This is a genomic window from Aliiglaciecola sp. 3_MG-2023 (assembly GCF_030548205.1).
Taxonomy (GTDB): domain Bacteria; phylum Pseudomonadota; class Gammaproteobacteria; order Enterobacterales; family Alteromonadaceae; genus Aliiglaciecola.
On sequence record NZ_JAUORV010000002.1, the window covers coordinates 346,029 to 393,553 of the forward strand.

The 47,525-nt window shown below is 41.0% G+C and carries 44 protein-coding genes (1 of these 44 only partly in view); 24 read left to right on the forward strand and 20 right to left on the reverse strand.

Annotation, left to right across the window (positions count from 1 at the left end; translation table 11 throughout):
- Positions 1–1,746: the beginning of an ATP-binding protein gene (locus tag Q4574_RS03540; RefSeq protein WP_303471563.1), read on the reverse strand. 1,752 nt of this gene lie to the left of the window's left edge; the window shows 1,746 of its 3,498 coding nt (coding positions 1–1,746); it begins with the start codon at positions 1,744–1,746; its stop codon lies beyond the left edge, outside the window.
- 129 nt (positions 1,747–1,875) lie between these two features.
- On the reverse strand, positions 1,876–2,802 hold the full coding sequence (locus tag Q4574_RS03545) for a diguanylate cyclase (protein WP_303471564.1): 927 nt from the start codon (positions 2,800–2,802) through the stop codon (positions 1,876–1,878).
- A gap of 601 nt (positions 2,803–3,403) precedes the next feature.
- Between Q4574_RS03545 and Q4574_RS03550 the strand changes: the two genes are divergently transcribed.
- From Q4574_RS03550 to Q4574_RS03575, 6 genes are all read left to right on the forward strand, one after another.
- Positions 3,404–4,165 (forward strand): RNA polymerase sigma factor, encoded by a 762-nt coding sequence (locus Q4574_RS03550; protein ID WP_303471566.1) that lies wholly within the window; start codon positions 3,404–3,406, stop codon positions 4,163–4,165.
- Between the two features lie 60 nt (positions 4,166–4,225).
- Positions 4,226–4,873 (forward strand): hypothetical protein, encoded by a 648-nt coding sequence (locus Q4574_RS03555; RefSeq protein ID WP_303471568.1) that lies wholly within the window; start codon positions 4,226–4,228, stop codon positions 4,871–4,873.
- 2 nt (positions 4,874–4,875) lie between these two features.
- Entirely contained in the window at positions 4,876–6,141 is a 1,266-nt protein-coding gene (locus Q4574_RS03560) for a hypothetical protein (protein WP_303471570.1), read from the forward strand.
- 9 nt (positions 6,142–6,150) lie between these two features.
- Positions 6,151–6,630 (forward strand): hypothetical protein, encoded by a 480-nt coding sequence (locus tag Q4574_RS03565; protein WP_303471571.1) that lies wholly within the window; start codon positions 6,151–6,153, stop codon positions 6,628–6,630.
- 32 nt (positions 6,631–6,662) lie between these two features.
- Positions 6,663–10,004, forward strand: coding sequence for a CHAT domain-containing protein (locus tag Q4574_RS03570; protein WP_303471573.1), 3,342 nt, complete (start codon positions 6,663–6,665; stop codon positions 10,002–10,004).
- A 115-nt stretch (positions 10,005–10,119) separates the two neighbouring features.
- Positions 10,120–11,646 carry a DUF3369 domain-containing protein gene (locus tag Q4574_RS03575; protein WP_303471574.1) on the forward strand — a complete coding sequence of 509 codons (1,527 nt, stop codon included), beginning with the start codon at positions 10,120–10,122 and terminating at the stop codon, positions 11,644–11,646.
- Positions 11,647–11,810: 164 nt separating this feature from the next.
- On the opposite strand, the gene hslU is transcribed toward Q4574_RS03575, so the two are convergent.
- The 5 genes from hslU to priA form a co-directional block, all read right to left on the reverse strand.
- The gene (gene hslU, locus Q4574_RS03580) at positions 11,811–13,139 is read right to left on the reverse strand and encodes an HslU--HslV peptidase ATPase subunit (protein ID WP_303471576.1); all 1,329 of its coding nucleotides are present in this window, start codon (positions 13,137–13,139) and stop codon (positions 11,811–11,813) included.
- Between the two features lie 53 nt (positions 13,140–13,192).
- On the reverse strand, positions 13,193–13,717 hold the full coding sequence (gene hslV / locus Q4574_RS03585; protein ID WP_303471578.1) for an ATP-dependent protease subunit HslV: 525 nt from the start codon (positions 13,715–13,717) through the stop codon (positions 13,193–13,195).
- A gap of 186 nt (positions 13,718–13,903) precedes the next feature.
- Positions 13,904–14,356, reverse strand: coding sequence for a hypothetical protein (locus Q4574_RS03590; RefSeq protein WP_303471687.1), 453 nt, complete (start codon positions 14,354–14,356; stop codon positions 13,904–13,906).
- Complete coding sequence (locus tag Q4574_RS03595) at positions 14,301–14,894, reverse strand: SPOR domain-containing protein (protein ID WP_303471580.1); 594 nt, start codon at positions 14,892–14,894, stop codon at positions 14,301–14,303. The genes Q4574_RS03590 and Q4574_RS03595 overlap by 56 nt, the downstream gene beginning before the upstream one ends.
- Positions 14,895–15,047: 153 nt before the next feature.
- A complete protein-coding gene (priA, locus tag Q4574_RS03600) occupies positions 15,048–17,222 on the reverse strand; it encodes a primosomal protein N' (protein WP_303471583.1) in 2,175 nt (724 codons plus the stop codon).
- 203 nt (positions 17,223–17,425) lie between these two features.
- Between priA and rpmE the strand changes: the two genes are divergently transcribed.
- A complete protein-coding gene (gene rpmE, locus Q4574_RS03605; protein WP_216049138.1) occupies positions 17,426–17,638 on the forward strand; it encodes a 50S ribosomal protein L31 in 213 nt (70 codons plus the stop codon).
- A gap of 76 nt (positions 17,639–17,714) precedes the next feature.
- Here rpmE and Q4574_RS03610 read toward each other — a convergent pair whose 3' ends face one another.
- Positions 17,715–18,830 carry a hypothetical protein gene (locus Q4574_RS03610; RefSeq protein WP_303471587.1) on the reverse strand — a complete coding sequence of 372 codons (1,116 nt, stop codon included), beginning with the start codon at positions 18,828–18,830 and terminating at the stop codon, positions 17,715–17,717.
- 414 nt (positions 18,831–19,244) lie between these two features.
- Between Q4574_RS03610 and Q4574_RS03615 the strand changes: the two genes are divergently transcribed.
- Positions 19,245–20,489, forward strand: a complete 1,245-nt coding sequence (locus Q4574_RS03615) for a malic enzyme-like NAD(P)-binding protein (RefSeq protein ID WP_303471589.1) — start codon at positions 19,245–19,247, stop codon at positions 20,487–20,489.
- A gap of 179 nt (positions 20,490–20,668) precedes the next feature.
- On the opposite strand, the gene Q4574_RS03620 is transcribed toward Q4574_RS03615, so the two are convergent.
- Together Q4574_RS03620 and metJ are read right to left on the reverse strand one after the other, a co-directional pair.
- Positions 20,669–21,844 (reverse strand): hydroxymethylglutaryl-CoA reductase, encoded by a 1,176-nt coding sequence (locus Q4574_RS03620; RefSeq protein ID WP_303471591.1) that lies wholly within the window; start codon positions 21,842–21,844, stop codon positions 20,669–20,671.
- Between the two features lie 254 nt (positions 21,845–22,098).
- Entirely contained in the window at positions 22,099–22,416 is a 318-nt protein-coding gene (gene metJ / locus Q4574_RS03625) for a met regulon transcriptional regulator MetJ (protein ID WP_303471594.1), read from the reverse strand.
- Between the two features lie 186 nt (positions 22,417–22,602).
- On the opposite strand from metJ, the gene metF reads away from it, so the two are divergent.
- Both metF and Q4574_RS03635 read left to right on the forward strand, forming a co-directional pair.
- Positions 22,603–23,493: a methylenetetrahydrofolate reductase gene (metF, locus tag Q4574_RS03630; RefSeq protein WP_303471595.1), complete on the forward strand. Its 891-nt coding sequence runs from the start codon at positions 22,603–22,605 to the stop codon at positions 23,491–23,493.
- A 34-nt stretch (positions 23,494–23,527) separates the two neighbouring features.
- Positions 23,528–24,424, forward strand: a complete 897-nt coding sequence (locus Q4574_RS03635) for a virulence factor BrkB family protein (RefSeq protein ID WP_303471597.1) — start codon at positions 23,528–23,530, stop codon at positions 24,422–24,424.
- 83 nt (positions 24,425–24,507) lie between these two features.
- On the opposite strand, the gene Q4574_RS03640 is transcribed toward Q4574_RS03635, so the two are convergent.
- Together Q4574_RS03640 and Q4574_RS03645 are read right to left on the reverse strand one after the other, a co-directional pair.
- Complete coding sequence (locus tag Q4574_RS03640) at positions 24,508–25,143, reverse strand: DUF2959 domain-containing protein (RefSeq protein WP_303471600.1); 636 nt, start codon at positions 25,141–25,143, stop codon at positions 24,508–24,510.
- Position 25,144: 1 nt separating this feature from the next.
- Positions 25,145–25,366, reverse strand: coding sequence for a hypothetical protein (locus Q4574_RS03645; protein WP_303471603.1), 222 nt, complete (start codon positions 25,364–25,366; stop codon positions 25,145–25,147).
- A gap of 105 nt (positions 25,367–25,471) precedes the next feature.
- Between Q4574_RS03645 and pip the strand changes: the two genes are divergently transcribed.
- The 3 genes from pip to Q4574_RS03660 all read left to right on the forward strand — a co-directional run bounded on the left by pip (position 25,472) and on the right by Q4574_RS03660 (position 27,950).
- The gene (gene pip, locus Q4574_RS03650) at positions 25,472–26,443 is read left to right on the forward strand and encodes a prolyl aminopeptidase (protein ID WP_303471606.1); all 972 of its coding nucleotides are present in this window, start codon (positions 25,472–25,474) and stop codon (positions 26,441–26,443) included.
- The gene (dtd, locus tag Q4574_RS03655) at positions 26,440–26,880 is read left to right on the forward strand and encodes a D-aminoacyl-tRNA deacylase (RefSeq protein WP_303471608.1); all 441 of its coding nucleotides are present in this window, start codon (positions 26,440–26,442) and stop codon (positions 26,878–26,880) included. Before pip ends, dtd begins: the two co-directional genes overlap by 4 nt.
- Before the next feature lie 146 nt (positions 26,881–27,026).
- Positions 27,027–27,950, forward strand: coding sequence for a bifunctional GNAT family N-acetyltransferase/hotdog fold thioesterase (locus tag Q4574_RS03660; protein WP_303471611.1), 924 nt, complete (start codon positions 27,027–27,029; stop codon positions 27,948–27,950).
- A gap of 77 nt (positions 27,951–28,027) precedes the next feature.
- On the opposite strand, the gene rpoH is transcribed toward Q4574_RS03660, so the two are convergent.
- Positions 28,028–28,882, reverse strand: coding sequence for an RNA polymerase sigma factor RpoH (rpoH, locus tag Q4574_RS03665; RefSeq protein WP_303471613.1), 855 nt, complete (start codon positions 28,880–28,882; stop codon positions 28,028–28,030).
- 249 nt (positions 28,883–29,131) lie between these two features.
- Here rpoH and Q4574_RS03670 point away from each other — a divergent pair, with 249 nt between their 5' ends.
- Entirely contained in the window at positions 29,132–30,352 is a 1,221-nt protein-coding gene (locus tag Q4574_RS03670) for an EAL and HDOD domain-containing protein (RefSeq protein WP_303471616.1), read from the forward strand.
- 58 nt (positions 30,353–30,410) lie between these two features.
- Complete coding sequence (locus Q4574_RS03675; protein WP_303471619.1) at positions 30,411–31,649, forward strand: EAL and HDOD domain-containing protein; 1,239 nt, start codon at positions 30,411–30,413, stop codon at positions 31,647–31,649.
- 59 nt (positions 31,650–31,708) lie between these two features.
- Here the strand turns inward: Q4574_RS03675 and ftsX are convergent, their stop codons facing one another.
- From ftsX to ftsY, 3 genes are read right to left on the reverse strand one after another with little or no spacing between them, the layout of a single operon-like run.
- Positions 31,709–32,689, reverse strand: a complete 981-nt coding sequence (gene ftsX, locus Q4574_RS03680; protein WP_303471622.1) for a permease-like cell division protein FtsX — start codon at positions 32,687–32,689, stop codon at positions 31,709–31,711.
- Complete coding sequence (ftsE, locus tag Q4574_RS03685; protein WP_303471624.1) at positions 32,689–33,393, reverse strand: cell division ATP-binding protein FtsE; 705 nt, start codon at positions 33,391–33,393, stop codon at positions 32,689–32,691. The genes ftsX and ftsE overlap by 1 nt, the downstream gene beginning before the upstream one ends.
- Before the next feature lie 14 nt (positions 33,394–33,407).
- Positions 33,408–34,679: a signal recognition particle-docking protein FtsY gene (gene ftsY / locus Q4574_RS03690; RefSeq protein ID WP_303471627.1), complete on the reverse strand. Its 1,272-nt coding sequence runs from the start codon at positions 34,677–34,679 to the stop codon at positions 33,408–33,410.
- A gap of 178 nt (positions 34,680–34,857) precedes the next feature.
- Here ftsY and rsmD point away from each other — a divergent pair, with 178 nt between their 5' ends.
- Entirely contained in the window at positions 34,858–35,445 is a 588-nt protein-coding gene (gene rsmD / locus Q4574_RS03695; protein WP_303471629.1) for a 16S rRNA (guanine(966)-N(2))-methyltransferase RsmD, read from the forward strand.
- Here rsmD and Q4574_RS03700 read toward each other — a convergent pair.
- From Q4574_RS03700 to pepB, 3 genes are all read right to left on the reverse strand, one after another.
- Positions 35,432–36,022, reverse strand: a complete 591-nt coding sequence (locus Q4574_RS03700; protein ID WP_303471631.1) for a YjaG family protein — start codon at positions 36,020–36,022, stop codon at positions 35,432–35,434. The genes rsmD and Q4574_RS03700 overlap by 14 nt on opposite strands.
- A complete protein-coding gene (locus Q4574_RS03705; RefSeq protein ID WP_303471632.1) occupies positions 36,019–36,618 on the reverse strand; it encodes a YhgN family NAAT transporter in 600 nt (199 codons plus the stop codon). Before Q4574_RS03705 ends, Q4574_RS03700 begins: the two co-directional genes overlap by 4 nt.
- Positions 36,619–36,951: 333 nt before the next feature.
- Positions 36,952–38,244, reverse strand: a complete 1,293-nt coding sequence (gene pepB / locus Q4574_RS03710; RefSeq protein WP_303471634.1) for an aminopeptidase PepB — start codon at positions 38,242–38,244, stop codon at positions 36,952–36,954.
- A 91-nt stretch (positions 38,245–38,335) separates the two neighbouring features.
- Here pepB and sfsA point away from each other — a divergent pair, with 91 nt between their 5' ends.
- From sfsA to panC, 7 genes are all read left to right on the forward strand, one after another.
- On the forward strand, positions 38,336–39,040 hold the full coding sequence (gene sfsA / locus Q4574_RS03715) for a DNA/RNA nuclease SfsA (protein ID WP_303471636.1): 705 nt from the start codon (positions 38,336–38,338) through the stop codon (positions 39,038–39,040).
- A 226-nt stretch (positions 39,041–39,266) separates the two neighbouring features.
- Positions 39,267–39,713, forward strand: coding sequence for an RNA polymerase-binding protein DksA (gene dksA / locus Q4574_RS03720; RefSeq protein ID WP_303471639.1), 447 nt, complete (start codon positions 39,267–39,269; stop codon positions 39,711–39,713).
- An 80-nt stretch (positions 39,714–39,793) separates the two neighbouring features.
- Complete coding sequence (gluQRS, locus tag Q4574_RS03725) at positions 39,794–40,648, forward strand: tRNA glutamyl-Q(34) synthetase GluQRS (protein ID WP_303471641.1); 855 nt, start codon at positions 39,794–39,796, stop codon at positions 40,646–40,648.
- A gap of 358 nt (positions 40,649–41,006) precedes the next feature.
- A complete protein-coding gene (pcnB, locus tag Q4574_RS03730; RefSeq protein ID WP_303471684.1) occupies positions 41,007–42,320 on the forward strand; it encodes a polynucleotide adenylyltransferase PcnB in 1,314 nt (437 codons plus the stop codon).
- Positions 42,320–42,826 (forward strand): 2-amino-4-hydroxy-6-hydroxymethyldihydropteridine diphosphokinase, encoded by a 507-nt coding sequence (folK, locus tag Q4574_RS03735; RefSeq protein ID WP_303471646.1) that lies wholly within the window; start codon positions 42,320–42,322, stop codon positions 42,824–42,826. The genes pcnB and folK overlap by 1 nt, the downstream gene beginning before the upstream one ends.
- A gap of 59 nt (positions 42,827–42,885) precedes the next feature.
- The gene (gene panB / locus Q4574_RS03740; RefSeq protein ID WP_303471648.1) at positions 42,886–43,683 is read left to right on the forward strand and encodes a 3-methyl-2-oxobutanoate hydroxymethyltransferase; all 798 of its coding nucleotides are present in this window, start codon (positions 42,886–42,888) and stop codon (positions 43,681–43,683) included.
- 25 nt (positions 43,684–43,708) lie between these two features.
- Positions 43,709–44,560, forward strand: a complete 852-nt coding sequence (gene panC, locus Q4574_RS03745; protein WP_303471650.1) for a pantoate--beta-alanine ligase — start codon at positions 43,709–43,711, stop codon at positions 44,558–44,560.
- A gap of 7 nt (positions 44,561–44,567) precedes the next feature.
- On the opposite strand, the gene panP is transcribed toward panC, so the two are convergent.
- On the reverse strand, positions 44,568–46,181 hold the full coding sequence (gene panP, locus Q4574_RS03750) for a pyridoxal-dependent aspartate 1-decarboxylase PanP (RefSeq protein WP_303471652.1): 1,614 nt from the start codon (positions 46,179–46,181) through the stop codon (positions 44,568–44,570).
- A 234-nt stretch (positions 46,182–46,415) separates the two neighbouring features.
- On the opposite strand from panP, the gene Q4574_RS03755 reads away from it, so the two are divergent.
- Positions 46,416–47,126 carry an EAL domain-containing protein gene (locus Q4574_RS03755; RefSeq protein ID WP_303471654.1) on the forward strand — a complete coding sequence of 237 codons (711 nt, stop codon included), beginning with the start codon at positions 46,416–46,418 and terminating at the stop codon, positions 47,124–47,126.
- The last annotated feature ends 399 nt before the right edge of the window (positions 47,127–47,525 follow it).

Genomic DNA, 47,525 nt, shown 5'->3' on the forward strand with positions numbered 1-47,525 from the left:
TTTATGTTCAAGATCTAATTTCCCTGCTTCGATTTTCGACAGATCTAAAATATCGTTGATCAGCACCGCAAGAGAATTCACACTGACTTCCGTCATTTCCAGATACTGCATCTGCTGCTCACTAAGTGGCTCTTTTTTGATCAGATTTAATGTACCGATAATACCGTTGAGGGGCGTTCGCATTTCATGGCTAATATTGGAAATAAATGCGCTTTTAACGTTGCTGGCTTTTTCCAATTGTTCAGTCCGCTGCGCCACTTTAATTTCTAACTCGGCATTGGCTTTACGGATTTTTTCATCGGCTTTTCGCAAGCTAGTAATATCGCGAATAATGACGGCCACACCACTATACTCAACGCCGTCTTTTAGAATTTCAGACAATGATACTAGCAATTTAATATTTTCATTTTGTCGTAAGCTAGTTTCAAAAGGTTGCTGAACCTTACCTGCAGTTAATTTATTTAAGAGTTCAACAAAATTAAAATCTGGAAATAAAGATAGCTGATCAACAGGTCTACCTTTAACTCTGGCGAAATCTAATCCAAACAAACTTTTAGCTGCACGATTCCAACTCGATATACGACCATCCTTCGTTAGGCCAAAAATAGCATCTTGGGAGCCGTTAACAATTGCATCCGATTCAGCCCTAGCTTCGGCAAGCTCTTGACTCTTCCGTAAGCCTCGCTGAAAAGCAGCTAAAACAACGGCTAAAACTGCGAGTATAATAAATAGGACAGTGTAAACATAAGTCCGTCTTTCCATTGCTAAAGCTTTGATAACCGACTCAGGGGTCATAATATGGGACACCAGAAAGCCGTCTTCAAAGTCCCCGCTGACAATTAACTTTTTAGCAGAAGAATAAAAATTTCCATTTGAGAAGTATTGCAAAGAGGAAAAGTCACTTTCACTGTCTAGCTCTAACTTTGCATTATGGTAATTATCCCAATTTGCGTCGGAGTTTAAATCTTTGCTAAACATTAATTCTGGTTTCGGATGAACTAAAAAAAAGCCATTACTGTCGGTCAATGCAAGCTGATTGGGTTTGTCGACAAGGGCTTGAATGGAGTTGAGAAACTCACTTGCATTGATATTAAGAATTAAAAAACCCAAACGTTCCATTTGATGATTAAAAAGTGGTATCGACAATCGGAGCATTGGGCGATAGGGAAATTCGATTCTGCCGAACTCGCGATTCAGTGAAATTCCGGACAAATAAATTTGTCCTGCCGATAATTGTGTACTTTGTGCGTAATAGTCTCGGTCACCTTTTTTCTGTAAATAGGCACTATTTACAACCTTTATCCCCCCGCCAGTGCGCTCAACTCGTACCAATTCTTTACCATCGTTTTCGGTGCCGATAAAACGCATTTGTTCATACTCTGAATTATTTTCGACAAAGGCCACAAAAATTGTTTCCAACCTTTTTTTCCACTGCTCATAGGTTGAACCATCGAATTGATTATTCTGTCCAATAGTATTTGCCACCCCTTCAATGGGTGGTGTACCAAATAAAAAACGTAAGTCGTTTCGATACTTAGACAAAGATTGCTGTATTTGTGTGTCTATTCGGTTGTTTGTTAGACGCTGAGTTTCTTCCACCGAAAGAAGAATATTGTTTTTGAGCTGAGTTTCAAAAATAACAACAGCGATCGCCATTATTGCTACAAACAGAAAAAAAGTAGGTACGAATAAGTTTTTTCTGTTGTACCAAGACTTTAATTTGGAGGTCCGAGGTTCAACTGACATTAATCACTCCAATGAAAAGCTACTGTTCAACATATAAAACTGTTGGAAAATTAAAAGAAGACGAAATTAAAATCGTAGGATTTCAATTCGCCTCTGCAAACTTTAGTTGCTCAGTAAAAACTAAGCAAATCAACAAACGAATTGATTACGTCCTTTTTGCTTTGCTAAATAAAGTGCTTTGTCAGCGCTACGAATAACTTCATTGGCCTTAAAACATTCATTGTGGACAGTAGAGCTATATATACCAATGCTTAAACTAACAATTCCATAAGGAGAAGATTCATGGGGAATGTTTAAATCTGCTACTTTTTGTAAGATTGTTTTAGCGATATGTTGGGCTCCAAGGCTGTCTGTATCAGGCAATAGACACAGAAACTCCTCACCACCATAACGAAATGACATGTCGACGGGTCGATGTAACACCTCTTTCAGTACTTTGCTGACCGCGATTAAGCACTGATCGCCACTTAGGTGCCCATAACTATCATTAAATAATTTGAACCAGTCAATATCGAGCATAAACAATGACAAAGGCGATTGAGTCCGTTTTGACTGCAGAATAGACTTAGTCAACACTTCTTCAAGCAAATGCCGGTTATAAAGCCCGGTTAAACCATCAGTGAATGACATTCTCCTTAGAAAATCAGACTGCATTTTTAAGGTAAGATGGGCTTTAACACGGTTTAATAGGGTAATCCCATTAACCGGTTTATTTACAAAATCCACTCCACCAGCTTCCCAGCATTTATTTTCATCGTTTTGACTTTTTACAGAAGTAATAAAAATAACCGGTATATGTTGCAGACTTTGGTTATTTTTAATGGCGCGACATGTCTCTAAACCTGAAATCCCTGGCATCATTACATCCAACAAAATCAAATCTGGCGTCTGCTGCCGACAAAATGCTAAGGCTTCTTCCCCAGAATGAACCACTTTGGTTTGATACAAATTCGATAGCAAATCAGCGACCACCATCGCATTGATGGGTTCATCATCGACAATTAAAACCAGTGCCTCTTGCAAGGTACCTTGTTGAATATAGTGTTTCCCAATCAACTACTTGACCTTTTAAAAATAGATTACGACGGTTTCTCTGCTTCTTATTGTAGTTCAGACAGATGAATTGTATGCCCCACGCACATTCAAAAATAAACTTCTTGGAATCTTCCATTACCATTAGACTGAGCTAAGAATTTAGCAACTCAATGTAATGATTTTATTTTGAAATTTCGAACCTCAACATAATATCAAAAAACACACTAAATTCCTGTGATATTGATCATATTATTACAAAGCTTCAAATAGAAACTTTCCCCCAAAAGTTTGCATGAAAGCTGGGGGGGGGTTATCGATTTTTCAGATGCACAGAACCCGGGGGAAATGACGTTTTATCCTGTTTGAGTTGAAGAGCTGAAATGATGAAATATTAACCCAAGGTCAGCGGGAAATTGAATTACCCAAAATATGAAGGCTATTAATTAAGCTATCTTGGTAAAACACAATGAAATCAATGAAAAAACTTTGAATTACACTCGTGAAGCGGTTGCAACATGTTCAAAATTCCACTAAGTTTTAAAACTCTGGTCTGCTCTTTCAATCAATCGATATGTAGATCAATAATTTGATTGTTCTGTCAGCAGTAGGAGACACGGTTGGGATGATTACGTCTGAGTATCTGGTAGACAGAATTGCCTCTGGCGAAACTCGAGCTGAACAACAATTAGTTAATAAATATTGGAAGAGCCTTTTTTTCATTTTAAAAAAGCAGTCTGATGATGACGAATTGGCCAATGATATTGCTCAAGATACATTCCTCATCGTCATCGATAGTATCCGTAATGGTAAGATAGAAAATTCCTCGGCTTTGGGCGCATATATTCGTCAAACTGGCATTAATTTGCTGATTGCTCACTTTCGCAAAGAATCTCGCCGTAAAACCGAGTTTTCCGATTCCATCGACTTAGAATACCCGGATCCATCACAATCTCTAATCAACTCCCTTCATTCCGAAAAACTACTGGAAATAGTACAACAAATAATTAATGAGTTACCCGCTCAACGAGATCGCGATATGTTGTATCGCTATTTTGTATATGGCCAAACTAAAAAAGTCATTTGCAACGAATTTGATTTGAGTCCTGAACATTTTGACAGAGTTTTGTATAGAGCACGCAATAGATTAAAACAACTAGTTCAACATAAGCTAGATATTGATTTCGATAAAACCAATTTAACCTCAATTTTTGCGTTTGCCTTGGCACTACAATTCTCAGCGTCTGAGCAAAATCTTGCACTAGATATACCTGTAGATGATCCTTTATCTGCTCCCCCCCCTTCAATTAAAAAATTATTTCTCACTAAGGTGAGAGAAATTCAAGGCCCACAGCACTTAGTCATTAAGACCAACAAGGAAGATTAGTTCAGCCAGTTAATAACTATGTATATGTAGTTTATTGACCAGAGAAAATGAGAGGTGCTCATGAGACCAATGGATCAGGAATATATTCAAAATAACGATATTGCCAATCGATATATGCAAGGCAAACTTTGTGCAGAAGAAAGTGAAGAATTTGAAGTCTATTTAATGGAGAACTCTGAAATTGTTGATCAATTGGAGTTGGACTCAATGTTGATTAATACATTGCCATTAATTAATACAACTTCGAAACCTAAAAACAGTTTTTGGCAATCCTTATTTAAAACGCCAACTCGAGCAAGTTTAACGACCTTGGGCAGTTGTATTTTAGTGTTCACTTTAATGCTTAACTATAACCATTTTAGCTTTTTCGAGAAGACGCTAAGTTCGCCTTCAATGGTTTACGTTTCTTCGGTTAGAGGGAATACCACAAGTGTTGATGCAAGCTTCTCTCTTAATGAAATATCCTCATCAGTTTCTTTAGTCCTTCAAGACGAATTCAATGCCAACGATAAATATCAAGTTGATATTTACGCTAATACCGAAAAAAAGCCTTCGTACACAGGAACATACATACCCAATACCGATAGAGAAGTAATTATTTCTCTGTATAAAGAAATGTTGCAGCCTGGTTTGATGAAGATTGAATACTCTCTTGATGAGTCAAACACTAAAAAGAAAAAAGTACTGGTAGTAGTAGTAAGAGATTAGTTATGTTGGACTTTAGTTTCACCCATAAAATAAAAAAAATGTGGAAGAATGATTATTTAAGCGACCCTGTTTTACTGCAAATTGCAGAAAAGCTAATGGAAAATAACAACACGGTACCATCAAGTAACCTAGATGCGGGAATGACTTATTTTGGTCAAATGATCGCCCATGATATTGCTCCTCACACCACACTTCCTGAGCATGCAGTCAGAAATATCAGTAACGAACTTTTACTCGACAGCTTATATGGTGGTAATCAAAATATAGTTAACGATCGATTTGAAATGCGCTCAATTGAGTGGCAAGGAGTGAAAGGCTTCGACGTCGTAAGAGATGAACAGGGGCAAGCACTAATTCCAGAGCATCGCAATGATATAAACGATATTATTTGTCAACTTCATTGCTTCTGGCAAAATTTTCATAATCAACTCATTGAAGCGCCTTATCATTTTGATTTCGAAAATGCAAAATGTCATACCATTCTCAGTTTTCAGTTTGTGACTATCGAGTATTTTCTAAAGAACCTGTTGGATCCGCACATTTTTGACGTGTATTTTAATCAACAGGTAAAACCTGAATTGCCATTCAAGCCAGAGCAGCGTTTAGACTATTTTCATAATAGCGCATTTCGTTTTGGTCACAGTATGGTAAGAAATAGCTATGCACTTAGGCGTTTTCAACCTGAAGTACCGTTAACCTCACTCTTTACCTCTTCGCAAAAAATAAAAGATAGGCATGTCATCCAGTGGCATCGCTTTTTTGGTGACAATCAAAAAGCCAATAAAATTGATTTATCTTTATCCGATGCCATGTCGAGAATTCGATTTCCTTCGGATAATTCAGAAATGATTCGAATTATCTATAAAAATATGCTGGCTGGACTGAATAAGCAGCTCCCTTCAGGATATAACATCGTCAAAAAAATCAATTCTGATGAGGCCCTTAGGGACATTTTCCAACTCATGCCCCTCACTCAACTTCCAAAGGAATTCGAGGGTATAGAAGAACTTAATATGCAAAATTTGCCACTATGGACATACATACTCCATGAGGCAGCAACTACTCATAATGGCGAGCGACTAGGTAAACTAGGGAGTATTCTTATTGCCGATGTTTTGCATGACGCCATAAATACTAAAGCATTAACCATCTTTAAAAATGGCACCTATGATAAACGCCACGCATTGAATGTACTGAGTGAAGTGAAAGATAAGTTGCTCGATGAGCACAACAATGTAGACTTGCAAAAGCTTTTCACTGTGAACTAAGGAAACTGCATGTCTGAACAAATTATAAGAGAGATCAAAGCGTTAGGTATTGAAGCCCTTGACCAATCCGCGGCAACTAAATCATTAGAAGAAATAGTTTCACAAATTAGTCCATGGTTTTTTGTTCCAGATCGAAGATACTTTATAGAGATCAGTAAGCAAAAAATAGGTGATTTGCTTTATGTACAGGAAACCGCTGTCAATCAAGATGGTTCAAGTGCTAATGAATGGCCGGAACTTTTCCGGCTAGCGTCGGATAATACAGTATTTGTGCTGAATGAAGATAAAACACAGCTCGTCAATATTAACGATGGTATCTCAACCATTATTTTCGACGATTTAGAGGGTTGGCATATTACAGAATGGACCAACTATCTACCTGCAGATGATAACCCCGAAAGTGAAATTGTGGCTCATGTGATTTGGCAAGATAAACATGGAAATATGGCTAAGTCTAAACACAGTTGGATCGTTTACCTCCTCGATTAAGTCTAGGTTATGATTAAAAGTGTCACTGTTTAATGGTGACACTTACCTCAAGTTTCTTATGGCAAACAGAATTTATAGGTTACAATGGCGCAACCATTGTTATATCAAGACGTGTTTTGCTAAGTATGTTTCGTATTCTGCCGTACTGTATTGTGTTGTTCTGTACCAGCTTTGTTTGCAGTGCAATGGAATCTACAACTTCCACCTTCACTCAAGTGAGCCAGTTTGCGCTATTCAAGCTTAGCGATGCAGATCAGCTATTAGATGTCGAAATTTTCGTAAATAATCAATCCATTGAGAAAAAACAACTCGATAATCGCGACCACCAGTACTTTTCTTTAATTCGATTACCTCAAACCAATATTGCACAGAGCTCTATCAGAGTCATTGTAAATTACAGTAAAGAAACGCCTAAAATAGAGGTAATACCGTTAGATAAAGAGGACTATAGCGCTCACAAAAATGCCTTAGCAGTGTTAACCGATTCATCGCCTAGCCATGATCAACAGCCTTATGAAATCATCTCTCGATTCACCACCCCAAATTTACAAACAGACTTTTCTGATTGGGCTCTTCGACACCTTTTGGTAGACGCGAACAAAGCTCAAAAAGGCTACCTTAGCTTTTTAATTAATTTTAATTTAAATAAGTTTAGAGCCGAAGACATTCTTGAACAATGTAATGCATGGACTAGGTACAGTGATCCAGTAGAGCAATTAGAAACCGCTGTCGATGTTAAGTTTGCAGCGCAACTAGCCGCTACGCTTTATGTATACTCTAAACACCACGGTAAACTAGTTGATGACCACAGCAGCCTATTTAATTCAGCAAAATTTATGTCCGGCTGCGGACGCATTTTTTCAGATATGCCCCCCAATCAACAAGCAGATATAGACCTTGATATCTACGCTAAAAATTTATATCAAAGGGTACTTGAAACGCTATCGAAAACACCGAATTGGTTAACTGCAGATATTCTTCATCACCTATGGTTTTATTATAATTTCGAAGATAAGCACAGTTTAGCCTTAGAAACCGTTAAAAGTGCGATTGCTAAAGCAGAAAAAGCCCCCCAATACCAGTTTTTGATGACAGAGCTGTATAGTAACGCGTTTTTGTCTTCTTATCGGCAAGGCGCATTCGCTCAAGCCCATAATTACTTAAATAAAGGGCTAAATATAGGCACTCCATCGAGCCAGTCCAATATCGCTCCATTGTTATATAGCAAAGGTTTTTTGCTCTTTCAAACCGGTGAGTTTGACACTGGCGAAAGTTACTTTTTCGATACCATAAAGCAAGTTCAAAAGACCTCGTCTAGTCAAAAATGGGAGCTCGCGAGCTGTTTAAAACTAGGCCCACAGAACTTAATGATTGCACGAGCAGCGGTAATGATAGGAGCGACTAGTCGAGAACAGGGTAACTTTAAAGGGGCCAACCAATGGTTGCAGTGTGCTGAGCATTTATTAAAAGACCAGCACGATTATTATCAAATTGTATTGCAGGTAGAGCTTGCCAAAACAGCCATTAAACAGAAAGAGTTCAATAAGGCAAAAGCGCATTTAGACAAGGTATTCAATGATCCACGTACCCTCGACACCACTAAAATAGACGCCAAAATCCTACAATTGAAAGTAGATAATGTCCATTTAGCCAAACCAAGTAACCGCGAAGAACTAGATGAATTAGCCGCTTTGCTGGGCTACGATAGTTTTTACGACGAAAATGTTAGTAACATTAACGACGCCACACTTCCGATAAAGCAAATCGAAGTATTTACCCTGTTAGTGCAAATAAGTCAGCAAGAAAAATCCTTTAAATGGATAGATATATTTGCAGACAAAGCCATGTCATTAATAGAGAAAAGCCGCTCGAATGTGGCCAATCCTCAGGCTTGGAATGCTGCGAGGTTTAGCTTTATCAATACCTATATTAGTTCGTTACTCGACTCTAAACGATTTAAATACGAATCAAATACTCACTATTCGAAATTATTCGAAGTTTTAGAAAAGTTTTATTCTGTTGATCCTAAACAAGAAAAAAACCTATTTTCCATCGACGAGGCAGCCAAAGATAACGCCGAGCAAATTCAACTTTTTTATAATGTATGGCTAGCAGAAGAAAAGCGGATGCTGTTAACCGATTCAGCAGACGAGAAGTTGCGTTTTTATGAAGCAAGAGATGACTATTTTGCACAAGTACTAAATCAACAAAATAATAGCATTGAAGTTTCGCATATATCATTGGATAGTTTTCAGGAACTATTGCCACCTGAGCAAATGCTGGTCAGATATTTTTCTGACGGACAATGCATGTATTCGCTTTCTGTCACCCGCAATAGCATATCGGTTCAAAAAGTGGCGGAAATGACCTTACTTGCCAAAATGGTAGAGAGTTACGTTGACGGCACTTCAGCATCAAGTAGACCTTGGTTAAATGCTGAGTATCAAGATATTTCATTGCTACCCATAGACATCATTGAACAACAACACATCGATAAAATTTTAATTATTCCTGATGAAAGCTTACATAAGATGCCCTTTTCAATGTGGAATACCAATAGCAAAGGAAGTCGTTATAAGCCGCTAGTAGAAACATCGCAATCGGTTTTTATTACATCTGCCACCTCATATTTTGAACAATTACATGCTTCTGAATCTGAAACCTTCGAAATATCGATATTTGCCAACCCTGATTTCAGCGGCCCAGAAAGTGAAGCCATAGGTACTTTACCTGAGCGACTCTCTTTAGCATCTTTACCCGGCACCCTCAAAGAAGCAGAGTTTGTAGCGAATTTATTTTCTGCACACCAAATTAATAAAGGCTTTGCTGAAAATGCTACTAGCCAATTTTTGATGTCAAATAAAGTACGAAACTCAAAAATATTACACATTGGAACCCATGGGTACTTTGACAAGAAGTCGCCGGATATTGTGGGCGTATTAACTGCAGGGGAAACAGTTGCAGGTAATATTACCCCCGGATTTTTGAGTTTGAGTCAATTATTAAGCAAACCCGTATCTTCTGATTTAGTGTTTGTGAGTGGCTGCGAAACTATGGTGGGGAAGAATTATAAAGGCTCAGGAATGCGCAGTATTACCAGAGGCTTTTTAGCCCAAGGGGCAAAAACAGTAGTAGGAACTATCTGGGCGATTCAAGATAGACCTACTTCAGAGTTTGTTAAACAATTTTATGCCAATTTGCTGGAATTAGGCGGCGATGCACCAAAAGCCCTGCAGGTAACCCAGTATAGGTTTCACTCTTCAGGTAAATATAGACATCCTAAATATTGGGCAGGATTCGTTCTAACCTCTTCAAATCAAGGTGACAGTCAAATTTTCAGCTCAGCATTAGCGAAGAACTCTACGCACGATTAACCTGTATAAAAATTTACCCTAAAACATTTCATAATTTATGATTTCAGACTAATCTATACTTACTTGTAGTGTCCTGAACATTCCTTTTGTAATTGATTAATTTGGCTGAACTTTTATGAATGAACGGTTTTTATTTGCAGAAGATCTACCTGAAGAAAAAGAAACCCTAAATAACAAATGGAATATCCTAGTTATTGATGATGAACCCGAAGTTCATAATATTACCCGGATAGTTCTCAATGATTTGATCTTTGATAATGGTAGATTAACGTTATACAGCGCTTATTCTGCAGCCGAAGCAAAAGAGCTGATCTTAAATAGCTCTGAAGGCTTTGCCGTTGCCATTGTTGATGTGGTTATGGAAACGGTTCATGCGGGTTTAGATTTCGTTAAATGGGTCAGAGAAGTACAAAACGACCATAAAATACGGCTGTTTTTGCGCACAGGACAGCCAGGAGAAGCCCCCGAAGAAAGCGTGATCCGTGATTACGACATTAATGATTATAAAAACAAGACAGAATTAACAGCCCTTAGATTAAAAACGTCAGTGTACTCTGCATTACGCAGTTATAGGGATATATTAATCATTGAAAAACATAGAGTTGGCCTTGAGAAAATCATAGCAGCCTCTTCCGAGTTTATTGAATGTGAAACCCTCCCCCAATTTGGCTCTGCAATCTTGAAGCAAGTCGCCCTAGTATTAGGTATTAATGAAGAAACTGTCATTTGTTGCGCAGTATCAAAAGATGCCAGTAACCATTTCAGTGACGTACACATACTCGCCATGAACCAAGCTCAATCTGATACTTCCTCGCCCTTAAATAAAGAGATTGAGGGACGTATCAAACGCGCCCTGGCCCTCAAGCAATCCATTTATGAAGAAGACTATTTCATTGGATATTTTACCACCAAACAGCATACCGAAAATGTACTTTACGTGGCTCAGAGTAAACAACTAGAGCCCATGCAACATAGCTTGTTGGAATTTTTTGCCAACAATATCGCCGTCATTCATGAGAATTTGAAGCTGCTTGATGTTATCAAAGAGTCTCAAAAGGAATTGTCTTATATTATTGGTGAAGCCGTTGAAATGCGAAGTAAAGAAACAGGTAGTCACGTTAAACGAGTCGCACAAACCAGTTTTATGCTCGCCAAACTCTACGGATTAAATGATTTCGAGTCCGAAATGATTAAACTGGCATCCCCTCTTCATGATGTAGGCAAAGTAGGTATTCCCGATTACGTGTTAAATAAACCTGACAAACTCAGTCAAGATGAATGGAAAGTCATGCAAACCCATGCGCAAATCGGCTATGAAATGCTTACCAGAACGGATAACCCCATTCTGCAGTTAGGTGCAACCATAGCCAGACAGCACCACGAAAAATGGGATGGTACGGGTTACCCTCAAGGTCTTAAAGGGGAAGAAATCCATATAGCCGGTCGCATTTCCGCACTGATGGATGTATTTGATGCACTAGGCAGTAAGCGTTGTTATAAAGATCCTTGGGGACATCAGCAAGTGATCGATTTTATTCAGGGGCAACGAGGTGAAGCATTCGAACCTAAATTGGTCGATTTACTACTCAGTAATATTAGTGAGTTTAATCAAGTTAGAGAACAATTCCCGGATAGCATTTAGTAAGTTGTTTACTCTAGTATTCAAGGTATTTTATCACCCCTTGATAATCTGAATGTTGCGACAGCCAGCAACCTCTAAGCACAAAGCATATCTTGTTGCCAACAGTAAACATAAAAAACGCATTCCTAGGAATGCGTTTTTTAATCTCAAAATAAGCGCTGAATTTATAGAATAAAGCGGCTTAAATCTTCATTATCGACAAACTTATCAAGATGCTCATTCACATACTGTGCATCCACAGATACCGACTCATCTTGCATTTCAGAAGCATCAAAAGAAATATCTTCCATCAGACGCTCCATCACAGTATGCAGGCGTCGCGCCCCGATATTTTCGGTTCGTTCATTAACCTGCCAAGCTGCTTCAGCAATGCGTCGGATGCCATCTTCAGTGAAACTGACGTTCACACCTTCTGTTGCCATAAGCGCGCTATATTGCTCAGTTAATGACGCATTGGGTTCAGTCAATATACGCACAAAATCTTCCACACTCAGGGCAGAGAGCTCAACTCGGATGGGTAAACGACCTTGTAATTCAGGAATGAGATCTGACGGTTTGCTCATCTGAAAAGCGCCTGATGCGACAAACAAGATATGGTCAGTCTTAATCATTCCATGTTTAGTCGAGACCGTAGAACCTTCAACTAAAGGCAGTAAATCGCGCTGAACTCCTTCACGGGAAACATCAGCACTACCAGTGCCTTCACGTTTACAAATTTTGTCTATTTCATCAATAAAGACGATGCCATTCTGCTCAGCATTAAAGAGTGCTTTTTCTTTCAGTTCTTCTTGATTCACTAATCGAGCGGCTTCCTCTTCTACAAGTAGTTTGAATGCTTCTTTAATTTTCAGTTTCTTTTTCTTTTTTTGCGAACCGGATAAATTCTGAAACATCCCTTGAAGTTGATTGGTCATCTCTTCCATGCCTGGAGGAGCCATGATTTCCACCCCCACTTGAGGCAGGGCAACGTCAATTTCGATTTCTTTATCATCCAGCTGACCTTCACGTAATTTTTTACGGAAAGTTTGACGAGTGCCTTTATCTTCAACTTTTTCTTTTTCACCCCAGGCATTTTCTGGCGGCGGTAAAAGTGCATCAAGAATACGGTCTTCAGCGGCTTCTTCAGCTCGATATTTCACTTTTTCAGTTTCTTGTTCTTTGGTCATTTTAATAGAGATATCCGCCAGGTCGCGAATAATACTCTCTACTTCTTTACCAACATATCCCACTTCAGTAAATTTCGTTGCTTCAACTTTAATAAAAGGCGCATTTGCCAGCTTCGCTAATCGACGGGCTATTTCCGTTTTCCCCACACCAGTGGGACCGATCATTAAGATATTCTTTGGTGTGACTTCTTGACGTAATTCAGCGTCTAATTGCATACGACGCCAGCGATTACGCAAGGCAATTGACACTGCTCTTTTGGCATCTTGTTGACCAATAATGTGACTGTCCAACTCGTGGACAATTTCTCTTGGAGTCATCTCAGACATAAAAAACCTTTAAAATGTGTCGCACTGAAGCAATTTAATCAGTGCTATTAAAATTAGTAATCTAACGTTTCTATAGTTTGGCTGTGGTTGGTAAAGACACAGATATCACCGGCGATCGTCAGGCTTTTTTCAGCAATTTCTTTGGCACTTAGATCTGTATTTGCTAATAGTGCAGTCGCGGCAGATTGAGCATAGGGCCCCCCGGATCCAATAGCGATAAGATCCTGCTCTGGCTGAACAACATCACCATTACCGGTGATAATAAAAGAAGCCGTATGGTCGGCCACCGCCAGCAGCGCTTCTAACTTACGCAGCATCCTATCTGTGCGCCAATCCTTCGCCAACTCTACGGCAGCTTTAGTTAAATGCCCCTGATGCATCTCCAATTTGCTTTCAAAACGTTCGAAAAGGGTAAAAGCGTCTGCAGTGCCTCCTGCAAAACCCGCGATGACTTTATCGTTGTAGAGTCTGCGCACTTTTCGTGCATTCCCTTTCATTACAGTGTTTCCTAACGAAACCTGACCGTCACCGGCGATGACGACTTGATTATTACGGCGTACGGATACTATGGTAGTCACGTCTGCTCCTTGTTTGGCTCAACTTTCGACTCACTTCATATGCGAGTCACGATTCATGCAGTATATGTGGGGAGCGGTAAGGAATTTTCAAGCGCTAAGGTCTAAGTATCTTAAAAAATGAAGGCGATATAGGTGGATTAGACTCGAATTTCTCTTTTTAGGCCTAACGACCATGCTACAGGGGGGTTATAAATCCACGGGGGGAATCTTGTAGGCAGGTGCTTTAGCCCCGCGAAAAAATCCATGGAATGTTAAACCTGTAGGCGGTGGCTTTAGCCCCGCGGCAATCATTGCCGTGAAAAATCCCATGGCCTGAAATCCATGGCCTGAAATCCATGGCCTAAAGACCATGCTACAGGGGGTTATCAATCCACGGGGGAATCTTGTAGGCGGGTGCTTTAGCCCCGCGGCAATCATTACCGTGAAAAATCCATGGCCTAAAGACCATGCTACAGGGGGGTTATAAATCCACGGGGGAATCCTGTAGGCGGGTGCTTTAGCCCCGCGGCAATCATTGCCGTGAAAAATCCCATGGCCCAACATCCCATGGCCTAAAGACCATGCTACAAATATGTTGATGAGTTTAAAGATCCCAATACCAAATTTGGCAAGATCCAATGCCGATGCGTTGGATAACATGTCGGTCGGTCTCAGCATCTCGTTTATAATCATAAGGACCCAGAATGACGCGATACCATAGACCACTTTTTCCTTCACTGGCTTTCACCAAAGATTCTAACCCTTGCAAAGCAAGCTGGGCACGCATTTTCTCGGCTTGTTGCTTTTGCCTAAATGAACCACATTGCATCAAATATGGGCGTGCTGACTTCTCTTGTTCTTTGCGATCTATCTCTACGCTACCGTGTTCCAGTTCTTCTGGATAGATATATTCCTCTTCTGGCATTTCAGGCAAGTCATCCTGCTCTTTGGTTTTTTCTTCTAGCTTTTGCGTCTGAGCTTTGTTTTGAGGATCTTTTGAAGATGCTTGCTGAATTTCAGTTTTAGGATCATCTTCTGAATTAGTTGGATGACTTATAGCCCATAAAAAATAAGCGAAACCACCCACAAGAATGACGGTAATGAAAAGCGGAAACCAAGGACGTTTTGGCTTTTCTACTTTTTTGGTGGGTTTCTTTTTAGGTGCTTGACCTCGTTTTACAAAATCTTTGTGTGCCATATTTTTAATTATTTTTATTAATGAGAGTCTGATTTCTAAGGTATTGAACTAATGAAAATGCAATTGAAATAGTTGAATTGGAATACCCAGTAGATGCATTTTACTTCTGAGTGAAGGCAAATAGTATCGTGAACCGCGTGATAAAACCAATATTTATATGAAATCTTGTGGATCTATATCAATTGACCAGCGAACTTTTCGAGCCGCCGGCAATGCTTCAATTTCAGCTGCAAAATGACCAATAATCTGGTTGAGTACAGCGCGACTTTGACTCTGCATTAACAGTTGCATTCGATACTTACCTTGACGTTTTTCCATAATAGCTGGAATAGGCCCAACCAGACGAACCTGCGGATGTTGCATCATCTGCGATACTTGCGATAGAAACTCAAACCCATCCTGGGCTTTTAAAGACTCAGTTCTAAACAACCCATGAAAACTAAACGGCGGTAGATTTGCTAACTTTCTTTCGCTGAGTGCAAACCGGGCAAAATGCCCATAGCCGTTATGAATTAAATCTTGTAAAAGTGGGTGTCCAGGTTGATGAGTTTGCAACCACATTTCTCCAGGTTTTTCTGCTCTGCCTGCTCTACCCGACAATTGCGTGATCAGCTGAGCAAGATGCTCTGAGGCTCGAAAATCTGCGCTAAAAAGAGCACCGTCAGCGTCTAGTATCACCACTAAAGTTACATTCGGAAAATGGTGGCCTTTAGATAAAATTTGGGTACCAATCAAAATCTGGTGCGCACCGCGATTAATTTCGGTTAGTAAATTATCTAACTTGGCTTTCCCTCTCACACTGTCGCTGTCAATGCGAACCGAACTGTATTGGGGAAATTGTTGCTGCAAATACATGGTTAGTTGTTCTGTCCCCACTCCCTGGGTGATTAATTCTTGATGGCCACATTCTTTACATTGCTTGGGTAACGATTTAGCCGCGCCACAATGGTGGCATTGCATCTTGTATAATGCTTTATGCACTGTGTAGGGTTTATTACATCGACGACATTCCTCTACATGACCGCATTGGTGACACAATAACGCTGGTGCAAATCCTCTGCGATTTACAAACAACATCACTTGATTACCCGCTTTTAGGTGCTGTTCAATACGTGTCAACATACCTGCAGCAAGACCAGCAGTTAGGGGTTGGTTAGTAATGTCTAATACATTCTGTTTTGCCGGAAGTGCATTTCCCGCTCTTTGATGGAGCTGTAATAACTGGTAACGTCCAGATAATGCATTGTTTAGAGACTCGAGGCTAGGCGTTGCAGAACCGAGTATAAGCGGGATCTGATGTTCTTTAGCACGAATTACAGCTAAATCACGAGCACTGTATTTCAGGCCATCCTGTTGTTTATAGGACGCATCATGTTCTTCATCAACAATTAGCATACCAGGACGGGCCATAGGTGTGAAAATAGACGAACGCGTGCCTATGATGATGCCTAATTTGCCTGAGCGGCTTTTTTGCCAAACCACTAAACGTTCGTTGTCAGTAAGATTGGAATGTAGAATGCCCACTTCAATCTCAAAACGCTTTTCAAAACGCTTTACGGTTTGCGGTGTTAAACCAATTTCAGGAACCAGTATTAAGACTTGCCGCTGTTTCTTAAGGACTTCTTCAATACTTTGTAAGTACACTTCCGTTTTACCACTGCCGGTAATCCCCTCCAATAAAAAGCATGTGTAACGAGATAACGATTGACTGATAGCAGTTATAGCTAAGGCTTGCTCAACATTAGGCTGAGGTTTTGAAATAGTTGCTGGGAGAATGAATTCTGCAGTCTCGCTTTGAGGATCTACAGAGTCTAATTTGGCGATATTCTTTTCAACCAACCCTTTGATCACGCCATCGGTGTATGTCTGTCGAATAGAACTTACCGCGATCGGATGCTCAAGTAGTTCAGTGTATAACTCTCGTTGTTTTTTAGCGCGATTAAGCTGTTCAGGAATTTCATCCTGATTAGCAACAATTAAACTTAGAACTTGGATAGGCTTTGGCTTGTCAGACTCGCCTTTGCGCAGTGCCACAGGCAAAACGGTGTGCATCACTTCACCAATGGGGTGATGATAATAACTAGCTAACCAATTAGATAAGGATAATAGGCTTTTGTCGATAACCGGTTGCTGGTCAAGAACCTGGCTAATGGGCTTCAATTTGTCTAAAAATGGTGAGTCATCTGTTGTAGAGATAACAATACCAATGAGTTCTCTTGGACCAAATGGCACTCGAACACGACACCCGGGCAGTAAACCACTCTGTTCACACAAATAATCGAATAATTGTCGCTTGGGCAATGGCAGGGCAACTTGATAAATGGGCATGGGCGAAATTCGATTATCCTAGACGGTTTAGTGCCATCAAAGACACTATATGGTTAACAAACAGTCAAAAAACAACTTGATCAATACAGTCCTTTACATTAATATGCGCGCCTCTTTGCGGCAAGCCGCTATTTAATTTAATTTGCGTATGGTGTGCAACTTCGGGTTGTATAGCGATACGGCCCAGAAATGAGGTAATCCATATGAAACAAGATATTCATCCAGAATACACTGAAATGACTGCAACTTGCTCTTGTGGCAACAAAATTGTTGTTCGTTCAACCCTTGGAAGAGACATGAACCTAGACGTATGTTCAGCATGTCACCCATTCTACACTGGTAAGCAACGTAACGTTGACACTGGTGGCCGTGTTGATAAGTTCAAGAAACGTTTCGGTGCATTGGGCAAAAAATAAGCCTAACTGCTACGACTTCGAAAAGGCGCTTCAAGCGCCTTTTTTTGTGCCTATTAGGTTTAGTCCAAAGGCAAGGTTATTGGGCAATTACATCATGAATATGTTTGAGTGATGGCAACTTTCTCTCTGATTGATAGAATAAACGATTTAATCGTCCCAACAAATTAATAGAGCGAGTCGGATCTTTCGGCTTGCGGCGATGTGAGCTTGCTGTTTGTAAAAACTCCCAAGGTTTTAAATTCATGCTAGCTATCTGCTCAGAAGTAATTCCCTGAGCATGAATGGCAGATAAAATACGTTCTGTTTTACTCTCTTGTATTGGAATTATCTGTTTGGTGTAAACCTGAGCAAGGGGATCGCCAATTGCTGAAAGTGTATTATTAATAGCCTGCCAGACTGAATCATGCTCAAAGGGATGATTATGGGGTGCATAGTAGCCCATTATTTCCCATTCCAATTCAACATTGCTGATGGCTATTGAGCTTTGCAACTCTTGAGAAAAAGACAAATCTGGTCGGGCACCAATGTTGTACACATCAACAGAAAAACCTAAACAGATCACTAAATCACCAGTGACCTTAGGGTCATGATATAAGGCTTCAAATGCTGCCCGCTTTACCCCCATCCAGCCATGTACCATAGGTGTTTGGGTAGCAAAATCACGCACATCATCAGGTAAATCTTCGCCATACTTTTCAATATATAAAGGAAGTGGATCTTGCTGAAGCTGATCGTCTGGCACCCATATTTCATATTCCTGACGATTATCTCCTTTACCACGACTTTTGATCCCATAGGACAAATTTGTTGGTCGACAAATATTACGATCTTCGCCCACACGGTGAAAATATTCTGAACGGAAACGTTTAATAAAAGGGGCATCTAAGCCCGCAAGAGCAGCGGTGGGATAACGAAAGCCTAAATCGCTTTTTGCCACTAAAGAGAGACCAGGTAATACCTTGGTCAGAACCGATTTAACCCCCTTTAGAATGGCCAAATTAGGCAAAACGATGCTACGTTCAGGCTCGATACATTGCCGTTGCCCATCAGAACTCATAAATTTAGGCGTTTTATGATAATCATATTCAGCAAAACCAAGTTCAGCAGCATGGGCATTTCTAATCAGCGCTAAATCGGTGAATAACGCATCATGGTTTTTTATGTGTTTGATTAACGGTCGGTTATCAGTCATAGGCTAAGGAAAATTAGATTAGTATTATGTTGCGTATGGTAATCACGTTATAAAGGGATATGGGTTCTAACACAAGTGAAAGATTTGAAGTATGACCTAATGAAACGATATATAAACAACTCAAACTTTTATAGCATAAAAGGATAGAATATGAGTCTGAATGTGCTTAGTTGCAAACTCATACCAGAAATCATGAATAGTATTCATAATCTCATCTGATATGTGCTTTGGTTTGAGCTATGCTACATTCCATTAACAGGTGAAAGCCGCTTTGCCATATCTTTAAAGATATACAACAGCGTTAAAATTAAAATAATAAGCTGATACCAATTAATTACCCTTAACCAAACATGCCACTAATGACTGATATAACAATAAGTGGATGTACCCTACAAAGTAAGGACCTAGACAGTTATGTCTGATTTTCGACAAAAAGCATTGGATTATCATTCCAAACCTATTCCGGGAAAAATTAGCGTAGAACTAACTAAACCAGCGGAAAGTGTTACAGATTTAGCATTGGCTTATAGCCCAGGTGTGGCTGAGCCGGTTAGAGAGATTGCCGCAGATCCAAGCGCAGCGTATTTATATACCGGCAAAGGTAATACTGTGGCAGTTATCACCAACGGCACTGCCATTTTAGGCTTAGGTAACTTAGGGCCGCTTGCATCCAAACCTGTAATGGAAGGCAAAGCATTATTGTTTAAGCGCTTCGCCGGTTTAGATTCAATCGATATTGAAGTCACTCACCGTACAACCGAAGAGTTCATCAATACAGTGGCAAATATCGCAGATACCTTTGGTGGCATTAATTTAGAAGATATTAAAGCTCCTGAGTGTTTTGAAATTGAACAAGAATTAATAAAACGTTGCTCAGTACCCGTGTTTCATGATGACCAACATGGTACAGCCATAGTCACGGCCGCAGGAATGCTAAATGCCTTAGAGATCCAGGGAAAAAATATCGGTGACGTCAATATTGTGTGCATGGGAGCGGGCGCTGCAGCTGTTGCCTGTATGGAATTATTGATTAAATGTGGTGCGCAACGTGAACGCATATATATGCTCGACACTAAAGGCGTTATTCATACCCGCCGTGACGACTTAACTCCCCATAAATTAATGTTCGCTAACAATACTGATAAACGTACTTTAGAAGATGTCATGGAAGGAGCAGATGTATTTGTGGGTGTATCAGGACCTGATGTTTTGCCTGCTGAAGCCCTTAAATTAATGGCGGACAATCCGGTCATTTTTGCTTGTTCAAACCCTGATCCGGAAATAAAGCCCGAATTAGCCCACCAAACTCGTAATGATATCATTATAGCAACGGGTCGTTCTGATTATCCCAATCAGGTTAATAACGTTCTGTGTTTTCCATTTATCTTCCGTGGCGCATTAGACGTTAGAGCCTCTAGCATAAATGATGAAATGAAGATTGCTGCCGTTAATGCCATTCGCAGTATTGCCAAAGAGCCCGTTCCACAACAAGTGCTCGATGCCAGTGACATAGACAGTTTAGAGTTTGGTCGTCAATACATCATTCCTAAACCTATGGATCCTCGCCTGTGTAAACGAGTGGCAACAGCGGTTGCACAAGCTGCAATCGATTCAGGAGTTGCAGCAATTACAGAGATTCCGGAAAACTATTTGGCTTGATGTTAGCCACAAAGGAAAGGCGCAATGCGCCTTCTTTTTTAGCTCATATAAGTGCGATTAGTTGCTTATGCGCCAATGTGCAAAAGCAACTATTGCGAATGCTAAAACATAACACTTGAATGGGCTTAGAATATCAGTGCACCCCAAGGGAATATGAGGTGCCTGATTTTAAGGTTTAATTAGTCTCTATTGCGACCAAACTTATCGTGGCTACTCACCCAATGACCGCCAATCACTGCACAGGCAAGGGAAATATCCCCAGCTAACACTGTTGCAGCAACTATCTCAGCAAGTTTATTGGCTTTACCTGTGCCGTAACAGCCCATTAATTCCAAACACTCTTTTTGCGTAGGCAACCCCGTACCGCCGCCGTAAGTTGCGACAATTAACGAAGGTAAAGTCACTGACAGGTAGAAGTCACCATTTTCTAGCAACTCATGAGAAAGTAAACCTGCGTGGGACTCCACCACATTAGCTTCATCTTGACCTGTAGCAATAAATAACGACGCGATCCCATTCGCTGAATGTGGACCATTATAGGCAGCACCCGCCATCAACGCACCAGTATTAGCCAGCACAGTAGCGCGAGCCAACATTTTAGTGTCTACCTTCATGATTTTTTTGAGTACGTCTTTTTTCAACACGATCTCGGCAATAACTCGTTTACCACGAGAATGCAGCATATTCAGATGAGAGTGCTTTTTATCCGTATCCATATTGCCTGACAACAGATATTCACATTTTTCAGGATAGTTCGCGACAATCCACTCGCAGGCAGCCAGAGTGGCCTTACCCACCATATTTTGACCCGCAGCATCTCCGGTGGTGTAGTTGAAACGTAGATAACGTGTTTTCGAAACAGACCACTGCATAATGTGTTCAAGCTTACCAATACTAGTGGTTGTTTCTGCGGCAGCTTTAATTGCTAGAAAATGTTCATCAACCCACTTGCCAAACTCTCGAGCTTCTCTGGCGTTTGCGAAGATAAACGCAGGGGCGCGTTGCATGAATTGTTCTACTACTGTGGTGTTAACCCCACCACACTCGTTAATCACCCGCATACCTCGGCTGTAACTAGCAACTAGCGTCCCTTCTGTGGTAGCTAGGGGTACATGAAATAATCCATTCGCATACTCACCATTTACTTGAACGGGTCCGGCAATGCCTACAGGCATCTGTACTACACCGATGAAATTTTCGATATTACCTGGGAGCGCTTCAGGGTCGATAGAAAAATGCCCTGTGTGTGGCAGTTCCGTGCCAGTTTGCTCAGTAAGGTATTCACGACGTTTTTGGGCCCACTCGAGACTATGATCATTCATTGTATTGCGCGGGATACGTGGTGTTTTTACCATGTTGGCTTGTCCTCAATTGGCGATATTTATATGACTATCTATTCATTTCGTTGATTTATAACTAAAACAACTCATGTCCTGTATCTAAATGCCTTGATGCAATCTACTTGCCAAGGCAAGATTAATACACAAAGATGAATAAATCATGAAATTCACTCGAATCTTGACTATTTTTGCACCAATATTGGGATTTTACAATTGAGTATTGACGCAAATAAAACATAGTTTACTAACTGAACCAATTATTCCTTGCTTTAGTCATCCACTTCTTTGACTTCTAACCCCATGGCTTCCATTAACTCTCTGGCTTCTTTTGGAATACGATTAGGGTTATCTTTGCGCAAATCGTCGTCATCTGGAAGCGGTTGCCCTGTAAAAGCGTGCAAAAACGCCTCACACAACAATTCCGAATTGGTTGCGTGTCTTAAGTTATTAACCTGTCGACGTGTTCGCTCATCCGTAAGGACTTTTAATACCTTCAACGGAATTGACACTGTCACTTTTTTTACGAGTTCACTTTTTTTACCGTGTTCAGCGTAGGGATGTATGTATTTTCCGTTCCATTTTGCCATACTGTTGCTCTTTTATCTTTCTTATAAGAGGAAAGTCTAACCTCAAGTCTATTAGATGTCTAAACATCTTGACGGCTTATCATTCTCAGTTTAGTTTAGACGTCTAAACGGCTAATATTAGTTTTCACTGAAAAGTACTGACTAATTGAATCGATATTATTATTTTTTTACCTATTGGAGTACAGCATGGTCTCTTACGCACAAGGTATTGAGTCACTCAATCAGTCGCTGTCTGAATTACGTGATATCAATGTTTCTTTTGAATTTTTTCCGCCTAAAACGGAACAAATGGAACAAACACTTTGGAAATCGGTAGAGCGCCTTGCGCCTTTAAAACCAGCCTACATGTCTGTGACCTATGGGGCCAACAGTGGCGAGAGAGATCGCACCCATGACGTGGTTAAACGAATTCAAAATGAAACAGGTATTGCAGCGGTTCCACATTTAACCTGCGTAGATGCGGGTAAAGAGGAATTAATCCAAATTGCGAAAGATTACTGGCAGTCAGGCATAAGACGAATCGTAGCGCTAAGGGGCGATTTACCGGCAGGTACTGAAAAAACTGAGATGTACGCTGCAGATTTAGTCAGCTTATTAAAAGATGTCGCCGATTTTGATATCTCTGTTGCGGCATACCCGGAAAAACACCCAGAAGCCCCTAATGCGCAATTTGATTTGCTCAATTTAAAGCGTAAAGCGGAAGCTGGCGCGACCCAAGCGATCAGTCAATTCTTCTTCGACGCAGAGGTATTTCTGCGTTTTAGAGACCGTGCTGCCGCAGCGGGAATCGACCTAGACATTGTGCCAGGCATCTTACCGGTGACAAACTATCAAACACTGAAGCGATTCGCTGGGTTCACTAATGTACACGTGCCTAGCTGGTTACATAAAATGTATGATGGGTTGGAGCAAGACGATCAAACAACGCGAAACCTGCTAGGCGCAAGTATCGCAATGGATACGGTTAAAGTATTGGCCAAGGAAGGAATTCGTGATTTCCACTTCTACACTCTCAATAGAAGTGAGTTAAGCTACGCCATTTGTCATTTATTAGGTGTTCGAGCACAAAACGGATAAACTAGTGCGGTGATAAGTTAACGACGAGAGTGGCATGACGGAGCAAAAGGGGTTTGCACAATTAAAAGCATTCTTAGGGCACGTTTACATAATAGTGCGCAATGTGCTCTACCACTGCCAAAAAGACAATATCGGTGTATCCGCAGGCCACCTGGCTTATGTGTCTTTACTTTCGTTGGTGCCCTTTATTGTCGTATTTTTTAGTATTCTATCTGCTTTTCCTGCATTTTCAGAAGTGCGAGCTCACTTAGAAGAGTTTGTTTTTAATAACTTCATTCCTACATCAGGTGACGTTTTACAGAAACATATGACGGAGTTCGTCGATAACGCCTCTAAAATGGGGGCGTTGAGCATCGCGTTTCTGGTGGTGGTAGCGTTAACCCTCATTTCTAATGTCGATAAAACCCTCAATAGAATTTGGCAAGCTAAAAGTGAGCGCCCAGCCATTTACACCTTTGCTATATACTGGATGGTACTGACTTTGGCTCCTTTGTTAATAGGTGTCAGTGTTCTGGTCAGTTCGTATTTGGTTGGTTTGGCAAATTACGCCGATGAATATACCCCTGGTTTTAGTACGCTGTTGTTAAAAGTCGTTCCTTTTATCACCTCGGTAGTGGCCTTTTTTATCCTGTATATGGTGGTGCCCAACAAACAAATCAGTTACAAACATGCGTTGTCCGGAGCAGTATTGGCCGCCGGCTTGTTTGAGTTATCTAAAAAAATGTTTTCCATGTACGTCGAAAACTTTCCTTCATACCAAGTGATCTATGGTGCGATTGCAGTTATTCCCATACTCTTCGTTTGGGTATATTTAAGTTGGATATTGGTGTTAGTGGGCGCTGAATTCACCCGCGCACTTGAGCGAGTGATGCCAGAAGAAGATACAGGCGAAGAACGTAATTTAATGCCGACTGACGAAAATTCTGAATAGACTATCTAAGTGAGAAAGTAAAATTCAGGGATAAACAACAGTGTTTAGTCAGCATAATTAAAAAGGGGCAACAGCCCCTTCTATTATGATTGAATGCTGCTGATAAAGGTATTGCTTTGGGAAATAGCGGAATTCATTTCTTGAATCAATACATCAATATCTTTTTTGATAAGATTAAACTCACCTTGTAAAGCCCCAACAGCGTTGGCATTAAGGTTATGTTTCAAGTAAAGAACGTTATCTTGCAACGCTGAAAGCACAGGTGGCATTTTTGATTCAGCTTTGCGCATCGCAGTAATCAAGGTTTTATAACGTCGCTGTGTTTCTCTTAATTGTCTTTCACTGTCACGTTTTAACTTAGCATTGGAATACTTTTCAAGTTCTTCAGCCCACTCGTCAAATAACGCTTCAGCAACGCTCTCAACCTTGTCAATACGGTTGGTCACGTTATCCGCAGCATCTTTGCTTGCTTCATATTGACTGCTGAGGTCTTCATAAACGTCTTGTAATTCACCACCGTCATAATTAATTAATTGACTGAATTCATCCAAGGCGGATGCAAATTGCTCTTGTGCATCTTCTTGAGAATCTTTTGCGTCTTCGACACGATCAACTAAGATATCGCGTTTCTCAACACCAAGTTTTTCCCAAGCTGCATAATATGCACTTTGGCAACCAAAGAGCACTAGACTAAAAAATATGATGATTAGTTTGTTCATCTTATGGGCCTTTGTATTTAGCAGCATCAATGATAGCCCAAATATAAGCTATCCCCGCTATGACTCCTGGAACGACTAAGAACCACAAGGCCGCGCCACCAAAAAATACTATGGCGAAAATAAGCGCCGCCAAAATTCTGCCCTGCACCAGTTGTCCTAATCCAGGAAAAAAGATATTACAAATTGCAGCAATCACATTACCGCCAGATCCTTGTCCCGCCATTTTTGCCTCCAAAATCGCGTTATTGTTAAATAGAAAACTTATATTTTATCAATTAAGTGCTAAATTAAAGCAAATGGATTCAATAAACAAACAAAAGCGGAATTTATGAGCCATATATATCCACCTATAAAAACCTATCATAGCGAAATGTTAGACGTAGGAGATGGGCATCAAATTTACCTTGAACAATCTGGTAACCCTGAGGGCTTGCCGGTTTTGTACCTTCATGGTGGACCAGGTGCAGGTCTATCAGCAATGTATCGAAGTTTTTTTAATCCCGAAATTTACCGAATCATTGGCTTTGACCAGCGAGGTTGTGGTCAGTCATTGCCCTTTGCAAAACTCGAAAACAATACCACAAAGCACCTGCTCGAAGACATTGAACTTATTCGTCAACATTTAGCTATCAAAAAGTGGATGCTTTGCGGTGGCTCTTGGGGCACTACTTTAGCTTTACTTAGTGCCATCGCTAAACCAGAGACAGTGACTGCAATTATTTTACGAGGCGTTTTTTTAGGGCGAAAGCAAGATTTCGAATGGTTCATTGAAGCAAATGGCGGTGCCGCCCAACTCTTCCCCGATTATTACACCGAATTCCTAGAGTTGGTGAAGAACGGCCCCAAAAACATGTCGATAACCGACCGCTTCTACCAGATTTTCTTGCATGGAGATGAACTCAGCCGCGTGCATGCTGCAAAATCTTGGTGTATGTGGGAAGAACGTATATCAGTGTTAAATAGCTCCATAAAGGAACACGATTTTCATCAAAACTTGAGTCGCGCTGCCAGTTTAGCGCTGCTGGAATGTCATTATATTAAAAATAACTGCTTCATATCGGAAAACCAAATTTTACAGAATATTCATAAAATCGATGCCATTCCAGGTACCATAATCCATGGGCGTTTTGATATCGTATGTAAGATGGAGAACGCATATACTTTGAGTAAAACTTGGCGTGAAGGCCAGTTGCTAGTTGTACCTGAAGCCGGACACAGTGCATCTGACCCAAGAATAAGCGATGCAATTTGTCACGCAACCGATAGAATGGCTAAATTTTTGAAAGAGAAACAATCTTGATAGCACTAATTCAACGGGTAACCCAAGCCCATGTAGAAATTGACAATAATATTGTTGGCCAAATAGACAAGGGCATGATGTTGTTGTTAGGAGTCGAAAAGTCAGACAGCGAAGAAACAGTTAAAAAGCTTGCCAATAAGCTGATGAAATTAAGAATATTTAGTGATGCTGAGGGTAAAATGAACCTTAATATTCAGCAATTTGGCGGAGCCATGCTAATCGTTTCACAATTTACCTTAGTGGCTGATACTAGCAAAGGCAATAGGCCTGGTTTTTCCGATGCGGCTCCTCCAGAACAGGGGAAACATTTGTATCAACAATTTGTTGAATATTGCCAACAACAAGGTGTTGAATGCCAGACAGGCCAGTTCGGTGCCGACATGAAAGTATCGCTTACAAACGATGGCCCCGTTACATTTCATCTTCAAATAAATTAACCTATCTATTGTGCGTCGTCTGCGATTGCGTTTTAATGATGAACATTTTTCGCGGGCTAATATCTGTATCAAGTGAAGAGTTGACTGCGTCATTGGTTAAAATATCTGGCTTGAACTGACCTGTAATAAAAGAGACGACTTATTGTATGTATAGAATAGAAACACCTAAAACGGAGCAACAACTTGAAGAGTATTTCCATTTCCGCTGGGAAATGTTGAGAGAGCCGTGGAATCATCCATTAGGTTCGGAGAAAGATGAATACGAACAAGTAGGTGAGCATCGAATGGTGGTTGATGGAAACGGTAAAGTCGTTGCCGTAGGCCGAGTTCATTTGAACATGTCTGAAGAGGCCCAAATCAGACACATTGCCGTTGCAAAAGAATGCCAAGGCAAAGGATTAGGCAAGTTGATCTATTCTGCTTTAGAGGAAGTGGCGCGTCAGCAAGGTGCAAAGCGCTTAGTAACCAACAGCCGTCGTATTTCCATTGAGTTCTTCGAAGCGTGTGGATTTGTGGTTGAAAAAGAAGCGCCAACTGAAATGGGAAAACTAAAACGTTCTCAAATGATCAAAAAGCTGTCCGATGTAAACCAGGTCATGTTGCACCCCAAGTGGTGCCAAGAGCTTCAGAACACCTGGCATGAAACTATTCCAATTAGTGAGCAAATGGGAATACAGCTTTATCAATATAGCGGCAAAACCCTAGAGGTTCGTGCTTCGTTAAATAAAAACATTAATTTGCATGGCACTATGTTCGCCGGCAGTATTTTCTCGTTAGCCACATTAACGGGCTGGGGCATGATCCACTTAAAACTCAAAGAAAAAGCACTAGATGGAGAAATAGTGTTGGGAGACGGCGATATTCATTACCACAAACCCATTACCATGCAACCTAGAGCTTTATGCAATATTGAGTCCCTAGAAGGTAAACTCGATTTGCTAGAAAGAAAGAAAAAAGCCGCCGTGAAACTACAGGTAGATATATTAGATGGTGAATCACCGGTAGCTGAATTTAAAGGGGTCTTCTGGATATTGCCGAGTAAAAACACTGAATTAGAACAAAAAGACTGAGGAAATAAGCAGACACAAAAAAGCGCGAATAATTCGCGCTTTTAAAAACGGCATTCAACCAAAATTGAACTCGTTAATTATGCTGCCATTGCAGACTGCAACTTTTTCATTGCATTCTTTTCAATCTGACGCACACGTTCCGCAGAGACTTCGTATTTATCAGCCAAATCTTGAAGTGTTAGTTTGTCATCTGACAACCAACGAGTTTGAATGATATGTTGACTACGTTCGTCTAAGGTTTTAATTGCCGAATGCAGACGTTTAGAAGCATTAGTATCCCAATCGGAGTTAATCACTTCATTTTCTACGTCAGTGGTTTTGTCTTCTAAAAATTGAACAGGAGCAAAACTGCCACTTTCATCATCATCAGCAGACAAATCGAAGGCTTGGTCTTGGCTACTCATGCGAGCTTCCATTTGCAGTACTTCTTTGGTACTTACACCTAGCTCTTCAGCTACTTTCTGCACTTCAGCATGGGTAAACCAACCCAAACGTTTTTTGTTTTTACGCAGGTTAAAAAACAATTTACGCTGTGCTTTAGTCGTTGCAACTTTAACAATACGCCAATTTTTCAGTACGAATTCGTGAATTTCTGCTTTTATCCAATGTACAGCAAAAGAAACTAATCTCACACCCACAGTTGGGTCGAAACGTTTTACTGCCTTCATCAGACCAATGTTACCTTCTTGAATAAGGTCAGCTTGGGGTAATCCATAGCCAGAGTAAGATTTAGCAATGTGTACAACAAAACGTAAATGAGACATCACCAGCTTACGCGCCGCTTCAATGTCTTCATCTCGTTGCAACCGTTCTGCTAGCTGTCGCTCTTCTTCCACAGTGAGCATCTCAATGCTGCTAACAGCTTGAATATAAGATTCAATGCTACCACTGTGAGGAACGCTTAATGCCATAGCTTGCATATTTGTGCTCATGTTCACCTCGTTATTCGTTACAGCCCAGTATTCTATCAACACATACGGGCAAAGCCAATTATCTATTACGTATATAGACCGTAAAAGGTCAAAAATAATTCACTTAAACTGAAAAAATTTGTCTATATCACAGACATCCAAGTTATATGGGGACGAAGAATCATATTTAAAGGTTTAATTTTAAATTAAAATAGATCAATATACTCGTCTAAAATTCGATCAAGATGAACAAGTATTAGGCAAGGATAAATGTTTTCATACATTGCACGACAAGCTATTTTTGACAAACAGTTGCATGTATTTGCTTATGAGTTACTTTTCCGTGATGGTGAAGATAACGCGATCCCTGATATTGAATCTAATGAAAAAACGGCAAAAATAATTGCAAATAGTCATTTCTCCCTAGGGATCGAAGAAATCACTGATGGTAAAGGGGCCTTTATCAATTTTCAAACGGATACCTTACTCTACCGATTCCCCACCATGCTAGAGCCACACACTGTAATCGTTGAGTTAGCGAGTAATACAGAGGTATCAAAAACATTAATAGAAGCCTGTAGACACATTAAGGGTTTAGGCTATAGGTTCGCCATTAGCGAATATGATTTTGACGCCAAATGGGACCCCTTACTGGCCATAATTAACTTCATTAAAATAGATGTAACCAACACTGATTTAACATTAGTTGAAAATAATAAATCACGTTTTGATCAAGGAAAAATCAAGCTAGTCGCAACCGAAGTTGAAAGTCAGACGTTGTTTACACGCTGTTCGGAACTGGGGTTCGATTTTTATCAAGGGTACTTTTTCGCTAAACCTGAAACCCACAGACAAAAAAACATACCGAGTGCTAAGCTTAATTTACTCGATTTAATGCGTGAAAGCGCTAACCAAGAATTCGACTTCGATAAAATACGTCAGATAGTTGAAAAAGACGTTGCCCTTTCCTTCATGCTATTGCGCTTCATAAACAACCCAATTATGAATAAACGGAATAAAATTAACTCCTTAAGTCATGCATTGAATTACATGGGTGAAGTAGAAATCAAGAAGTTTATCGCTTTGGTCGCTATCGCAAATTTGAGTGATGAAAAGCCAACCGAATTAATTCGGTTATCTTTGGCGCGTGCTAAGTTATGTGAACTTATTTCTTTGGCTAAACAAAATGCTGACAATCCGCCCAAAGGTTATCTGGTCGGTCTATTTTCGCTGTTAGATGCGCTGTTAGATCAGGATATGTCAAAATTACTTAGAAAATTACCACTAAGCGACGACTTAAACGATGCGCTAAATGGGGTAAATGGACAACTTAGAGATTATTTAGTGGTTGCTCGCGCATTTGAATATGGTGATTGGAAAGGTGTCAGTCATCATTCAACTAAACTTGAACTTGATCAAGACATGTTGCATAGTTTTTACAATGAGTCGATAAAATGGGCATCCGCTTTAGCGAGCTCAATTCGTCAATGATCAGATGATCAGAAATAACAAATTAGATTTTGTATCAATGGAATAATAGGGGCTTTAGATGTTCGCTTTTGTGGCTCGGCAACCAATTTTAGACAGGGATAAAGAAGTATTTGCCTATGAATTGTTCTTCAGGGACGGCAAAAATAACTGTTTTCCTGACAAACTTGTTGATCCCTCTCAACCTCAACCACAAAATCAATCAAATTTAAAATTAGCCTTAGACGATATTTCCTGTCAGAAAACGTCTTTTATCAATTTTACCAATGAAACTATTTTAAAGGGTCTACCAAATAGCCTGGATCCCAACACCGTGGTGGTGGAAGTATCAGAAGCGAGCGATGGCGAAGATTCCATCATTGAAGCCTGTCAAAATATCCGCAACATGGGCTTTCAAATAGCCCTAAATGAACCAAAATTAACCACTAGTAGCGAGTTATTGAGCTTAGTTGATATTGTTAAAATTGACACTTTCCAACACGCCTTTCCTAATATCGCGAAACAAATGCCGCGGTTTTCCCATGCCAACGTGAAAATGGTTGCAGATAATGTAGATACACTTCAAAACTTTATATCATTCAATGATTTAGGATTTGATTATTTTCAAGGTTATTTCTTTTCGAAGCCGCTTAATATTAACCAAGCCCCTTTGCCTGTAAACAAATTGTCACTGGTCGAATTAATCGGCGAAACGGCCAATGAAAGTTTTGGTATTGATCGCATAAATGAAATTATTGAAAGAGATGTGGGGTTGTCATACATGTTGTTGAGATTCATCAACAACCCAATGATTAATAAACGTTTTAAAATCACGTCTTTGAAACATGCTTTAAACTACATGGGTGAAGTAGAGATTAAAAAATTCATCGCGTTGCTGGCATTAGCAAATCTTGCTGATGATAAGCCGATGGAGTTACTGCATATGTCTCTGGTGCGAGCCAAGTTCTGTGATTTAATTGCAAAGCACCGCAAAGTTGGAGATAACCCACCCACTGGATTCATGGCTGGATTATTTTCCTTATTAGACGCTTTGTTAGATCAAGACATGCAGGAACTCGTCACGAAAATGCCCATTGTAGATGAAGTGAAATTTGCATTGTGCGGCGGAAAAAACGATTTTTACCTGTACATTTTATTGGCCAGAGCATTCGAAAGTGCGACATGGATGAAAGTCAGAAAAATCTCTGAAGTACTGGAAATTGAGCAAAAATACTTACATCACATGTTCAATCAAGCCGTTTTATGGGGCAATACTATTCGCCAGTCCATCTCTCCCCATTATCCCAAAGCAATCGCTTAGATAGTATAGAGCCATAATAGCTTTAACTATGTGACTAAGGGCCGAAAAAACCGCTAAACCTATTTTGGTTCGATACTTCTGACATGTTTTTGGACGGAAATCATTGAACCAGCTAAACCTAAAAAGATCGATACACCAAGCATAACGAGCAGAGAAGTCAGGTCTAAGCCAGTCAGGTCGAAATTCTTGTCATACTGGGCAGTCAATGCATCAATGCTTCCTCCCATCCACCAAAGCAAGAGAATGACTGCAAACCAAGCCATTAACCCTCCCAATAAGCCATACCACATTCCTGTGTACATAAATGGGCGGTGAATGAAGCCATCGGTAGCACCTACCAGTTTCATGACCAAGATTTCATCCCGTCGACTTAGAATATTGAGACGAATGGTGTTGCCTATAATTAACACCACCGCAAGGAATAGCAGAAGGGCAACTGCGTAGATAAGTTCTTTAGCAATAGATAAAAAACCATGTAAGCGCTCCAACCATTTAATGTCGAGCTTACCCACCTCTACATGGCGTTCTCGATTCAGTTTGTCTAGTAACTGTTTTGCCGCCAATGGCGATGTATTTTGCGAAGTAGGATTAACTAAAATAACATCAGGCAATGGATTTTCATCCAAATAGTTTAAAGCTTCACCCAAGCCACTTTGTTGCTGAAACTCAATCAACCCTTGGTCTGCTGGAATATAAGTCACAGAATCTATTTCTGACCATAGACCAAGCCGTGTAACCAATTGATTGGCATCTTTAGATTGCGTTCCTTTACGCAGAAATAGTGTTATTTCAGAAGCCTGTTGCCAATTTTCAGCAATCGACTCTGCATTTTTAACTAAAATATAAAAGGTACTAGGCAATGTGATACTTAAACCAAGCACACCTACTGTCATCAGTGATGCTAAAGGGGCTCGCCATAATTCACCTAAACTACCCAATGCTTGTCTAACGTGACTGACAAAAAACATGTTAATACGTTGCAGCATGCCAATTTTTGACGAATAAGCCCCCTGAGGTCGACCTTTAAACAGAATACTCATTAAAAATCGTACTCCTTAGTCTCTTCATTGTCCCATTCTTCACTCAAACCATCGGTGATCATTTGCCCTTGTTTCAAAGTTAAGGAACGATATTTCATTCTAGCTATTAAGCCTAAATCATGGGTCGCAATAAAAACGGACACCCCAGCTTGATTAAAATCTTCGAACAAACGAATGATTTCCATGGATAACTTAGGATCTAAATTACCTGTAGGCTCATCAGCCAACAACAATGGTGGTTTATTCACTACCGCTCTGGCAATCCCAACACGTTGTTGTTCTCCCCCTGAGAGCATCAATGGGAAGCTTCTAATTTTGTCACGCAAGCCTACCATTTCCAGGGCGGCATGCACTCGTTTGGTTGTTTCTTTGTGGGAATAACCTTCAATGACAAGGGGCAATGCAACATTATCAAAGACCGTTTTATCCAGCAGTAATTGATGACTTTGAAAGATCATTCCGATGTCTCGACGAATGTAGGCAATTTGTCGCCGATGTATGGTATTTAGATCATGGCCATTGATAAGTACTCGTCCCACAGTTGGGCGTTCCATGATGCTAATGAGTTTCAACAGAGTACTTTTACCCGCACCTGAATGGCCGGTCAAGAATGCCATTTCACCCGGCTCAACATGAAAGCTAACTTTACGTAAAGCTTGCTGTCCGCCCGGATAGGTTTTACTTACCTGTTCAAACTTGATCACGATATTACCTACACTTAACTTTCGTTATCTTGAAATAGCGCTTCTACAAACTGTTGACTTTCAAATGGACGAAGATCATCAATTCCTTCACCCACCCCAATATAACGAATAGGTACGTCAAACTTGTCGGCGAGTGCGAATATGACGCCACCTTTAGCGGTGCCATCTAACTTCGTCAACGTAATCCCACTTAGTCCTACTGCTTCATGGAATAGTTTAGTTTGGCTAATCGCATTTTGTCCGGTTCCCGCATCGATAGTAAGCATAATTTCATGGGGTGCTTGGGGATTGATCTTTTTCATCACCCGCACCACTTTTTTGAGCTCTTCCATCAAATGATCTTTATTCTGTAGTCGACCAGCAGTATCAGCAATCAAAATATCCATATTTTTGGCTTTAGCTGATTGCAACGCATCAAAAATGACCGAAGCACTGTCTGAGCCAGTTTGTTGTGCAACGACAGGAATATTATTACGTTCACCCCAAACTTGAAGTTGCTCAACGGCTGCGGCTCGGAAGGTATCTCCAGCGGCCAACATCACTTTTTTACCTTGTTGTTGGAATTGCTTTGCTAGTTTGCCAATGGTTGTGGTTTTACCCACCCCGTTAACACCCACCATAAGAATCACAAAAGGTCCGTCCGTCCCATCAATATCAAGTGGCTCACTGGCTTGTCCTAAGATATCCGACATTTGCTGTTTCAAAAGTTGATATAAGGCTTCGCCATCTTTGAGTTGTGAACGATTGGCACTTTCCGTCAATTCGTTAATAATTTTAGTGGTTGTATCCATACCTAAATCGGCAACTAACAGCTGAGTTTCAAGCTCTTCGAATAAGTCGTCATCAATGGTTTTGCCTTTAAACAAACTAACAAAACCACTGCCTAAATTTTGCTTAGTTCGTGATAGCCCACGTTTTAGCTTGCTGAAGAAGCCCTCTGGCTCTGGCTCTGGCTCTGGCTCTGGCTCTGGCTCTGGCTCTGGCTCTGGCTCTGGCTCTGGCTCTACAGCAGTTTGTAGCGGTGGGGGCAAATCGTCAACGGGTTTAGACGACTTAATGTTGTCATTGTCGACACGATTAGGAGTCTCAATTTCCCCCTCCGCAGCAGTGCTTGAAGTCTCATTAGATACGGTTTCTTTAATCAGCTCTTCTGGCGTTTCCGACACGGAGGATTCTTGCGTCTCAACGTCTTTCTCATTGATATCCTGCAGCGCCTCATCTTGTTCGACGGACGGTGTTGATTTTTCATCTTTATCTTTATTGAACCAGCGGAAAAATTTAGACATGCTTAAGTTAATTCTCTTGATAATGTGAGTCTGCGAAATTGTCTTTCTAAGCAACAAAAACCGACTTATATATAGTTTCTTGATAGCGACCTGACTTTTCACAAAGTGTGCATGCAGAAAAGTGCTTAAAGGTATACACTATCGTCCAATTTTGACAATCATAGCATTTCTTGGATTCATGAAGCGAGGCGTAAAAAAGCAAAATGCCATCACTGGCTCAATCAGGGTGATAAGTGGCAAGTGGCGAGGCAGAAAGTTAGCTGTTTTAGAGGCACAAGGTTTGCGTCCTACAACGGATCGGATGAAAGAAACCTTATTCAACTGGTTAATGCCCTACGTGCATGAAAGTCGTTGTTTAGATATGTTTGCAGGCAGCGGTAGCCTTGGCTTTGAAGCCCTTTCAAGACATGCCACTAGTGCAACCTTTATCGAATTAGATAAAATGGCTGCGAAGGTGATTAGCAGCAACCTTGAAAGGTTACAGGTATCCGAACAACAGACTCAGGTTATTCAGGGTAATAGTCTTGAGGTATGTAATCGCTTATCTGACAATTTCGATCTGATTTTTATCGATCCGCCCTTTAATGCTGGATTAGTCCCCAAGGCAATCGATGCCATTAGCATAAATAATTTGGCGACTACCGACAGCATTATTTACATCGAGTGTGAAACTCAAAACCAAGGATACTCAGTTCCAGAAAATTGGCAGTGTATCAAAGAAAAATCTACCCAAAGTGTGTCGAGTAAACTCTTTAAAGTGAATTAATTTCTAAACCAATATTTGACACACCTTCGCTTGTTGCCATTTCCCTAAGTAGTTTCACGCTCTTCGCCCCTTCAGGCAAGTCGCTGATTTGCTCTAATAATTCATTCTGAAATGCCACTTCCCACTGCATTAGAGGATGCTCTTTTATTTCTTGAGAGCTCAATGATTGCTCAGATACTAGTTCAACAAAAGCTTCTACACTGCCTTGGGATAACTTCGATACTATGACAGCACCTTGAGGTTCATCATTGGTGATTAAAGAGATAATAGCCGCCAATGAAATGGCCGCATCAATAGCGGGATACACCCCAAAGCTATCGTGTTCCGCGGCATCAGGGGTCACATTCTCAATTTTTTCTAACTGTAAAGTGAAGTTGATTTTTGAGCCAGTGCGAGACAGCCACTGCCATATCGCTTCCATAGACTTATGGAATTGCCCTTCATCGTCGAACTCTGCCGTTTCACAAAACAATTGAAAGTTTGGCTTCATCCGCTCAGCTAGTGTTGCTGCGTAAGCAACTGCATGCCAGCCAGTTAACTCTCGAACTTTTTGAAATGTATTTAATTTAGCGCTCAATTCGTCACTCCAATTGAAAAGTAATTACCGACGCCATCGAGAAACATTTGTATCGACAACATAATAAGTATCATGCCCATTAAACGCTCTATGGCAATCAAGCCTCGTTCTCCAAGAATCTTAAAAAACACACCGGAAAACAATAAAATACTTGCCGACACAGCCCAAGCTGAAAAAAGCGCTAACGACCAATCAAACATTCTTAAGGGGTCCTGATTAGCCAGTAATATTAAAGCAGCCAACAGTGAGGGACCGGCTATCATCGGGATAGCTAATGGAACAATAAAAGGTTCTTGCTCACCAACATCGTCGTCGTGGCTACCTTTGTTCGGAAAAATCATGCGAATTGCAATCAAAAATAAAATGATACCGCCAGCAATACTCACGGCTTGTTGTTTCACATTTAAGAAATCGAGTACAGCCTGCCCACTGAATAAAAAGATGAACATAATTAGCAATGATAAAATCAATTCTCGTGCTAATACTTTGCGACGTCGCTTGGGTTCTATCGATTTCAGGATGGACATAAATATAGGTAAATTTCCTAACGGATCCATGATAAGAAACAACATTACCGCAGCAGACCAAATATCCATTATACCTCCAAAAATCTCAAATTCGCGGCATTGTAAACCTATTTAGAGTTTATCCATAATCGAATATAAAACTATTGTAACTCCTTTGCCTAGTTAGCCTCTAATTCTGGAAAATTGCAAACAGCCAATCCCTTCAACAGACTCCCAAAGGCAATCCCGCCCACTTTGTATTACTTTTGTAAATTTGAACAATGGATTGAAGTATCCATTTACAGCAGAATTGAGAACAAAACCTTAATGGCAGGATTAATAACATCTAACCCTAGATTCAGAATTGAATGGTAAAGCGGTTCAGCATAGTAGTGAACCGCTAGCAAGAGTAGAAATTGTCTTTTATGCCTCTAATAGAGCTTGCGCAATACCCCTGATGCCGATACCACTGCCACCAGCGGGCATGTGACTGGTACCGCTACCATTATATGCAGCGGCTAAATCAACATGTATCCATCCTTTACCTTGGTTACCCACGAAACGAGATAGGAAACCTGCTGCATTTGACGCGCCGCCTGCACCTCCTCCTTTTTGTGCCCGACTGTTTGCTGTATCGGCGAACGGCGAAGGACATTTATCCTGATGCCAGAGTTCTAAGGGAAGCGGCCAAACTGGCTCATTTTGTTTTTCGGATTGGATAATAAATTGTTGTAGGGCAGGTTTATCTAGTGAAAAAACCGCATTGTAGTCACCACCGGTAGCTGCAACAGCTGCGCCAGTAAGAGTAGCCGCATCAATAATTAAAGGAGCATTGGTTTCACTAGCCGCCATTAAGCCATCGGCCAATACCAATCGCCCTTCTGCATCGGTATTCACAATTTCAACTGTCACGCCGTTTTTATAAGTTAAAATGTCGCCGAGTTTGTATGCATGACCACTGACTAGGTTCTCAGCACAACACAAGAATAATTTAACTCGCTTGTTCAAACCTTGCATGATGGCAAGTCCCAGAGCACCTGTAACGGTCGCTGCGCCGCCCATATCGCACTTCATACTCAACATGCCTTCGCTACTTTTCATGCTGTAACCGCCACTATCAAAGGTGATACCTTTACCTACAAGGGCTGCAGCCACTTCAGCATTTTCGTCTTCAGATGGGTTGTAGTCTACTTCTAACAATACCGGGGGACGTTCACTGCCCCTGCCAACGTTATAAATTCCTACCCAGCCAGCATCTGCTAGTTCTTCACCTACACAATATTTAACAGATACATGATCACCAGCCAGCTCAGTTAACCAGTCAACACTGCGTTTTGCCAACTCTTGCGGTGACAGTTGCTCTGGGGTTTCATTAATTAGGTCACGGGTGAAGCATAAAGCGGCATAACGTTGCTCTAAACTTTTCTTATCAGCACTGTCTAGCCAGGTAATTTTCCCTGCGTTTCGCGCTCGACGATAACTAGAAGCTAACGACCATTGTTGTTCTTCGCTCCACTCCCCACTAAAGGTGATACCTGCCAAATTCATCCCATCCAACTTACGGCCTACCACTGCGATTTTGGATAATTGCGTATCGATAGCATCGTCAGTGCTCAAGTGAATTGTCGCCTTACCAGCATCAAAACTCACAAGGGCATTCTCCCCCCATTGTGCAGGTGCTGTTTGATAACTGAGTTCGACTAAAAGATGTGACATACTGGTTTCCTTTTTCTTTGGCATCCGATACAGATTTCACTTAGTATCAGAGAAGTTTGCGCAGTCTAAAGCGCATGGTATGAGAGGTAATATGCTGTTCCCTAATCCACTTATCAAGGGCAAACTAATAAAACGCTACAAACGGTTCTTAGCCGATGTAGAACTTTCAGATGGTTCAATCGTCACGGCTCATTGTCCAAATACAGGTGCAATGACAGGTTGCGGCGACCCTGGTTTTGAAGTGTGGCTAAGTCCAGCTAACAATCCTAAGCGAAAACTTGCCTATACCTGGGAGCTAAGCAAGAACCAGCAAGGTGATTGGATTGGCGTGAATACCCAAAATGCGAATAAGTTGGTAGCGGAAGCTTTTGCCCTCTCCAAAATAGAAGAATTAGCTCAGTACCAAGACTATAAAGCAGAGGTAAAATATGGAGAAGAAAATAGCAGAATAGATTTTATGTTAACCTCCGATAATCTGCCCGATTGTTATGTTGAAGTAAAATCCGTTACCTTACTAAGGGATGGGCAGGGATATTTCCCTGATGCAAAAACCCAACGCGGTAGTAAACATTTACGCGAATTAAGTGGAATTGCAAAAGCCGGAAAACATGCGGTTTTATTATTTTGCAGTCAACATACCGGGATTAAAAATATCCGCATTGCTGAGGATATAGATCCAGAATATTCGGCGACTTTACAAGCAGCAATTGATGCGGGGGTACAAATTATCGCCTATGGCTGTAAAATGTCTGAACAAAAAGTGCAATTAAATCAAAAACTAAGTTTCAATCTGTAAAAAAAAGGTTGATTTTTTATTTAAGGAGTCTATGTTTGCGAGTCGTAAAAAACGGCACATCGTTTTTTATTCAATAAAATTGGTATCTACTAAGCCAATTTTACCGCTTTTAAAGCGTAACAGTTACATATATTCGACCGAGCCTAATTTGCTAGGATAATAGCAATCTGCTATATATCCTCATTCGCTAAACAACGTTTGTGTCGTAGTGTAGGAGAATTGGCACATGCCATCTGGAAAAGAAAAAAGTTTAGGATTAATAGCACTAGCTGGTCTAACTCCTTATCAGGAAAAAGACGGCGAAGAGTATATGAACGATGCTCAACTCGAGCATTTCCGTAAAATATTGTCAGCATGGCGCTCTCAACTTCGTGAGGAAGTAGATCGTACTGTTCACCATATGCAGGATGAAGCGGCTAATTTCCCAGATCCAGTAGATCGTGCTGCTCAAGAAGAAGAGTTCAGCTTAGAGCTTCGTACTCGTGACCGTGAACGCAAGTTAATTAAGAAGATTGAAAAAACCTTAAAACGAATCGAAGAAGACGATTTTGGTTTTTGCGATACATGCGGCATTGAGATTGGTGTAAGGCGTTTAGAAGCTCGCCCCACCGCTGATTTATGTATTGATTGTAAAACCCTAGCTGAAATTAAAGAAAAACAGCTGCAAGGTTAATTTTTTTAAGATAATTCAAAAGCCGCTAACTTGCGGCTTTTGTCGTTTCTAGGGCGTTAACTTTAAGTTGCTGATTATTTATGAACCAAACTAGTTATGTCGGCAGGTTTGCACCAAGTCCTTCTGGGCCTCTGCATATGGGTTCACTCGTCACGGCCCTTGGCAGTTTTTTACAAGCCAAAGTAAATAATGGCAAGTGGCTACTGCGTATTGACGATATTGATCCGCCTAGAATTCAAGCTGGCGCGATTGAAAATATTCAGGCCACGTTAATTGCCCATGGCTTGTTATGGGATAGCGACGCTATTTTTCAAAGCCAAAATAAGCTGAATTACGACACTATATTAAGCCAACTCCATAGCCAAAATTTGCTTTACCCATGTGAATGTACTCGTGGACAAATTAAGGCTAAAGGTGAATTCTATACTGGCACCTGCAGAGACAAAGCCCAGGTCAAGCCACCTTTTTCCTTACGTATAAAAAATCAATTTGAAATTTCCCAGATTAACGACCGCCGGTTAGGGACACTCAAAGTCAATAACCAAGCAACCCAAGAAGATTTTATTGTGAAGCGCAAGGACGGTTTGTATGCATACCATCTCGCATCAGTGGCGGATGATATTCAGATGGGTATTACTGAAATTGTTAGGGGGGAGGATTTAATTACTGCAACGGCATGTCAATGGGCGTTATTTAAGACCTTAGGTAAGCCTGTACCAGGATGTTTGCATTTACCCTTAGTGACGTTTTCAGATGGGCGTAAATTTAGTAAACAAAACCATGCGCCGAGTTTAGATTTAGACAGGCCCGCGAAAAACCTTACTGAGGCTTTGGCTTATCTTAATTTAACCTTACCGAAGGCGCTTCAAAGCAATCAACAGGTAGACAAAATTCTGGCTTGGGCTACCCAAGCTTGGGCTGATTCACTTTCCTGAACTAGATAATAATCATAGTCGTAATTTCGTTGCTACGTCATAATTATGTTGGTATCGCTATTACGAAACGGCCCTTAAACTGAAAAGAACGTTTCAAAATGTGGCGGGATTCTGCATTGTTTGCAAAGCAAAACAGGGATAATTTGTCACTGCCTGGTGCAGATGACACAAAATTAGCCATAACTTGCTATAGCAACAGATAGAAAATACTTTTCATCCAGTATATCATTGCGCGCCAATTAAAATAATTTGTGTTATCAGGAGCCAACGCATCATTTCTCGAGTGATCAAAAAGGTCAAAAACGCTTTGACAAAAAACACGGAAGAATATCATTCGGATTTACTCAATCCGAAGGTTATCACTCGCGCTGAGCATGGCATTTCTAGAAAAGGCATCAGTGACAACGCTTTAAAAGTTTTGTATCGCTTAAATGGTGCTGGGTTCGATGCTTATTTAGTCGGCGGCTGTGTCCGCGATCTGATTTTGGGATTACAACCCAAAGACTTCGATGTTGTTACCAATGCCACTCCTGATGAAGTAAAAGCCCTGTTTAGAAATTGTCGATTAATCGGTCGTCGCTTTCGCTTAGCCCATGTGGTTTTTGGTCGAGAAATCATTGAAGTGGCCACCTTTAGAGGCCATCACCAAAACAGCACCGATGAAAAAGGTAAAAAAGCTGCCGAAGTACTCGGTAAACAAAGTCAAGAAGGTCAAATTCTTAGAGATAATGTTTTTGGTAGCATTGAAGAAGATGCCGAGCGCCGTGACTTTACGGTCAATGCCATGTATTACCGGGTAACCGATTTTACGGTGACAGACTTTGCCAACGGGATGCAAGCGATTAAAGACAAACGTCTAGAGTTAATTGGCGATCCCGAAACCCGTTATCGTGAAGACCCGGTGAGAATGTTACGGGCGGTACGCTTTGCTGCCAAACTGAATATGCAAATCAGTCCAAAATCTGCCGAAGCAATACATCAATTGGGTAGTTTATTAAACAATATTCCCCCTGCCCGCCTGTTCGAGGAAGTCATTAAACTGTTTATTTCTGGGCAAGGGTTAAGAACCTTTGAATTAATGCAGGAATATGATCTTATTCAACCGCTTTTTCCACAGCTAGCGCCCCTGTTGAAAAGCAATGACAGCCGGGAAATTCAGTTTATTAGCAAAATGCTAATGAACACGGATAATCGTATTAATACCGGTCAAAGAGTCACTCCGGCATTTATGTATGCCGCATTTCTGTGGTACCCAATTGAAGAGCACTGTCAAAAACTGATGGACGAAGCCGGCTTGAATCATTTCGATGCATTTAATATCGCCGTTAACGACGTCCTGCACAGACAAATACAACGCATTATGATCCCCAAACGCTTTTCCAGCATGATGCGAGAAATCTGGTTATTGCAATTACGCTTGCCAAAGAGATTTGGGCGCAGAGCTTATCAAATGCTGGAACATGCTCGTTTTCGTGCAGCCTATGATTTCCTGCTCATCCGTGGTCAAATTGAGGGTGGAAAACTGCTTGAGCTAGCGGATTGGTGGACTGAATTTCAAGAGGTTTCTCCAGAACAACGCAAACAAATGCTAACTAAGCTTAGGGAAGCGGAAGGCGGCCCAGCTCGTCGTTCTCGCCGTCGCCCGAAAAGAAAGAAACCCAGCGCTTCCTAATGCACCCCGTAACTAGCTACATAGGTTTGGGCAGTAATTTGGCCAAACCTGACCAGCAATTGCAAGAGGCGTTGCGGGCAATTCACGAACTGAAAGACACTCATGTAACACAATGTTCTAGTTTTTATGCAAGCAAACCTATGGGTCCCCAAGATCAGCCAGATTATGTGAATGCCGTTGTCGAAATAGCCACAAAGCTGTCTGCCGAAGACTTACTCTCACAATTACAGGCAATTGAACAGACCCATGGACGCCAACGAAAATCCGAACGTTGGGGGCCTAGAACCTTAGATTTAGATATTATTTTGTACGGCAATGAGCAAATCCAAAGCAACGATTTGGTTGTGCCCCATTACGGAATGAAAACACGAGAGTTTGTACTTTATCCGTTACGTGAGATAGCCCCTGAACTCGTGTTACCATGTGGCGATTCTTTAGTTTCTGTATTAAAAAGTGTCCCTAAAAATGGCCTTGAAGTGATCAGAAAGGATGTGACTTGGAAATAAATAAAAGTGAGCAAGCTTCTAACTTTGTTGCACTTTTCAGTTAGCAGAAGGTGATTAATATGACTAAGAAAGTAACTACGTCAACCTTGTTTAAAATGAAACAAGATAAACAAAAAATTACAGCGCTAACAGCTTATGACGCTAGCTTCGCCAAGCTATTTGATGAGCAAGGGATTGATGTGATTTTAATTGGTGATTCTTTAGGAATGGTGCTACAAGGTTGCGATGACACCTTATCCGTTACAATAGAAGATATCGCCTATCATACCGCATCTGTTCGCAAAGGCACCGAACGCGCTTTTGTCATCGCCGATATGCCTTTTATGAGCTACGCCACACCAGAACAAACATATACTAACGCAGCTAAGCTGATGGCAGCGGGCGCGAGTATGGTGAAAGTTGAAGGCGGTGATTGGCTACTCGAGTCGATTAAAGGCCTCAATTTACGCGGCGTGCCCGTGTGCGGGCATTTAGGACTTACTCCCCAGTCTGTTCACGTTTTTGGTGGCTTCAAAGTCCAGGGTCGCGAAGACTTACAAGCAGAACAACTTTTTGAACAAGCGGAGGCCTTGGCTCATGCTGGTGTGCAATTGCTAGTTTTAGAGTGTGTCCCATCCTCTTTAGCTGAAAAAATTAGCAAGGCAATTAATATTCCTGTCATTGGTATAGGCGCAGGCGTACATACCGACGGACAAATCTTAGTCATGCATGACATGTTTGGTGTGAGCGCCAATTATATGCCTAAATTTTCTAAAAACTATTTGGAAATCACAGGGGATATGCGCGAAGCTGTAAAATCCTATATTGAAGAAGTTCAAAATGGCGTCTTCCCTGGCCCCGAGCATAGCTTTAACTAATCGCTAAGAATACACAGGACAAATTATGCAACAAATTAGTGATATAACTCCCTTAAGAGAAATACGTAGGAAGTGGCAAAACGATGGTAAAACCATTGCTTTTGTACCTACCATGGGGAATTTACATAAAGGACATTTACACCTAGTTGAGCAAGCAAAAGAACACGCAGACATTGTAGTGGTCTCAATTTTTGTGAATCCTTTGCAATTCGGACCAGATGAAGATTTAGCCTCATATCCTCGCACCATGGAGCAGGATATGGCGGCATTGGAAGCCTTGGGTGTGGATGTTCTTTTCACCCCAAAAGCGGATGATATATACTCCCGGGGATTGGAAAAGCAAACCTTTGTAGAAGTACCAGGGTTATCCTATATGATTTGTGGTGCGAGTCGCCCTGGGCATTTTCGTGGAGTAGCCACCATAGTATGTAAATTATTTAATATGGTGCAGCCGAATATGGCTTTTTTTGGTGAAAAGGACTTTCAGCAATTACAAGTTATCAAAGCCATGGTGACAGATTTATCAATGAACCTGCAAATCTTTGGTGTGCCTACGGTGCGAGAGCATGACGGCTTAGCTATGTCGTCACGAAATAACTATTTAACTGAGTCTGAACGACAAAAAGCGCCCGCTTTGTATAGTTGCTTACAGAAATTGAGTGAAAACATTCAGTTGGGGCGACGAGATTTCAGTCGTTTAATTCATCAATCAACTGAAGAGTTAGCCGAAGCAGGTTTCACCGTCGATTATATCGACATTCGTTCAGTAGAATCCTTGTTAAGCCCGGGACATGAAGAAACAGAGTTAGTAATTTTAGGCGCCGCATTCTTAGGCAAAACCCGTTTGATTGATAATATTCAGGTAACCCTAGAATAGCTTAGTGCTAACCAACTGATCGTTTGGAATCCAGTAGAGCTTGATCCTCAAGCTCTTTCCAAACTTTAGTGCCTTTGGCAATCTGCACCTGTTCTTGCAAAATATTTTTCAAATCTTGATCCGTTGTTAATGGATTAGCGAGCACAACCCGAAATACAGTAAGTAACCTTGAACCATAATTTTCAACGGTTAAACGGGTTCTAGACACAAAAGATTTACCGGCTTCACGCTGTTGCTTCTGAACAGCGACATTTAACCTATCTAGCATTTCACTCTCTATTTCACCCTGTGCGTCAGTGTGAGGGGGCTTTACACGATAGGTAAGCAGTGACAAGGTTGGCGCTGTGATGAGTTCAAAATACTCATGTTGGTCTATTAGGGAAGCAAAACGTTGAGCTTTCTCGATACTTTGATCGATGAGCAATTCGTATCCTTCACGACCAAATATGTTAAATGCGGAATACACCATCATTGCCATACCATTTCGGGAACCTTCTAAGGTTGTCGCCCCGAGATCTTTAGAGCCAGCACGCAATATGTATTGCGCATGATGTCGCACAGCGTTGCTGTCTTGCGGATTTTTGAATACCACTACACCTGCGCCCATGGGAACATACATTTGCTTGTGGGCGTCAAGGGTCACCGAATCTGCTCTATGGATACCCTTGAGTTTAACTTTATTGCGGTTAGAAAATAAGGTAGCGCCTCCCCAAGCCGCATCAACATGGAAATGGCATTGTAATTCTTTAGCAACATCAGCCAGTTCATCTAGGGGATCAACATGACCTGTTTCTGTGGTACCTGCAATCCCCACAATGGCTAATAACTTATTGCCCTGGCGTTCAAATTCCTGTCCTGTTGCTAAGGCTTTTTCGGGAGATAAGCGCTGGTTTAAACTATCCACTGTCAGCATTTGCTCACGTCCTAAACCTAAAACATCAACGGCTTTAGATAGAGAATAATGTCCTCGTTTAGAAGATAGTATGCCCATATTGGCATAGCCGTAATGTTTTAATCCTGCGGCTAAGCCTTGTTTCGCAACACCTCGAAAGCTTCCGTTCGGAGCCAAAGCTTTATTTCGGGCCACCCATAGGGCGGTAATATTTGCAATGGTTCCACCAGAGCAAAACGCCCCCAAAGAGTGTTTCGCACTGTGTAAGTGAGTTTGATAAAAGGCACTGGACTCACTGTAAACCAGTTCATGTAACATTCCGACAACTTGACGTTCTAGGGGCGTAAAGGCTTTTGAAGTCTCAATTTTGACTAAGTTTTGATTCAAGCCTACTAGCAGTTTTGCTAGGGGTAGATGGAAATAGGGTAACGCTGATGTCATATGCCCAATGAAGGTGGGTGCATAGGTATTAACCGAGTTGGCAACGACTTTTTCTAGTAGCATTTCTGCGTGTGCAGAAACAAACTCTGGAGATTCGGGTACTTTGTATTCTTGAAAATTTTGCTCAATATCTTCCAGAGATTTAGCTGTGGTCACAACATGTTGCGATAGAAAATCCGACAGATTATCTGACAAATGCTCTTCTATTTGCGCAAGTTTGGAATCTTTACCCTCTGGCATGGTAAATACCCGGAACATGTGTTCCAAACTGGCTGTCGCTTTAACCACTCGTTGTAACCCCTTGTGAAAACTTTCAGACGCGGACTTTAGCGCAAATCCGTCATATCGCCAAATTTTAAAACGAACTAAGTTAATAAAAAATACAGTTTTTTAACAAATCGCCAGAAGTTTCATTTTCTGAACTGAAAAAGTGATGCTATTGTTGTAAATCTGAGCAAAGATAAATTATGACTTAAAAATAAACGGACGCTCAGAGGACATAATGCTGTAACGAGGACACTTATGCACATTAAAGAAGTCACGGATAATTTTAGTCTGGATAGAATCGTTCCTTTTTTTCAACCCATAATGGATATATCTCATGAAACGGTTTGGCGTTTTGAGTGTCTTGCCAGATTAGTGACGCCTGACGAGCAAACCTTTGTGCCAAGTGAATTCTTGCATATCATCGAACAACAAGCCTGTATTTCGCAATTAACGGAAACAATTTTAAATCGTAGTGCTAATTATTTTAGAGATCTTAATGCTGCCTGGAACATCAATATCAATGAACAAGATATGTTAAATCCAGACTTAATCCAAACCTTGGCGGAAGCCCTTCATGATTACCCGAATCCTAAACGGATTGGATTAGAATTGACGGCTGCGGTAGTACTTGAGAATGTGGATAGCTTTGAGACCTTCGCCGCTCAATGTCGTGATTTAAATATTGCTATTTATATCGACCATTTTGGCGCTACACCTAGCAATATCAATAGTATCTTAAGCCTCCCCGTCAACGGTATAAAAATAGCCGGTGGGTTAATATCTCAGTTAATGGAAAATCAGCAAACCTACGAATTTGTTGAACATTTTACTAATTTAGCGAAACAAAAAGAAATTAGTGTTGTGGCCGTACATGTGGAAGATTGGGCAACCTTGGAAAAATTAAAAGAATTGGGGATTCAGTATGCCCAAGGCTATTACTTTAGTATGCCAAAACCCAACCTTTAAGTCCTTATTCAACCACCTCCACAAAAATACTCCATGTAGCATGGTCTTTAGACCATGGGTTTGTCGGGAATTGTCGCGGAGCGGTAGCATGGTCTTTAGGCCATGAGGCATTTCCTCGGGGCTAAAGCACCCGCCTACATGAAACCGATATGTATGTAACATGGTCTTTAGACCATGGGTTTATCGGGAATTGTCGCGGAGCGGTAACATGGTCTTCAGGCCATGAGGCATTTCCTCGGGGCTAAAGCACCCGCCTACAGGAAACCGATATGTATGTAACATGGTCTTTAGACCATGGGTTTGTCGGGAATTGTCGCGGAGTGGTAGCATGGTCTTTAGGCCATGAGGCATTTCCTCGGGGCTAAAGCACCCGCCTACATGAAACCGATATGTATGTAA

Bases quoted from the DNA above. Each gene is read 5' to 3' on its own strand.
- Q4574_RS03560 (WP_303471570.1), top strand. From the start codon at position 4,876: ATGTTGGACTTTAGTTTCACCCATAAAATAAAAAAAATGTGGAAGAAT.
- sfsA (WP_303471636.1), top strand. From the start codon at position 38,336: ATGCTGTTCCCTAATCCACTTATCAAGGGCAAACTAATAAAACGCTAC.
- hslU (WP_303471576.1), bottom strand. From the start codon at position 13,139: ATGTCTGAGATGACTCCAAGAGAAATTGTCCACGAGTTGGACAGTCAC.
- priA (WP_303471583.1), bottom strand. From the start codon at position 17,222: ATGCCCATTTATCAAGTTGCCCTGCCATTGCCCAAGCGACAATTATTC.
- panC (WP_303471650.1), top strand. From the start codon at position 43,709: ATGCAACAAATTAGTGATATAACTCCCTTAAGAGAAATACGTAGGAAG.
- Q4574_RS03755 (WP_303471654.1), top strand. From the start codon at position 46,416: ATGCACATTAAAGAAGTCACGGATAATTTTAGTCTGGATAGAATCGTT.
- Q4574_RS03555 (WP_303471568.1), top strand. From the start codon at position 4,226: ATGAGACCAATGGATCAGGAATATATTCAAAATAACGATATTGCCAAT.
- Q4574_RS03675 (WP_303471619.1), top strand. From the start codon at position 30,411: ATGTTCGCTTTTGTGGCTCGGCAACCAATTTTAGACAGGGATAAAGAA.
- Q4574_RS03610 (WP_303471587.1), bottom strand. From the start codon at position 18,830: ATGACTGATAACCGACCGTTAATCAAACACATAAAAAACCATGATGCG.
- rsmD (WP_303471629.1), top strand. From the start codon at position 34,858: ATGAAGCGAGGCGTAAAAAAGCAAAATGCCATCACTGGCTCAATCAGG.
- dksA (WP_303471639.1), top strand. From the start codon at position 39,267: ATGCCATCTGGAAAAGAAAAAAGTTTAGGATTAATAGCACTAGCTGGT.
- Q4574_RS03575 (WP_303471574.1), top strand. From the start codon at position 10,120: ATGAATGAACGGTTTTTATTTGCAGAAGATCTACCTGAAGAAAAAGAA.
- Q4574_RS03550 (WP_303471566.1), top strand. From the start codon at position 3,404: ATGATTACGTCTGAGTATCTGGTAGACAGAATTGCCTCTGGCGAAACT.
- gluQRS (WP_303471641.1), top strand. From the start codon at position 39,794: ATGAACCAAACTAGTTATGTCGGCAGGTTTGCACCAAGTCCTTCTGGG.
- ftsY (WP_303471627.1), bottom strand. From the start codon at position 34,679: ATGTCTAAATTTTTCCGCTGGTTCAATAAAGATAAAGATGAAAAATCA.
- pepB (WP_303471634.1), bottom strand. From the start codon at position 38,244: ATGTCACATCTTTTAGTCGAACTCAGTTATCAAACAGCACCTGCACAA.
- Q4574_RS03590 (WP_303471687.1), bottom strand. From the start codon at position 14,356: ATGTTATCCAACGCATCGGCATTGGATCTTGCCAAATTTGGTATTGGG.
- metF (WP_303471595.1), top strand. From the start codon at position 22,603: ATGGTCTCTTACGCACAAGGTATTGAGTCACTCAATCAGTCGCTGTCT.
- rpoH (WP_303471613.1), bottom strand. From the start codon at position 28,882: ATGAGCACAAATATGCAAGCTATGGCATTAAGCGTTCCTCACAGTGGT.
- Q4574_RS03705 (WP_303471632.1), bottom strand. From the start codon at position 36,618: ATGGATATTTGGTCTGCTGCGGTAATGTTGTTTCTTATCATGGATCCG.
- Q4574_RS03595 (WP_303471580.1), bottom strand. From the start codon at position 14,894: ATGGCACACAAAGATTTTGTAAAACGAGGTCAAGCACCTAAAAAGAAA.
- Q4574_RS03565 (WP_303471571.1), top strand. From the start codon at position 6,151: ATGTCTGAACAAATTATAAGAGAGATCAAAGCGTTAGGTATTGAAGCC.
- Q4574_RS03640 (WP_303471600.1), bottom strand. From the start codon at position 25,143: ATGAACAAACTAATCATCATATTTTTTAGTCTAGTGCTCTTTGGTTGC.
- Q4574_RS03670 (WP_303471616.1), top strand. From the start codon at position 29,132: ATGTTTTCATACATTGCACGACAAGCTATTTTTGACAAACAGTTGCAT.
- Q4574_RS03635 (WP_303471597.1), top strand. From the start codon at position 23,528: ATGACGGAGCAAAAGGGGTTTGCACAATTAAAAGCATTCTTAGGGCAC.
- Q4574_RS03620 (WP_303471591.1), bottom strand. From the start codon at position 21,844: ATGGTAAAAACACCACGTATCCCGCGCAATACAATGAATGATCATAGT.
- Q4574_RS03660 (WP_303471611.1), top strand. From the start codon at position 27,027: ATGTATAGAATAGAAACACCTAAAACGGAGCAACAACTTGAAGAGTAT.
- panB (WP_303471648.1), top strand. From the start codon at position 42,886: ATGACTAAGAAAGTAACTACGTCAACCTTGTTTAAAATGAAACAAGAT.
- Q4574_RS03645 (WP_303471603.1), bottom strand. From the start codon at position 25,366: ATGGCGGGACAAGGATCTGGCGGTAATGTGATTGCTGCAATTTGTAAT.
- metJ (WP_303471594.1), bottom strand. From the start codon at position 22,416: ATGGCAAAATGGAACGGAAAATACATACATCCCTACGCTGAACACGGT.
- pip (WP_303471606.1), top strand. From the start codon at position 25,472: ATGAGCCATATATATCCACCTATAAAAACCTATCATAGCGAAATGTTA.
- Q4574_RS03615 (WP_303471589.1), top strand. From the start codon at position 19,245: ATGTCTGATTTTCGACAAAAAGCATTGGATTATCATTCCAAACCTATT.
- folK (WP_303471646.1), top strand. From the start codon at position 42,320: ATGCACCCCGTAACTAGCTACATAGGTTTGGGCAGTAATTTGGCCAAA.
- ftsX (WP_303471622.1), bottom strand. From the start codon at position 32,689: ATGAGTATTCTGTTTAAAGGTCGACCTCAGGGGGCTTATTCGTCAAAA.
- Q4574_RS03570 (WP_303471573.1), top strand. From the start codon at position 6,663: ATGGTGACACTTACCTCAAGTTTCTTATGGCAAACAGAATTTATAGGT.
- rpmE (WP_216049138.1), top strand. From the start codon at position 17,426: ATGAAACAAGATATTCATCCAGAATACACTGAAATGACTGCAACTTGC.